The organism is Pseudoalteromonas sp. NSLLW218, from assembly GCF_015864775.1.
Classification (GTDB): domain Bacteria; phylum Pseudomonadota; class Gammaproteobacteria; order Enterobacterales; family Alteromonadaceae; genus Pseudoalteromonas.
The window spans coordinates 1-57,671 of record NZ_JADYWO010000007.1 but is presented as its reverse complement, the minus strand read 5'-3'; the positions used below and the strand labels follow the sequence as shown (position 1 = coordinate 57,671).

Annotated in this window: 52 protein-coding genes, 8 tRNA genes and 1 pseudogene (1 of these 61 running past the window's edge); 38 read left to right on the top strand and 23 right to left on the bottom strand. The window is 39.7% G+C overall.

The window, feature by feature from the left end; all coding sequences use genetic code 11:
• On the bottom strand, positions 1 to 905 hold the 5' portion of the coding sequence (locus I6E80_RS11960; protein WP_170071925.1) for a LysM peptidoglycan-binding domain-containing protein. The gene continues 676 nt to the left of window position 1, outside the view; the window shows 905 of its 1,581 coding nt (coding positions 1-905); the start codon lies at positions 903 to 905; its stop codon lies off the left edge, out of view.
• 155 nt (positions 906 to 1,060) lie between these two features.
• Positions 1,061 to 1,834 carry a hydroxyacylglutathione hydrolase gene (gene gloB / locus I6E80_RS11955; RefSeq protein WP_197185620.1) on the bottom strand — a complete coding sequence of 258 codons (774 nt, stop codon included), beginning with the start codon at positions 1,832 to 1,834 and terminating at the stop codon, positions 1,061 to 1,063.
• 53 nt (positions 1,835 to 1,887) lie between these two features.
• Here gloB and I6E80_RS11950 point away from each other — a divergent pair, with 53 nt between their 5' ends.
• On the top strand, positions 1,888 to 2,673 hold the full coding sequence (locus I6E80_RS11950; RefSeq protein WP_024599756.1) for a class I SAM-dependent methyltransferase: 786 nt from the start codon (positions 1,888 to 1,890) through the stop codon (positions 2,671 to 2,673).
• 154 nt (positions 2,674 to 2,827) lie between these two features.
• Here the strand turns inward: I6E80_RS11950 and rnhA are convergent, their stop codons facing one another.
• A complete protein-coding gene (rnhA, locus tag I6E80_RS11945) occupies positions 2,828 to 3,292 on the bottom strand; it encodes a ribonuclease HI (RefSeq protein WP_007378210.1) in 465 nt (154 codons plus the stop codon).
• Positions 3,293 to 3,360: 68 nt separating this feature from the next.
• Here rnhA and dnaQ point away from each other — a divergent pair, with 68 nt between their 5' ends.
• The 10 genes from dnaQ to I6E80_RS11895 all read left to right on the top strand — a co-directional run bounded on the left by dnaQ (position 3,361) and on the right by I6E80_RS11895 (position 11,677).
• Positions 3,361 to 4,074: a DNA polymerase III subunit epsilon gene (gene dnaQ, locus I6E80_RS11940; RefSeq protein ID WP_076924405.1), complete on the top strand. Its 714-nt coding sequence runs from the start codon at positions 3,361 to 3,363 to the stop codon at positions 4,072 to 4,074.
• Between the two features lie 9 nt (positions 4,075 to 4,083).
• A complete protein-coding gene (locus I6E80_RS11935; protein WP_197185619.1) occupies positions 4,084 to 5,454 on the top strand; it encodes a TIGR03503 family protein in 1,371 nt (456 codons plus the stop codon).
• A gap of 97 nt (positions 5,455 to 5,551) precedes the next feature.
• Positions 5,552 to 5,628: transfer RNA gene (locus tag I6E80_RS11930), tRNA-Asp, on the top strand.
• Between the two features lie 27 nt (positions 5,629 to 5,655).
• Positions 5,656 to 5,732 (top strand) — tRNA-Asp (locus I6E80_RS11925).
• Between the two features lie 41 nt (positions 5,733 to 5,773).
• Positions 5,774 to 5,850: transfer RNA gene (locus I6E80_RS11920), tRNA-Asp, on the top strand.
• 38 nt (positions 5,851 to 5,888) lie between these two features.
• Positions 5,889 to 5,965: transfer RNA gene (locus tag I6E80_RS11915), tRNA-Asp, on the top strand.
• Between the two features lie 256 nt (positions 5,966 to 6,221).
• On the top strand, positions 6,222 to 6,935 hold the full coding sequence (locus I6E80_RS11910) for a response regulator transcription factor (RefSeq protein ID WP_024599751.1): 714 nt from the start codon (positions 6,222 to 6,224) through the stop codon (positions 6,933 to 6,935).
• Entirely contained in the window at positions 6,932 to 8,290 is a 1,359-nt protein-coding gene (locus I6E80_RS11905) for a histidine kinase sensor domain-containing protein (protein ID WP_197185618.1), read from the top strand. The genes I6E80_RS11910 and I6E80_RS11905 overlap by 4 nt, the downstream gene beginning before the upstream one ends.
• Positions 8,291 to 8,500: 210 nt before the next feature.
• Positions 8,501 to 10,537 (top strand): TonB-dependent receptor, encoded by a 2,037-nt coding sequence (locus I6E80_RS11900; protein WP_197185617.1) that lies wholly within the window; start codon positions 8,501 to 8,503, stop codon positions 10,535 to 10,537.
• Between the two features lie 18 nt (positions 10,538 to 10,555).
• A complete protein-coding gene (locus I6E80_RS11895; protein WP_182738381.1) occupies positions 10,556 to 11,677 on the top strand; it encodes a PepSY domain-containing protein in 1,122 nt (373 codons plus the stop codon).
• A gap of 121 nt (positions 11,678 to 11,798) precedes the next feature.
• Here I6E80_RS11895 and fadE read toward each other — a convergent pair whose 3' ends face one another.
• Entirely contained in the window at positions 11,799 to 14,255 is a 2,457-nt protein-coding gene (fadE, locus tag I6E80_RS11890; protein WP_182749678.1) for an acyl-CoA dehydrogenase FadE, read from the bottom strand.
• A gap of 324 nt (positions 14,256 to 14,579) precedes the next feature.
• On the opposite strand from fadE, the gene I6E80_RS11885 reads away from it, so the two are divergent.
• Positions 14,580 to 15,344 carry a class II glutamine amidotransferase gene (locus tag I6E80_RS11885; RefSeq protein ID WP_197185616.1) on the top strand — a complete coding sequence of 255 codons (765 nt, stop codon included), beginning with the start codon at positions 14,580 to 14,582 and terminating at the stop codon, positions 15,342 to 15,344.
• 32 nt (positions 15,345 to 15,376) lie between these two features.
• Here the strand turns inward: I6E80_RS11885 and I6E80_RS11880 are convergent, their stop codons facing one another.
• The 5 genes from I6E80_RS11880 to cmoA form a co-directional block, all read right to left on the bottom strand.
• A complete protein-coding gene (locus I6E80_RS11880) occupies positions 15,377 to 16,111 on the bottom strand; it encodes a DUF3108 domain-containing protein (protein ID WP_076924399.1) in 735 nt (244 codons plus the stop codon).
• A gap of 16 nt (positions 16,112 to 16,127) precedes the next feature.
• Complete coding sequence (purN, locus tag I6E80_RS11875) at positions 16,128 to 16,775, bottom strand: phosphoribosylglycinamide formyltransferase (protein ID WP_002959994.1); 648 nt, start codon at positions 16,773 to 16,775, stop codon at positions 16,128 to 16,130.
• Positions 16,775 to 17,827, bottom strand: coding sequence for a phosphoribosylformylglycinamidine cyclo-ligase (purM, locus tag I6E80_RS11870; RefSeq protein ID WP_165741408.1), 1,053 nt, complete (start codon positions 17,825 to 17,827; stop codon positions 16,775 to 16,777). Before purM ends, purN begins: the two co-directional genes overlap by 1 nt.
• Positions 17,828 to 18,018: 191 nt before the next feature.
• Positions 18,019 to 18,987: a tRNA 5-methoxyuridine(34)/uridine 5-oxyacetic acid(34) synthase CmoB gene (gene cmoB / locus I6E80_RS11865; RefSeq protein ID WP_101217174.1), complete on the bottom strand. Its 969-nt coding sequence runs from the start codon at positions 18,985 to 18,987 to the stop codon at positions 18,019 to 18,021.
• A 12-nt stretch (positions 18,988 to 18,999) separates the two neighbouring features.
• Complete coding sequence (cmoA, locus tag I6E80_RS11860; RefSeq protein WP_007378000.1) at positions 19,000 to 19,725, bottom strand: carboxy-S-adenosyl-L-methionine synthase CmoA; 726 nt, start codon at positions 19,723 to 19,725, stop codon at positions 19,000 to 19,002.
• Between the two features lie 116 nt (positions 19,726 to 19,841).
• On the opposite strand from cmoA, the gene I6E80_RS11855 reads away from it, so the two are divergent.
• Both I6E80_RS11855 and I6E80_RS11850 read left to right on the top strand, forming a co-directional pair.
• Positions 19,842 to 20,531 carry a DUF3334 family protein gene (locus I6E80_RS11855; RefSeq protein WP_101163167.1) on the top strand — a complete coding sequence of 230 codons (690 nt, stop codon included), beginning with the start codon at positions 19,842 to 19,844 and terminating at the stop codon, positions 20,529 to 20,531.
• A 156-nt stretch (positions 20,532 to 20,687) separates the two neighbouring features.
• Complete coding sequence (locus I6E80_RS11850) at positions 20,688 to 21,476, top strand: hypothetical protein (RefSeq protein WP_197185615.1); 789 nt, start codon at positions 20,688 to 20,690, stop codon at positions 21,474 to 21,476.
• Positions 21,477 to 21,486: 10 nt separating this feature from the next.
• On the opposite strand, the pseudogene I6E80_RS20465 reads toward I6E80_RS11850, so the two are convergent.
• The 7 genes and pseudogenes from I6E80_RS20465 to I6E80_RS11820 all read right to left on the bottom strand — a co-directional run.
• Positions 21,487 to 21,724 (bottom strand): annotated as a pseudogene (locus tag I6E80_RS20465) (metal-dependent hydrolase); the annotation flags it as partial.
• 31 nt (positions 21,725 to 21,755) lie between these two features.
• Entirely contained in the window at positions 21,756 to 22,433 is a 678-nt protein-coding gene (locus tag I6E80_RS11845) for a response regulator (RefSeq protein WP_024599834.1), read from the bottom strand.
• A 4-nt stretch (positions 22,434 to 22,437) separates the two neighbouring features.
• Entirely contained in the window at positions 22,438 to 23,796 is a 1,359-nt protein-coding gene (locus I6E80_RS11840) for an ATP-binding protein (protein WP_231616782.1), read from the bottom strand.
• Positions 23,797 to 24,017: 221 nt separating this feature from the next.
• Entirely contained in the window at positions 24,018 to 24,524 is a 507-nt protein-coding gene (locus I6E80_RS11835; RefSeq protein ID WP_197185613.1) for a hypothetical protein, read from the bottom strand.
• Between the two features lie 36 nt (positions 24,525 to 24,560).
• Positions 24,561 to 26,744, bottom strand: coding sequence for a YHYH protein (locus tag I6E80_RS11830; protein ID WP_197185612.1), 2,184 nt, complete (start codon positions 26,742 to 26,744; stop codon positions 24,561 to 24,563).
• Between the two features lie 230 nt (positions 26,745 to 26,974).
• Complete coding sequence (locus tag I6E80_RS11825) at positions 26,975 to 27,475, bottom strand: M48 family metallopeptidase (protein ID WP_024599830.1); 501 nt, start codon at positions 27,473 to 27,475, stop codon at positions 26,975 to 26,977.
• A 24-nt stretch (positions 27,476 to 27,499) separates the two neighbouring features.
• Positions 27,500 to 28,348: a DUF72 domain-containing protein gene (locus I6E80_RS11820; RefSeq protein WP_182749666.1), complete on the bottom strand. Its 849-nt coding sequence runs from the start codon at positions 28,346 to 28,348 to the stop codon at positions 27,500 to 27,502.
• A gap of 247 nt (positions 28,349 to 28,595) precedes the next feature.
• Between I6E80_RS11820 and aspS the strand changes: the two genes are divergently transcribed.
• From aspS to I6E80_RS11805, 3 genes are all read left to right on the top strand, one after another.
• Positions 28,596 to 30,374 carry an aspartate--tRNA ligase gene (aspS, locus tag I6E80_RS11815; protein ID WP_197185611.1) on the top strand — a complete coding sequence of 593 codons (1,779 nt, stop codon included), beginning with the start codon at positions 28,596 to 28,598 and terminating at the stop codon, positions 30,372 to 30,374.
• A gap of 117 nt (positions 30,375 to 30,491) precedes the next feature.
• Positions 30,492 to 30,722 (top strand): hypothetical protein, encoded by a 231-nt coding sequence (locus I6E80_RS11810; protein WP_076924392.1) that lies wholly within the window; start codon positions 30,492 to 30,494, stop codon positions 30,720 to 30,722.
• Positions 30,723 to 30,741: 19 nt separating this feature from the next.
• Positions 30,742 to 31,335 (top strand): pentapeptide repeat-containing protein, encoded by a 594-nt coding sequence (locus tag I6E80_RS11805; protein WP_197185610.1) that lies wholly within the window; start codon positions 30,742 to 30,744, stop codon positions 31,333 to 31,335.
• A 72-nt stretch (positions 31,336 to 31,407) separates the two neighbouring features.
• On the opposite strand, the gene I6E80_RS11800 is transcribed toward I6E80_RS11805, so the two are convergent.
• Positions 31,408 to 31,731 (bottom strand): hypothetical protein, encoded by a 324-nt coding sequence (locus tag I6E80_RS11800; RefSeq protein WP_010555318.1) that lies wholly within the window; start codon positions 31,729 to 31,731, stop codon positions 31,408 to 31,410.
• A 129-nt stretch (positions 31,732 to 31,860) separates the two neighbouring features.
• On the opposite strand from I6E80_RS11800, the gene I6E80_RS11795 reads away from it, so the two are divergent.
• Positions 31,861 to 32,616 carry an alpha/beta hydrolase gene (locus I6E80_RS11795; protein ID WP_197185609.1) on the top strand — a complete coding sequence of 252 codons (756 nt, stop codon included), beginning with the start codon at positions 31,861 to 31,863 and terminating at the stop codon, positions 32,614 to 32,616.
• A gap of 12 nt (positions 32,617 to 32,628) precedes the next feature.
• Complete coding sequence (locus I6E80_RS11790; protein WP_182696252.1) at positions 32,629 to 33,147, top strand: hypothetical protein; 519 nt, start codon at positions 32,629 to 32,631, stop codon at positions 33,145 to 33,147.
• A gap of 60 nt (positions 33,148 to 33,207) precedes the next feature.
• Here the strand turns inward: I6E80_RS11790 and I6E80_RS11785 are convergent, their stop codons facing one another.
• Positions 33,208 to 34,410 carry a bifunctional alpha/beta hydrolase/OsmC family protein gene (locus tag I6E80_RS11785; protein ID WP_197173316.1) on the bottom strand — a complete coding sequence of 401 codons (1,203 nt, stop codon included), beginning with the start codon at positions 34,408 to 34,410 and terminating at the stop codon, positions 33,208 to 33,210.
• A gap of 266 nt (positions 34,411 to 34,676) precedes the next feature.
• On the opposite strand from I6E80_RS11785, the gene I6E80_RS11780 reads away from it, so the two are divergent.
• Together I6E80_RS11780 and I6E80_RS11775 are read left to right on the top strand one after the other, a co-directional pair.
• Positions 34,677 to 35,516, top strand: a complete 840-nt coding sequence (locus I6E80_RS11780) for an isopenicillin N synthase family oxygenase (protein WP_197185608.1) — start codon at positions 34,677 to 34,679, stop codon at positions 35,514 to 35,516.
• 200 nt (positions 35,517 to 35,716) lie between these two features.
• Positions 35,717 to 37,111 (top strand): DEAD/DEAH box helicase, encoded by a 1,395-nt coding sequence (locus I6E80_RS11775; RefSeq protein WP_008172585.1) that lies wholly within the window; start codon positions 35,717 to 35,719, stop codon positions 37,109 to 37,111.
• A 126-nt stretch (positions 37,112 to 37,237) separates the two neighbouring features.
• On the opposite strand, the gene I6E80_RS11770 is transcribed toward I6E80_RS11775, so the two are convergent.
• Both I6E80_RS11770 and I6E80_RS11765 read right to left on the bottom strand, forming a co-directional pair.
• A complete protein-coding gene (locus tag I6E80_RS11770; protein WP_076924388.1) occupies positions 37,238 to 37,981 on the bottom strand; it encodes a DUF3307 domain-containing protein in 744 nt (247 codons plus the stop codon).
• Positions 37,981 to 38,604 carry a hypothetical protein gene (locus I6E80_RS11765; RefSeq protein WP_024599823.1) on the bottom strand — a complete coding sequence of 208 codons (624 nt, stop codon included), beginning with the start codon at positions 38,602 to 38,604 and terminating at the stop codon, positions 37,981 to 37,983. Before I6E80_RS11765 ends, I6E80_RS11770 begins: the two co-directional genes overlap by 1 nt.
• Positions 38,605 to 38,741: 137 nt before the next feature.
• Between I6E80_RS11765 and I6E80_RS11760 the strand changes: the two genes are divergently transcribed.
• The 8 genes from I6E80_RS11760 to I6E80_RS11725 all read left to right on the top strand — a co-directional run bounded on the left by I6E80_RS11760 (position 38,742) and on the right by I6E80_RS11725 (position 46,243).
• Entirely contained in the window at positions 38,742 to 39,245 is a 504-nt protein-coding gene (locus tag I6E80_RS11760; RefSeq protein ID WP_024594121.1) for an NYN domain-containing protein, read from the top strand.
• Between the two features lie 174 nt (positions 39,246 to 39,419).
• Complete coding sequence (gene nudC / locus I6E80_RS11755; RefSeq protein WP_024599822.1) at positions 39,420 to 40,340, top strand: NAD(+) diphosphatase; 921 nt, start codon at positions 39,420 to 39,422, stop codon at positions 40,338 to 40,340.
• 9 nt (positions 40,341 to 40,349) lie between these two features.
• A complete protein-coding gene (locus I6E80_RS11750) occupies positions 40,350 to 41,531 on the top strand; it encodes a cystathionine beta-lyase (RefSeq protein WP_197185607.1) in 1,182 nt (393 codons plus the stop codon).
• A gap of 143 nt (positions 41,532 to 41,674) precedes the next feature.
• Positions 41,675 to 42,502, top strand: a complete 828-nt coding sequence (locus tag I6E80_RS11745) for an ABC transporter permease (RefSeq protein ID WP_024599820.1) — start codon at positions 41,675 to 41,677, stop codon at positions 42,500 to 42,502.
• Positions 42,499 to 43,407: an ABC transporter ATP-binding protein gene (locus tag I6E80_RS11740; protein ID WP_170072922.1), complete on the top strand. Its 909-nt coding sequence runs from the start codon at positions 42,499 to 42,501 to the stop codon at positions 43,405 to 43,407. Before I6E80_RS11745 ends, I6E80_RS11740 begins: the two co-directional genes overlap by 4 nt.
• Entirely contained in the window at positions 43,407 to 43,781 is a 375-nt protein-coding gene (locus tag I6E80_RS11735; protein ID WP_024599818.1) for a PH domain-containing protein, read from the top strand. Before I6E80_RS11740 ends, I6E80_RS11735 begins: the two co-directional genes overlap by 1 nt.
• 199 nt (positions 43,782 to 43,980) lie before the next feature.
• A complete protein-coding gene (locus I6E80_RS11730) occupies positions 43,981 to 44,775 on the top strand; it encodes a putative porin (RefSeq protein WP_101217164.1) in 795 nt (264 codons plus the stop codon).
• Positions 44,776 to 45,439: 664 nt separating this feature from the next.
• Complete coding sequence (locus I6E80_RS11725; RefSeq protein ID WP_024599817.1) at positions 45,440 to 46,243, top strand: putative porin; 804 nt, start codon at positions 45,440 to 45,442, stop codon at positions 46,241 to 46,243.
• 67 nt (positions 46,244 to 46,310) lie between these two features.
• On the opposite strand, the gene I6E80_RS11720 is transcribed toward I6E80_RS11725, so the two are convergent.
• Positions 46,311 to 48,158: a M2 family metallopeptidase gene (locus tag I6E80_RS11720; RefSeq protein ID WP_197185606.1), complete on the bottom strand. Its 1,848-nt coding sequence runs from the start codon at positions 48,156 to 48,158 to the stop codon at positions 46,311 to 46,313.
• Positions 48,159 to 48,325: 167 nt separating this feature from the next.
• Between I6E80_RS11720 and I6E80_RS11715 the strand changes: the two genes are divergently transcribed.
• Positions 48,326 to 50,602: an acyl-CoA dehydrogenase gene (locus tag I6E80_RS11715; protein WP_197185605.1), complete on the top strand. Its 2,277-nt coding sequence runs from the start codon at positions 48,326 to 48,328 to the stop codon at positions 50,600 to 50,602.
• An 81-nt stretch (positions 50,603 to 50,683) separates the two neighbouring features.
• On the opposite strand, the gene I6E80_RS11710 is transcribed toward I6E80_RS11715, so the two are convergent.
• Together I6E80_RS11710 and cysK are read right to left on the bottom strand one after the other, a co-directional pair.
• Positions 50,684 to 51,118 (bottom strand): hypothetical protein, encoded by a 435-nt coding sequence (locus I6E80_RS11710; protein ID WP_024599814.1) that lies wholly within the window; start codon positions 51,116 to 51,118, stop codon positions 50,684 to 50,686.
• 141 nt (positions 51,119 to 51,259) lie between these two features.
• Positions 51,260 to 52,228 carry a cysteine synthase A gene (cysK, locus tag I6E80_RS11705; RefSeq protein ID WP_024599813.1) on the bottom strand — a complete coding sequence of 323 codons (969 nt, stop codon included), beginning with the start codon at positions 52,226 to 52,228 and terminating at the stop codon, positions 51,260 to 51,262.
• 362 nt (positions 52,229 to 52,590) lie between these two features.
• Here cysK and I6E80_RS11700 point away from each other — a divergent pair, with 362 nt between their 5' ends.
• The 8 genes from I6E80_RS11700 to I6E80_RS11665 all read left to right on the top strand — a co-directional run bounded on the left by I6E80_RS11700 (position 52,591) and on the right by I6E80_RS11665 (position 57,568).
• A complete protein-coding gene (locus I6E80_RS11700) occupies positions 52,591 to 53,742 on the top strand; it encodes a dicarboxylate/amino acid:cation symporter (protein WP_076924381.1) in 1,152 nt (383 codons plus the stop codon).
• 108 nt (positions 53,743 to 53,850) lie between these two features.
• Complete coding sequence (gene uvrY, locus I6E80_RS11695; RefSeq protein ID WP_007377972.1) at positions 53,851 to 54,501, top strand: UvrY/SirA/GacA family response regulator transcription factor; 651 nt, start codon at positions 53,851 to 53,853, stop codon at positions 54,499 to 54,501.
• Positions 54,502 to 54,510: 9 nt separating this feature from the next.
• Positions 54,511 to 56,334, top strand: a complete 1,824-nt coding sequence (gene uvrC / locus I6E80_RS11690; protein ID WP_197185604.1) for an excinuclease ABC subunit UvrC — start codon at positions 54,511 to 54,513, stop codon at positions 56,332 to 56,334.
• Positions 56,335 to 56,376: 42 nt separating this feature from the next.
• Complete coding sequence (gene pgsA / locus I6E80_RS11685) at positions 56,377 to 56,922, top strand: CDP-diacylglycerol--glycerol-3-phosphate 3-phosphatidyltransferase (RefSeq protein WP_033036948.1); 546 nt, start codon at positions 56,377 to 56,379, stop codon at positions 56,920 to 56,922.
• Between the two features lie 212 nt (positions 56,923 to 57,134).
• Positions 57,135 to 57,210: transfer RNA gene (locus I6E80_RS11680), tRNA-Gly, on the top strand.
• Between the two features lie 19 nt (positions 57,211 to 57,229).
• A tRNA-Cys gene (locus tag I6E80_RS11675) sits at positions 57,230 to 57,303 on the top strand.
• 38 nt (positions 57,304 to 57,341) lie between these two features.
• Positions 57,342 to 57,428: transfer RNA gene (locus I6E80_RS11670), tRNA-Leu, on the top strand.
• Between the two features lie 64 nt (positions 57,429 to 57,492).
• Positions 57,493 to 57,568, top strand: a tRNA-Gly gene (locus I6E80_RS11665).
• Positions 57,569 to 57,671: the final 103 nt, after the last annotated feature.

Sequence of the window (57,671 nt, the reverse complement as noted above, 5' to 3'; positions counted from 1 at the left end):
GGGTTTAATCTGTATAGCTCAGTAAGCGTCATATCAGCCATATCAGCAGCAAGCGCTAAATCTATTTGCGAGCCAACATCAACCACTTCAACCACTTGTGCATTAATTACTGGTTGCCATGTAACGTTAAAATCATCTGAGCGTTTTAATAAATCGGCAAGTGCTAATAACTTTGGTACGTAAGCTGTTGTTTCACTTGGTAAGTCAAGAGACCAAAAATCGGTAGGTAAATGCTTTTTACGATTTTTTTTAATCGCGCGCATCAAACGCCCTTCACCTGAATTGTAAGCTGCAATTGCATTTAGCCAATCGCCTTCAAGGGTTTTGTGTAAATACGATAAGTAGTCAAGTGCTGCGCGAGTCGATTGCACGATGTCGCGACGACCGTCGTACCACCAGTTTTGTTTTAAATCGAATCGCTCACCAGTTGCAGGCATAAACTGCCAAATGCCCGACGCACTGCGATTAGAGTATCCAAATGGGTCAAATGCGCTTTCTACAATAGGAAGTAGTGCAATTTCGATTGGCATTTCGCGCTTTTCTACTTCCTCAACAATAAAGTGTAAGTAAGGTTCTGCACGTTTAGAAATACGATCTAAATAGGCTTGGTGGCGAGCGTAATAATTACGTTCAGTAACAACAGGGCGGTTTTGCGGTATTTCGATAGAAAGTTGGTAGCGAATTCGCTCCCATACATCATCAAATACGGGAGCTTCTTGCTCATCAGGGTCAACTTGCTGATATTGTGCGTTTACCATCAATGCATTGTTAATGTCGTTAGGACTTGCGCCTTCGAGTTGTTGGTTTGCTTGCGTGGCGACTTGAGAGTCTGAGTCTAGAGTTGCCACAGTTTGACAACCACTTAGCGCTAACGCCAAGGCTACTAATAGGGGAGATTTATTCATAAATACCAATACATCGGGTAAAAAACTCGGCGAATACTACCTGTTATGAGTTAACATTGCCACTTAATGACTTTTTAAAACGCAGAAATAGAATCATCACTATATCTTAAGTTAATGATTCTAATAAAATAAATATTAAAGTATTAGTTTGTGCATTAAAAATTGTCTTTGAACTGTCTCAGACTAGCAAAGTTTCCCCAAGGTTCATTGTTTTTTGTAACCGAGATGAATTTTCCTGGCACTAACTCTGTAATGGTTGGTAAATCGCTACGCATAAATGGATTTACTTTTAGCTCCTGTCCAATAGAAGTTGGTAGGGAAATTTGGTTATTACTGCGTAATTCATCTACTTTTTTACTGTACGCAAGGAGTTCTGGGTTGCGAGGTTCAACCGCTTTGGCAAAGGCAAGATTAGCTTGCGTGTATTCGTGTGTGCAATACACACTACAGCTTGCAGGCAGCTCTCTTAGTTTATTAAACGATTCCCACATTTGCTTTGGTGTGCCTTCAAATAATCGCCCACATCCACCGCTAAACAATGTATCGCCTGTAAAAGCAAGTTCATCATTTGTATAGCAAATATGATCAAGTGTATGCCCAGGCGTCGCTAAAATATTAAAGTTAATATTAAGTACGCTAATGCTTTGAGCATCAGTAAGTGAGTGAGTAATGCCTTTAAATGGACTATTCGCGGGGCCATAAACCGATATATTTGGATAGGCGTCAACTAATGCAGCTACGCCATCAGTGTGGTCGTAGTGATGATGCGTAATTAAAATCCCACCAAGCGTAAGTTCGTGCTCAGCTAGATACGCTAATACGCTCTGTGCTTGGCCAGGATCGACTACCCATGCTTGGTTACTGTTATCGGTAGTTAAACACCAAATGTAATTATCAGAAAAGGCTTTAATTGCTTTGACTTGCACCATGGTAAATTGCTCTATAAAGTGACACTTATCGCATAGTATAACGAGCTCAAAAAATGAAACCAGCCCTTAGTTTTCAAGAAGGACCCAAACCACTGTCGTGGCAGCAGTTTCCTCATGGGGATTATTTGCGTGCAGATATTGAACGTAAGATGGAGCAGTGGCTGCCGCGTATGTTTGGCTATCATATGCTTAAGCTAGGTAATTTAAGTGGCGAATTAAACACAAGTATAAGTACGATTAAACACCAAGTGTGTGTTGCAGAGCCTGGGCCTTACACCGGGGTAGTCGCTGACATAGACGAATTACCATTTTACGAGCACAGTATTGATGCCTGCATACTAAGCCATTGCTTAGAGTATCATTCAGACCCACATCACATTTTACGAGAAGCACATCGCACGCTTATTCCGGGTGGTTATATAGTAGTGACTGGCTTTAATCCATTTAGTTTATGCGGACTTGCACAAATGCTGCCTTTTAGTGGTCAAAAATTACCATGGACAGGGCGCTTTTTTACACCCGCACGGGTTAAAGATTGGCTAAACTTACTTGGTTTTGAAATTGTAAGTGATGAACGTTTTATTTATTCATCACTGGCAAGAGGTAATAGGCTATCAAGGTTTGAGTTTTGGCGTACTTTTGCGAAGCAGTATTTAAAACCAATGGGCAGTGTTTATATGCTGGTGGCACGAAAAAGAGTTGCGCCACTTACGCCAATAAAACCTAAGTGGCATGCTAGGCCGCAGTTTGCACCAGTAAAAGGGGCAGGGCTTAGACAAACGTCAAAGCAGCATTACAAAACGTGCGACCAAGAAAATAATACCAATTGCATTAAATAAGTGATCTATTATAGCGCTAAGGAAATAGCACATTAACAAGGCGAAAATTGTGACATATAGTTGTTCTATATGAATAATTTTTAACGCAGTTAGTGAGTTATTTAATGCGATAGAATGAACTTGTTTTTAATAAAATTGGTTTAACAACAGTTAATTAAGGCTGGTAGCCTACATCTTCTAGTAAATCTTTGCTGCCAGCTGCATCGCGCGCCAGATCGTCAACTATTTCGTTGTACTTATGGCCGCTATGCCCTTTAACCCATTTCCAGGTTACATTGTGCTCGCTACAGGCTTTATCTAGGCGTTTCCATAAATCGACGTTTTTAACCGGCTTTTTAGCTGATGTTAACCAGCCACGTTTTTTCCAGTTAGTGATCCACGATTCAATACCTTGCTTAACATATTGGCTATCGGTTGTTAGATTTACTTCGCATTCTCGAGTGAGTGATTCTAGGGCTACAATAGCCGCGAGCATTTCCATTCGGTTATTTGTTGTGAGTTTATAACCTTGGCTCATTTCTTTTTCGTGGCCGTTATAAATCATAAAAATACCATAACCGCCGGGGCCAGGATTACCTAAACATGAGCCATCGGTGTAAATCTCTACGGTTTTTTGCACTGTTTTACCTTGATCTTATGTACAATAAAGTGATTATAGAAAGATACCAGAATCAGGCTAAATTCGATATGGCACGTAGACAAATAGTTTTAGATACAGAAACCACCGGCATAGACCCTAAACAAGGGCACCGTATTATAGAAATTGGGTGTGTGGAGTTAGTAAATCGCCGTTTAACAGGCAATAACTTTCACGTTTATATAAATCCACAACGGCCAAGTGAAGAAGAAGCGATAGACGTTCACGGTATCACTAACGAATTTTTACGTGATAAACCGTTGTTTCATCAAATTGCCCAAGAGTTTTTCGACTATATTGAAGGGGCTGAGTTAGTTATTCATAACGCGCCGTTCGATATTGGCCACATGGATAACGAATTTGCGTTGCTTAATCAGGGTTATCCTAAAACAGATACTTTTTGTCAAGTTCTCGACACGCTTAAAATGGCGCGTGACTTGCATCCAGGTCAAAAGAACAACCTTGATGCATTATGTCGTCGTTACGATGTAGATAACGGTAAACGAACGCTTCACGGCGCGCTACTGGATTCTGAGATTTTAGCCGATGTTTACCTTGCCATGACGGGCGGTCAAACAAAGTTGAATTTGAATCAAAACAAAGATGACGGCAGCGAGCAACAGAAGGGCGGTATAAAGCGTTTAAATAGTGATAGAGCCCCATTAGTTGTTCTGCGAGCAAGTGACGCTGAGCAAAGCGCACACGAGGCACGATTGGATCTTGTAAATAAAGAAGGCGGCCAATGTATCTGGCGCGCTGAATAAGGCGATTTAATGAAAACGATGTATTTTGTAACAGCGTTATGTGCAGCTACTTTATTTACTGGCAATGCATATGGCGTAAAACAAGTAGAAGTGCTCAAGCGCGATGGGCATCAAAATGAGATCCCTTTACTTGATAATCGTTTTCGCATAGATAGCAAAATAGATGAAATAACACTGCTTTTTTTTAGAAAATCAGGTGCACCTGCTGTTATTTTAGTGAGGCCCGATGGCAGTAAGTACTTTGCTGCTGACTCTGTTAAAAACCCTAACTTAGAATGGTTTGACGAACTCAGCTACGATTTAGTAACCATAAAAAAACCTATGGCAGGTCCTTGGCAAGTCATAGGCAGTATTTTGCCCGACAGCCGAATAGTCGTATTAGGCGAGATATCTCTTGAGGCAGAGCCTCTTCCTTCAATGTTGTTTAGAGGGGAGACAATAAAAATCACTGGCAAAATACTAAATGACGGTGAGCCAATTAATACAAACCTATTTAGAGATGTTGTGAGCCTTAATGTTGATTTTGTAAGTACTAACAATGAAAACTTTGCTAACTTTGGCGCAGGCATTCAAGAAGTCGCTGAATTTAAAGACGATGGACGTGGATTTGATGAGCGCCCTAAAGATGGTGTGTTTACTGGCGAGTTTACTTTAGATTTCCCTGCGGGTGAATGGACACCAGAGCTTTACGTTGCAACACCTCTGCTGCAGCGTCGCATTGTGCAAAATACAATAGAAGTGCACGAGCCGCCTTTTGTAACCGAAGTCGCGTTAGCAGAGCAAGATACAGACGAGCATCTGTTAACTATAAATATAGACCCAAGTATTGTTAAGCCAGAAACAGTCATCATCCAGGGAAAAATCTACTATCCCAATAACGAAGAGCAAATGTTTACCATAGATGCTGCTGCTAAAGACTTACGCCAACTGAGTGTTAAAAATTATGATTGGGGTAGGTATAGCGTTGAGCTGTCAGTTTTTGGGACTAATATTAATGGCCGCGAATTTATGGCAACGCTACCAACGTACAAATTTGAGATAGAACGACCTATAGAAGCGGTGCCCGAAATTGATCCTGCAACGATTATTACCCCAGATGAAATGATTGAGAATGAACCTGTTGAAGAAAAAATGGCCACGTCTACAATTATTAGCTTAATTGTAGGCTGCAATACGCTCATTTTATTACTCGGTTGGTTGTTAATTCGTATATTTGTTCAGAAAAAACCGATTAAATTTAAAGTGAAGCTGCCTTTTTTAAAGAAAAAGAAAACAAGTGAAGGTGATGTTGCCGACACAGAAAAAAATCAAGTTGGTAAAAACGGCTCAAAAAATGACAGATCAGGTGAAATTTTAAACCTTTCGATGACAGATGACTAAAAAACCTATAAAAAAACAAAAAAGCCCTTGACGAAATAGGGGTTGGTTCGTATTATTCACGCCGCTGTCAGGGAGACCTAAACAGCAACGAAAATATGGAGTGGTAGTTCAGTTGGTTAGAATACCGGCCTGTCACGCCGGGGGTCGCGGGTTCGAGTCCCGTCCACTCCGCCATTTTCGTAAAACTTGTAAGCAAAAGCTGGAGTGGTAGTTCAGTTGGTTAGAATACCGGCCTGTCACGCCGGGGGTCGCGGGTTCGAGTCCCGTCCACTCCGCCAACACTTACACAACGTATGGTTGTAAAACATATTCTTATTATGGAGTGGTAGTTCAGTTGGTTAGAATACCGGCCTGTCACGCCGGGGGTCGCGGGTTCGAGTCCCGTCCACTCCGCCAACTATTTAAACAATGTTATATTACAAAATTTGTATGCTGGAGTGGTAGTTCAGTTGGTTAGAATACCGGCCTGTCACGCCGGGGGTCGCGGGTTCGAGTCCCGTCCACTCCGCCACTTGTTATTTCCTCAATAACAAGTTTATACTTGAAAAACACTCAAAACACTCAAAACACTCAAAACACTCAAAACACTCAAAACACTCAAAACACTCAAAACACTCAAAACACTCAAAACACTCAAAACACTCAAAACACTCAAAACACTCAAAACACTCAAATAGTTAACTTTTTTCCTGCGCACCGTTTTTGATATTGATTTGTATTATCATTTGCTTTAATTTGTTTTAATACTATAAAAATTATGGCTTTCTATGTCTGCACCACAGGGCTATCAACGCAACAAATTTGATTTTGATATTTTAGTTGTTGAAGACGATACATTACTTAATGATCAAATTACTGAATTACTAGCTAACCAAGGGTACTCTGTTACACAGTGTTTTGATGGTGATCAAGCGCTTGATTTAGCGGTTGCTCAACGTTTTAGTCTTATTTTATTAGATGTTATGTTGCCGGGAAAAGACGGTTTAGCAGTACTTAATATTTTACGTAGTTGTAATAACACCCCTGTAATAATTGTATCGGCAAAACATGCTGAAGAAGAGCGTATTTTAGGTTTATCAGCCGGTGCAGATGATTATTTAGCAAAACCGTTTAATGGCCAAGAATTATTACTACGCGTAGATTCAGTACTAAGGCGCGTTTTTAAACAAGACACAAATACCCCTTACATTGCTAATATTGATGGACTTGAAATAGATAGCCTACGCCAGCAGGTTTTTCTGCATTGTGAGCTATTAGCTTTTACGCCTATTGAGTTTGCCTTGCTGCAAATTTTAATGAAAAACCAAGAACAAATACTGTTAAAACCTTTTTTATATCAAGCGGCGCTTAACAAGCGTTTCAGTCAGTACGATCGTAGTTTAGATATGCATATGAGTCGTATACGAAAAAAATTAAATAACGCCGGCTGGGATGGCAGCCGTTTACACACTGTGCATGGGCAAGGGTACTGTATTAAATGACACGACGTTTATTTTGGAAGCTGTGCTTAATTATTGGTACTGGTGTTGTTGCGATGTTTTATTTAATTAATGTCGCGGTTAATCATTTTGAAAATGATATGAGCATGCTAAGTGACTCAAGCCGAGAAGAGTTAATTAATTGGCAAAAAAAGGCTGAGGTTGTATTTGATCAAGGTGATATGAGCGAACTTGAGCGTTGGGTTGATGATTTACAACAACAAGAAAATATTTGGGCTGTAATTGCTAAAGCCAATGTGGTTGAGTTAGCAGGTAATCGCTCTCATCGTCATGAGTATACAGGATATAACTTGGGGCGAAGTATTGATTGGAAAATCCATCTGTATTTTGAGCATGCCCCCGTTATGCAATTACCCTTTAAAGATGGTGCAACTAGCCTTGTTTTGCAGTTGCCGCAAAGAATGCGCCCAGGATCACTTTGGAATTTAACACGTTTGTCGTTACAAGTTTTATTGCCAATGCTGATATTGGTGTGTTTATCTATTGTGTTATATCGCCATATTATGCATCCTATTAAAGAACTCGACTTAGCAAGTAGGGCATTTAGCAAAGGAGACTTTAGTGTCAGAGTTCGAGAGCAGCTGGGCTCACGCAATGATGAACTATCCCAGTTAGCTGAAACATTTGATTTAATGGCAGAGCGGATCAGTGATCAGATTATGCATCAACGTGTATTACTAACTGATCTGTCTCACGAGTTGAGAACACCTTTAACACGCTTAGATATAGCAACTGACAATTTACTCACTCACAGAGAAAAGGGTGTAGAAGACACGCAAATCAAATTAGAGCGTATTCACAAAGAGTCACAGCACATCCGTAAGTTAGTAGATGACACGCTTACTTTATCTTGGTTAGATAACGAGTCACCTCAGTTGCGCATTGAATCTTTGGATTTAGTCGATTTACTCGAAATCCTCATTGAAGATGGGCGTTTTGAATATCCAGATAAACTGATTTCTGCTGACTTACCTAATCAAGCCCATATTGAAAACAGTAATCACAGAGCATTAGGTCAAGCACTGGAGAATATACTTAGAAATGCACTACGTTACACACCCATTAATAAAAAAGTACGGATTAGCCTCATTGATTATAAACATGAATATCAAATTATTATTGCAGATCAAGGCCCAGGAGTACCTAAAGAGCATTTAAATACTATTTTTAGACCTTTTTTCCGGATTGATTCAGCTCGCTCATGCAACAGTGATAGCTTTGGTTTAGGGCTTGCTTTAGCACAAAGGCAATTACATGCGATTGCTGCAACAGTATTTGCTAAAAATGATACTGCAGGTGGTTTAGTAATGACTGTAACGGTTCCTAAAGGTGTATAAATTACATTTCATATTGTGTGCTTGTAAAAACTGAGCAACGCTTTCTCGTCTTGCTCACGCCCTTACTTACATGTTTTTAGGCAACTAAAGTAGATTGCACCTAACGCGTCTTTGTATATTTCCTAAATGTAACAAATGTAAAGTTGCTATACTTTTCATTAAAAGAAAATGATAATTCTTCTTATTTGTAATTGAGAAGGAACGTCCCCCTTGAAAAAATTAGCCCTAATGAGTGCCATTTGTGCATCATTTAGTTCACCTATATACGCGCAAGAACTTGCTAAAAATACAGCGTCTGTTGAAAAAATATCTGTAGTTGGTTCTGCAACTAATTTGAGTATTACAGCTGAAGAAATAGAACAATATCAAGCAAGTGATCTGGCTGACATTTTTCGACATTCACCTTCTGTTAGTGTGGGTGGCTCGGTAGGCGTTGCACAAAAGATCTATATTCGTGGTGTTGAAGATTCTTTATTAAATATAACGGTTGATGGTGCACAGCAAACATCAACGTTATTTCATCATATTGGTCGTGTAACAATAGATCCAGACCTACTGCAACAAATCGATGTGCAAGCAGGTGCCGGCGAAGCAACAAGTGGTCCTGGTGCGATTGGCGGCTCTATCCGCTTTAAAACTAAAGACGCGCAAGACTTACTTAATCAAGGTGAACAATTTGGTGGACGTGTTAAAGCAAGTTACTTTTCAAATGACGGTACGCGTTTAAGCACCAGTGTATACGGTAAATTAAGTGATACATGGGGCGTACTAGGGTATTTCAATACTGTGGATCGCGAGAACATGGAAGATGGTGATGGCGATACTATTTATGGTACGGCCGCCGATCAAGATATGATGTTTATTAAAGCCAGTGGTGAGTTAGCAGATAATCATCATTTGTCGGTAAGTATTGAAAAACGCGACGAAGAAGGGGATTTTTCAGCACGCCCTAACTGGGCGGTACAAGAAGGTGATGCTTTGTATCCAAGTGAAGCAGAGCGAGAGACTTACGTTGCTAATTATATATTTTCTCACAATAACTTATTGTATTTAGAGGCGACAGCATACAAAACCGAATCATCTTTTAATGGCGGCCGATTTGCTTGGCTTGCTGACATTGACACATATGGCTTAGATATTCGTAATACAAGTATTATTGATGAACATAAATTTGTTTATGGCGTTGATTATAGAAATGATGAAGTATCGAGTGGGTCTGCAGCAGGTGCAAAAGAAAATTCAGAACAAGGCAGTGTACTGGGTGTTTATGCACAAGGTTATAGTGATATTACTCCACAACTTTTACTGAGTTATGGGGTGCGTTTTGATAGTTATAAGTTTAAACAAGACATCTTATTAGATGAATATTACGGCACTGCAATTACAGAAAGCGCATCGAGTTTAGATGACAATGAACTGAGTTTTAATATCGGTTTAGCATACGACATTAATGATGCTTGGACAGTAGGGCTTGGGTATGCTGAAGCCGCGCGTGGTAAGCAAATAGGTGATGGCTTTACCATTGATGGATATTTATATGACGGTTCAGATATTCCAGTAGCGGATGAAAGTTTAGTACCTGAGACCGTAACTAATATTGAAGCATCCATAACGTACACTAATGAAAATTTATCCGCTAAGGCAAGTATTTATAATTCGTCTTTAGATGATGTGATATTTGAAGGGTATGAAGGAAACTCGGTTTATAACAATATAGGCACGTTAGAGACTAAAGGATTTGAGTTTGACCTAGCATATCGTTTAAATTCATTTGATTTCTTCATTGGATTTTCAGCTACTGATACAGAGCTTGACCCACGTGATGGGTTGTACAGTGTAAGTTATGATGCAATTGATATTAATGGCTATGAGTTTGTCGGTTTAGGGAATAGCAGAGGCAATACATGGGTTGCTGGCGTTGATTACGACATTAACACTGATGCAAAGGTTGGTTTTAGTGTAACTAAAGTCGATTCACTCGATATTAATACTCTTCATCAAGCTGTTGACCTTGGTTGGACCGATTCTTTATATACCCTAAATAAACCAAGCTATACCACTGTTGATTTATATGGGCGGTGGAATGTGACGAATGCATTATTATTTAATGTTGCTGTTACTAATTTATTTAATGAGTTATATATCGATCATTCAAGTGTGGGTGATTACAGTGAAGTATTTGGCACTGTTGTTGGTCCATACGAATCTGGGCGCGATATTCGCTTATCGATTTCTTATCAGTTTTAAGAATAAGTAACTTATTTTATGTTCTTAAAATTGTTTAAAAAGTGGGTCTTTTGGGCCCACTTAATTATAGGTCTAATCGCCGGTTTATTTATTTTTAGCATGTCGTTCACGGGTTTTCTATTAACCTATGAACGACAGATTGTTGAGCTAGATGAAATGCGATTTACTGTAAATAACACCTATGTTCAACAGCGACTATCGACTGATGATGTTGTGGATATTTTGCGAAAATCGCATCCGAGTCAATCACATATTTATATTCGTTGGGTTAATCGAGAAGGGGCTGCCATTCCTGCCTGGGCTGGAAAGCATAGCTACTTATTACACCCTTATACAGGAGACGTGCTTCGTGAAGGAGAGGGGTTAGCGGCTGACTTTTTTCACGTTGTAACTGATATACATCGTTATTTATTACTGCATGGCGCTTCGCAGGTGATTGGTAAAAATATAAATGGCTACGCTAATCTATTTTTTATCTTTTTATTACTATCGGGTGCTTATCTGTGGTTACCAAAGCGATTTAACCGCTCTGCATTAAAAGGATATTTATTACTAGCAAAGAGTTACAAATCATCACATCATCGAAATAGGCAGTGGCATTTAGTTTTTGGAATTTGGTGTTTACCGGTTTTACTCGTTTTGTCATTAACGGCTACTTTGTTTCATTTTGATTGGGCAAATAAGGCACTGTACGGCGCATTTGGACAAAGTGTACCGGAGCGTGAAAAGCATCTACCAGTATTAGATTTATCGGCTGATGAAGTACTGTACGATACTTTATTTCAACAAGCTAAAGTACATGCAATTAATAATGGTGCTGCTGATTGGTATTCAATGTGGTTAGAATTAGGTGACAAAAAACACGAAGCACGTTTTTATATTGATACCAGTATCGGGAATCGCCAAGAATATGCGTATTCATTATTTTTAGATACTCGCACTGGTGATGCAATTAAAACGTTAAAAAAATCGGATTGGACGCGAGGCGATCAAGCATGGGGAACATCTCGATTTTTACATACCGGTGAATACTTTGGTTTTTTAGGGCAAACATTAGCTGGTTTGGCATCATTGCTCGCATGTTTTTTAGTGTATACAGGCATAGTTTTAGCATGGAAGCGATTGATAACTAAGCGCTAATTTACACTTATCGTCGAGTATTTGATTGATATGTGCGATTTGATATATAAAAATTTATTTTACACAAAAAAGCCAGCGCATTAGGCGCTGGCTTTTAGTATTCAAATGCTTACTTAGTTAATTAAGCGGCATTAGCTTCTTTTTTAACGCTATTACGCGCGGCTTTGCCTGCAAGTAAATCAGCCGGGTCAAAGTCATCAACGTTAATAACATCTAAACGAGATTGCTCAACAGCAGCTAGTTTATCAGCCTCTGCTTGGCTTAAAATACCTGCTTCAAGCCCCATTTGCGCTACTTTATCAAGCTGAAAGAATGGCAGTTTAAGGCCTTTTTCTTTACATACTCTTTCAAATAATGGCTCAACATCAAGGACGTCTTTAAGCGTTTGCTCTTGACGACCTACAAGGTTAAGCGGCTCATTTGTTAGGTATACGTAGCTTGCTAAACGGTTACGCGTTTCGCTAGGTACTTGTAGTAGTTGTGCTAGTTTATGCTCAAGTTGGTCAGTTGGTTTACGAACAGGGCGACCAAACGGGAATAACAATACTTTTAACACGGCGCGTAGTGGAGCCGAAGGCATGTTATTAATTAAATCAGCAAGTGCACGTTGGCAATGGTAAAGGTGATCTTGGCAACTCCATTTTACTAGAGCAAAATCTTCTTTTTTACGGCCTTCATCGTTGTAACGCTTAAGCGTTGCAGATACTAAGTATAGGTAACTAAGTAAGTCACCTAAACGTGCTGAAATACGTTCTTTACGTTTTAGTGAGCCACCAAATACTGCCATGCTAATGTCAGACATAAGTGCAAGTGATGCACTAAAGCGTGACGCTATACGGTAAAATTCAGCGGTTTCGTCGTTGTACGGCACACTTGTAAAACGAGCGCCGGTAAGAGCAAGCCACTTAGTACGTACAAGGTTCGACATAGTAAAACCAATGTGACCCATTAGCGCTTTATCAAATACGTTAAGCGCCTCTTCGCGGTCTTCAATTTCGCACGCACCAAGCTCGGTAAGTACAAATGGATGACAGCGAATCGCACCTTGACCATAAATAATCATATTACGGGTCAAGATGTTTGCACCTTCAACGGTAATGGCAATAGGTGCACCTTGATAGCCACGACCTAAATAGTTATTTGGCCCAAGCATGATGCCCTTACCGCCAAGTACATCCATTGCATGAATAGTTGCATCACGCATTTGCTCTGTCAGGTGGTATTTAATAATGGCAGAAACAACCGATGGCTTTTCGCCTAAATCAACCGCACCTGTAGACATACTAACCGCAGCATCAGAGCTGTAAGCGTAACCAGCAAGTTTTGCTAGTGACTCTTCAACACCTTCCATTTTACCAATAGGTAAACGGAACTGACGACGAATTCGGCTATAAGCACCTGTCGCAATAGCAATCATTTTAATGCCACCGGCAGAGTTTGACGGTAACGTAATTGCACGACCAACCGATAAACATTCAACCAACATGCGCCAGCCTTGACCAGCCATATCTGGACCACCAATAATGTAATCAAGTGGTACAAAAATGTCTTTACCGCGAGTAGGACCATTTTGAAATGGTACGTTAAGCGGGAAATGTCGACGACCAATTTCAACTCCAGGAGTATCCGTTGGAATAAGTGCACAGGTAATGCCTGGCTCTTTATTGTCGCCAATTAAGCCATCTGGATCTTGTAATTTAAACGCAAGTCCAAGTACCGTAGCAACTGGGGCAAGTGTAATGTAACGCTTATTCCACGTTAAACTAACACCCACAACCTCTTCGCCATTCCATTGCCCTTTACACACTACACCGTAGTCTGGAATTGAGCTTGCATCAGAACCCGCTTCTGGCGACGTTAATGCAAAACATGGAATTTCTTGACCGCTCGCTAAGCGCGGTAAGTAATGATCTTTTTGCTCTTTTGTACCATAGTGCTGTAATAATTCACCTGGGCCTAAAGAGTTTGGTACACCAACAATTGACGAAAGCAATGTTGATTTACTTGTTAGTTTTTGAAGTACACATGACTGTGCAAATGCAGAAAACTCTAAACCGCCGTATTCTTTTTTGATGATCATGGCAAAGAATTTATTATCTTTTAGATATTGCCATACATCTTGAGGAAGGTCGGTTAGTTCATGCGTTGCTTCCCAATCGTCCAACATGCTGCATACTACTTCAACAGGGCCATCTACAAAGGCTTGCTCTTCAATAGTAAGTTTAGGAACTGGATATTGGTGAAGTTTTTTCCAATCTGGGTTACCGCAAAATAAGTCAGCTTCCCACCACGTCGTACCGGCATCAATAGCTGATTTTTCAGTATCAGACATGCTTGGCGTTACTTTTTTAAACGTAGCAAAAATTGGCTTGATGATATATTGCTGACGAAGGCCAGTAACAGAAAGAGGAACCGCGATGATCAAAAAGATCAACCAGCTAATTAAACCAAAAGCACCCGCAAAGGTACCAATTAATAAAGTTATAGCCGAAACACCAAGTGCTGTGTTCCAACTTGCTCTGTGGTAAACCGCAGTGCAAAGCAACGCGATTAGAACCAGTGTAAATATGAGTGTCATTTTTATTCCTTAATAGAGGTCAGACCACCTCACTTAGAGTAGCGCTAGTAACAGTAATTTTCAAGTACATAACGATGTTAAATTGTAGTAGAAAGTAACTTAAATACGATATTTAATTACCCGACAGAGGAACGCACAATAACTATCGTATAGTCAAAGCATTAACCGTAAGTAGTGTTAACGTAAAAATAAATAAATCTAATAGCAAAATGACATTTTTTAAGTAAGTATAGCCGTTATAGCGGGCTGCAAATTAGTGTACGCTTAATACACAAGTATAACGCTATTTATTTTAATGTATGGTTTTTAAGGGTTATTTTATTAATGTGTGAATTACTTGGCATGTCAGCCAATGTGCCTACCGATATTTGTTTTAGTTTTTCAGGCCTTTTAGAGCGTGGCGGAAACACGGGACCACATAAAGACGGGTGGGGCATTACGTTTTACGAAGGTAAAGGTTGTAGAACCTTTAAAGATCCGCAGCCGAGCTATCAATCTGAAATTGCAAAGCTCGTTAAAGCATACCCAATTAAAAGTGTCTCGGTTATTAGCCATATTCGCCAAGGTAACCGCGGGAGAGTATGCCTTGAAAATACTCATCCTTTTACGCGAGAGTTATGGGGGCGTGAAATCACTTACGCTCATAACGGGCAGTTATCTAATTATCATGATTTAAAAACAGAGTACTATCGCCCAGTGGGTAACACCGATAGTGAACTCGCTTTTTGTTGGTTACTTGATAAAATTCGCGAAAAATACCCAAAGCGTCCAAGTAATATGGCGTCGGTTTTTAGATACGCTGCTAAGTTGTCGCATACGTTGCGTGAAAAAGGGGTGTTTAATATGTTATTGACCGACGGGGTGTTTGTTTTAGCGTATTGCACTAATAACTTACATTACATAACGCGCCGTGCGCCATTTGGTAAAGCAACGTTGATTGATGCCGACATGGTGGTTGATTTTCAACAAGAGACCACACCAAACGATGTAGTGACGGTAATAACAACAAGGCCATTAACTAACGATGAGCGTTGGCAAAAAATGGAGCCGGGAGAATTTGCATTGTTTAAGATGGGTGAGCTAATTTAGCCCACCTATTTTATTACTGATTTATTTAAAAGCTAGTTAGCTTCTTGAGGTTGTTGTGCTGTAGCAGGCGCAACAGCTGTAGGTGCAGTAACAGTAAATGAATTCATTTGAACTTCAAACTGCTCCATACCTTTTTCGCCTTTCCACATACGTACCAGCATGTAATCCATTTCTGGCGCAAACCACGCAATCGCTTGGCGTTTATCGTTATCGTATAAACGTTTTACTTTAATGGCTTCTACATTACCAATAGGCAACGAAATCATCTCGGTGCCAGATACTTCAAAGTTGTAGTCGCGGCGATTACCTTTTTTGTCTATAAGCGGAAATGAAAAGCTCGTTTCACCTTTTTTCAATCCTTCGCGCACTTGCACTTGGTAGGAAATAGCATCCTGAAATTCATCAGTCCATTCGCATTTTAGTGGGTATTCGCTAGCGCTGCTAGTCACTACCTTATTTGTCGTATCAAAATCAATCTTATAATCTTTATCTGGGCCTGTACCGGTGCGGATCATATTGTAATGATGCGGGGTAACCTTGCCATCTTTAAAGGTAAACTCTGATGTTTCTTCACGAGAATCAGAAAAAATCATCCACTCAATATTGCTGTGGTATGTTAGTTCATAAGTATCATCGCCCGTTTTTTTGAGCTCACGAACAGCCTCACCATGATTTTTACCTTTGCGTAAAATATCGTAATTAGCTTGATACTGGGTCAATTCGCCTGCAATTAGGCTAGTTGGAAGTAAAGCGCCCGCACATAACAACAGGGCACTTATTTTTTTATTGTGGGTAGTGCGCGCCGTGTGCAGGAAGTTGTTTTTTGTCAAGAACTGCATAATCTGCTTCCATAGTAAGTCTGTGTTCACTGAACCACTTGACCACCAAAGGATAAATTATATGCTCTTGCTCATGCACGCGTTTTGCTAATGTTTCTGCTGTATCATCCTTGAGTACAGGTATTTGCGCCTGAAGGATAACGGGACCGCCGTCTAATTCTTCAGTAACAAAGTGAACACTTACGCCATGAACATCGTCTTTTGCATCAATTGCTCTTTGGTGGGTATTCAGCCCCTGATACTTAGGCAACAAAGATGGATGAATGTTCAACATTTTTCCAACATATTTTTGCACTAAGCCAGGAGTAAGAATACGCATAAACCCAGCTAATACAACTAGATTTGGCATAAAAGAGTCGATAACGTTCATTAATTGCGCATCGTACGCTTCGCGCGAGTCAAAATCTTTATGACTCAGCACTTTTGTAGCAATACCTGCTTGTTTTGCACGCTCGAGGCCATAAGCGTCTGCTTTATTACTAATAACAGCCGCTATATGTCCGTTTATCTCGCCGCGTTCGCAGGCATCTATGATGGCTTGTAAATTAGAGCCACTACCTGAGATTAAAACTACCAGACGAGTCGGTGCCATTACTTAGCACCACCTACAATTTCAACTTGCTCTTCGCCTGGTGCCGCATCTTGAATTTCACCAAGGTGCCATGCATTTTCGCCCAAGTCTTTTAGCATTGTTAAGCTTTGCTCAAGTTTGTCTGCAGGGACTACTAAAACCATGCCTACACCACAGTTAAATGTACGGTACATTTCGTGTGTAGTAATATTGCCGTTTTCTTGTAACCAATTAAAAATAGGTGGCCACTGCCAGCTATCACCTTTAACTACAGCTTTTGCAGACTCTGGTAATACGCGTGGAATATTTTCCCAAAAACCGCCGCCAGTAATATGCGAAAGCGCATGTACGTCAACGTTTTTAAATAACTCAAGTAAAGGCTTTACGTAAATACGTGTAGGCTCAAGTAAGGTTTCGCCTAATGTTTTACCTTCAAAGTCAGCGCTTGTATCAGCGTTTGACACTTCAAGTACTTTACGAATTAAAGAGAAGCCATTTGAATGAGGACCGCTTGAAGCAAGTGCAATAAGCTGATCGCCTGCCGCTACTTTTGTGCCATCAATAATTTTTGATTTTTCTACAACGCCGGTACAAAAGCCTGCCATGTCGTAGTCTTCACCATCATACATACCTGGCATTTCAGCTGTTTCGCCACCAATTAGGGCACAACCTGAAATTTCACAACCTTTGCCAATACCTGTAACTACGTCAGCTGCTGTGTCTATATCTAGTTTACCAGTTGCATAGTAATCTAGGAAAAACAGGGGTTCAGCACCTTGAACAATTAAGTCGTTTACACACATTGCAACTAAATCGATACCAACAGTATCGTGTTTTTTTAAGTCGATTGCTAAACGTAGTTTAGTACCAACGCCATCTGTGCCTGCAACTAATACTGGTTGCTTGTAGCCTTCAGGAATTTCGCAAAGTGCGCCAAAACCACCAATTCCGCCCATTACTTCAGGACGACGAGTTTTTTTAACTACGCCTTTAATACGCTCAACAAGTGCATTACCAGCGTCGATATCTACGCCCGCGTCTTTATAGCTTAGAGACTGTTTTTGTTCGCTCACAGGTTTTCCTCAAAATAGTTGTTTTGGGTTGCTTAGAAACGCGCGTATTTTACAACAATTGCAGGGTCGCGGCTAGCTCAAATGTAATTTTGAAATAATTAACAAGGACACTTGTCCGCTGTCTGTTGTTTAAATAAACAAAAAAACGCCCATAGGCGTTTTTTTAGTAATTAAAGGCGTTAAATTAACAGCTATGCTTTTGCAGTTAATATGGCTCGAAGTGGAGCAGGGTAGCCTTCAATTGTTTTACTTGTATCGTTTGGATCTAAAAAGTCGATTAACGATTCGTTTTCCATCCAGTCGGTTTTGCGTTGCTCTTCAAGCGTGGTAATAGCACAATCTTTTATTTGTACATCTTTAAAGCCAACGCGTTCCATCCATAGCTTTAATGCTGCAGTACTTGGGATAAACCACACATTGCGCATTTTAGCGTAGCGATCAGTAGGGACTAGTACTGTGTTTTCGTCGCCTTCAATTACTAGGGTTTCAAGTACGAGTTCGCCGCCTGGGCGAAGCTGGGCTTTTAACTGCGCTAAAAAGTCGATAGGTGAGCGACGATGATAAAGTACGCCCATCGAAAAAACCGTATCAAACGCTTTAAGCTCGGGTAATGCTTCAACGCCTAGTGGCAGTAAATGCACGTTTTCGTCTGGATTGTAGTGTTTAATTGCCTGAAACTGACATAAAAATAAATCAGACGGATCAATACCCACTACAAACTCTGCGCCTTCACCGCGCATACGCCATAAATGATAACCAGAGCCACAACCAATATCTAAAACAGTGCGACCTTTTAATGGCTCAATATGAGGCAGCAGGCGGTCCCACTTCCAATCACTTCGCCATTCTGTGTCTATTTCAATACCGTGCACACTAAATGGGCCTTTGCGCCATGGCATCATGCGTTTTAATAAATGCATGGCTTGCTTTTGCTCGCCATCACTCATCTCCCCTGGTGCGCCAATTTCCACCTTAGTAGAAATATCAACGTGTGTTGTAGCCACCTCAGGCAAGTTTTTAAGTACTTTTTGCCATTTAGGTAAATCGCCATGGCTTGCCTCTAACTGCCAATGTTTTAATTGTGCAGGTAGGGTTTCTAGCCAGTGACTAAGTGGGCTTTGTGCGATGGATGCGTAAAATTGGTTAAACCATTGAGACATGGAGGACTCTCTTTATTTAATTGCTACCATTGAGCAAAAATTAAAACATTGATACCACACTTGAGTTTGGCTAAAACCAATATCTTGTAAGCGAGTAAAGTGAGCGCTTAGTGTATCTGGGCGCATAACGTTTTCGATGGCGGTACGCTTTTGGCTTATTTCAAGCTCAGAGTAACCATTGTGTCGTTTAAAGTCGTGGTGCAAATCAATCAATAAATTATCGCATTGCTCGTTTTCAGCTTTAATTTTTTCGCTCAACAGCAATACGCCGCCAGGTTTTAAATTAGCGTATATTTTTTCAAGCACGGCTTGGCGCTGAGCATGCGGAATAAACTGCAGCGTAAAGTTCATTGCTACTACTGAGGCGTTTTGAATCTCAAGTTCGTTAATATCGCCTAAAGTAACAGTAACAGGTACATCTGATTTAAAACCTTGTAAATGTACCTTACAACGCTCAACCATAGCTTGAGAGTTATCTACCGCTATTATATGGCAGTTATCGGTGCGAATATTTCGTCGCATGCTAAGTGTTACTGCGCCCAGTGAGCAGCCTAAATCATAAAGATTTGAGTTACTTTGCGCGTATTCACCCGCAAGTTTACCCATTGTACTGACAATAGTTGCGTAGCCAGGTACCGAGCGCTGGATCATATCCGGAAAAACTTCGACTACATTTTGGTCAAAGCTAAAATCTTTTACTTGTTGCTCAGAGGCATAAATACTGTCTTTTATGGTCACGAAGGCAGTCTCTTTGTAAATAATGGCGCTATTTTAACATTTTATACTGGATAGTCAGTGATAAATTCAGTAGCTTGACTAGAATTATGAATAATAAGTATAAAAGAGAAGATTAAATGAGCAAAAGTAAGGTCATCAGCACAGACGATATATTAGCAACACTTTGTCATTCAGTGACAGGCGTACTCACATCAGCCAGCGGTAATGGTATTAGTTACTCAGCCATGGTGCAAAAAATAACACGTACATGTATGCGACCAGATATTGGCTGCTTTGTTTTATTTGACGGCGGTTTTACAGGGCTTGTAATTACCAACTTTACGTCGCAAGCGGCGATGGAAATTTATGGCGATTACATGCGCAACATGGGAATGCCAGAAGATGAAATAGCGCATAGCCATTTATCAGACGACGTATCAAACGTACTAGGCGAGTTGATGAATCAAATTGTTGGCGACTTTACGTCTAAAGTACGCGAGCAATTACATACCTCGATTACGCAAAACCAGCCAAAAATGATGGCAATAAACAAGCAAGTGCAAATATCGGTAGATACCACGATGGATCGCCCGCAAGCCCGCCGCGTAACATTCACCACAAGTAAACAAAATATCTTTTACTTGGAATTAGCGATGGATAAAACAGAGTTCATTAAATTACACGACTTTGATATTGCAGAAGCACTAGACCCAGATGACATAATTGAAAACGAAGCTAAAAAGAAAGCTGAAAAAGAAAGCGCCAAGGCTAAAGACGTTGTGCAAGACGACGCAGATGACGACTTTATGGCAGGCTTAGGGCTTTAACCTTATGTTGGGTTGCGTGAAACGAAACCCAACGACTGCTCTATCAATTTTTAGTAGTCGGTAGTTAATAAGTTACTTAAATAGTAAACGCGATTCGATATCGCGTTTTTTGTTTATAATAAAGTAAAATTAAAACCTAAAGGAGGGGAGTATTACATGGCAGTTATCTATAAAGAAAATAGTAAAATTTTTAAGGGAGTATTAATTTTCTTAATTGGACTAGCAATAGCTTCAATGGTTGGCATATTTACACTTTGGTTCAAAGGTTTAGGTGTAGGGTACGGAGGGACATCAGAGACTTGGTCACACTTTGGTAGCTTTTTTGGTGGAGTGCTCGGTCCGATACTTTCTTTTTTATCTTTTACTGCGATTATATATACCGTTTATCTTCAATCGGATAGTAATAAAGTTCAAGCTCTAGCAAATAAACAGGCAGCAGAGGATAGGCTTGCTTCTGAAAAGTTAGCTATTAAGTCCCAAAAAGACCAACGTGATGCATTCCAAAAGCGCATAAAGCATGAAAAGCAGCAACAGCTACTATCTTTTTTCATTAATACTTTTGATGAACTTGAAAAACTAGGTTGTGAAGCTACACAGGATTTAACAGAAAAAAATGAGCTAGGGTTTGTTACCTTATCATATAGAACCAATGCTTACGCTTGGAAGGCACATTCAACGTCACTTGTTGTAAAAAGATGCATTGATAAATTTGATAGTGAGAGTGCTGAACTTATTCATATATACGCTACTAAATGCTCGGGACAGGTAAATAATTTTAAGAGGAATATAGCTATCTCTCAAAATGCCCTCATCAATAGTACTGAAGAAATAAATGAGCTCTTAGAACAGTGGAAAGCTACACACTGTAGATTTGAAAATGCCCTAAAAGTATTGAAGAATAAGTACTTTTCAACCTGGAAAGAGGAAAGTAACAATGGAAATTAATCTGAGATTACTAGCCATAAGGATTCTCTCCCACCGCTACAATCACACAAAATATCCTTAAATTTAATTCCAATTGGTGATACTGCGATTCCTTATGGCAGCAACGTTTATAAAAGCCTTTGTTGTGGTCTTTTTCTTTAAAGTTAGCGAGCTCATGTACTACTAACGTTTTTAGTTATAGCTCAAGTGCGCGGAAGCAAATCATTGTTTATCGAAAAATTAATGCGTTGGGAACCATACTTTCCTCGTTTTTAATGCTGTTATTTTAAGCGGCTAAACCTACTCTTTAAACTTATAACCCACACTATAAACTGCCGCTATTGGGTTTAGTCCTGCTTGAACGTCGTTAATCTTTTTTCGTATATTTTTAATATGTGTATCAATGTTGCGATCGGATATGTCGGTTGTGTCGCTGTATACGTTATTAATAATATCTTCGCGGGTAAAAACACGACCTACGTGGCTTATAAATAGTAAAAATATTTTAAACTCGACGGCGGTAAAGCCAATACTTTTGCCGTTTAGGCGCGCTTCGTAATCGTCTTTGTGTAATTGAAAATTATTATGATTGATGATGTTGGTTTTAGGCTGGCTGGTCCTTCTTAGTACGGCTTTTATGCGTGCTATAACTTCTTTAGGGCTGAAAGGTTTGCATATGTAGTCATCGGCGCCGAGCTCTAAACCCAGTAAGCGGTCTATTTCTTCACTTTTTGCGGTAAGCATAATAATAGGCACACTTGAAAAGGCTCTAATTTGCTTACATAGCTCTATGCCATCAACATCTGGCAACATTAAATCAAGAAGTATTAAATCTACTGCGTTTTGTTTTACAAAACTAACTACACCCTTGCCGCTATTAAAGTGCTCAGTTTCGTAATCTTGTTGCTTAGCGTAGGCAATAAGTACCTCTGCAATGTTTTCTTCGTCTTCAACGATAAGTATTTTTTGTGATGCCATTATTTTAACCTAAAAGTGCCAGCGTTATTTTAACTTCTAGTCCACCAAGTGGTGAGTTGTGCAACGATATTTGACCACCATGTGCTTCTATTATTTGTTTGCAAAGTGCGAGCCCTAAGCCCGAGCCGCCGTGCTCTCGGCTTCGAGATTTTTCAACGCGATAAAAACGCTCAAACAATTTTTGTAAGTCGTTTGGTAAAACACTTGGTGCTGAGTCTTGTAAAATAAGCTCAATATTATTGTGTGTTTTGTTGGCAAGTATTATTACTTGCCCACCTTTATGCGTGTATCTGCAGGTGTTTTCTAACAGGTTTGAAAATAATTGTACAAGGCGTTCTTTATCGCCATTTATTATACATTTGCCGGCTTTGGTTAAGCTTTTGCTGTCTACATTTAATTCACGCTCTTTAAAGCGAGCAGTGTAGTTTTCAATTGATTGCTCAAAAATAGTGATTAAATCAATGCGCGCATTGTTATAGGTTAAATTAACGCTATCTGTTTGTGCTAGTTGAGCTAGGTCGTCAACAATGTGGCTTAAGTTATCTACTTGGTTTATGAGTAAATTAATACGCTTTGTGTCGGCTGTAAATACGCCATCTTGCACGGCTAGTAAATGCGAGCGTAGTACGGTAAGTGGGGTTCTTAATTCGTGAGATGTGTCTGACACCCATTGGAATCGCATTTGTTGGTTTTGCTCAAGCGTGTGGGCTAAGGCGTTAAAGTTGTTGGATAGGGTACCTAGCTCATCTTTACTAGAGGGGATGATTCTGCTGGCAAAATTTCCTTTTGTTAACTCATCGGTGCCAGTCACTATTTGCTTTATTGGTTTTATTAAATGGCGAGATAACACAATAGCCATAATAAATGCGAGCACAATAACGAGTAATGTGATCATAAAATAGTTATGAAATTGCGCTGCTAAAAATGTTTTTGCTGGGCTACTTTGCACAAGTTTTGAAGGTACTAAACCTATCCAGCCTATAACGTTATTGTTTAATAAAATAGGTTCTATATGTGGGTTGTCGTTTAAATTAGCCCTACCAACAACAACCTTTTTATTTTGATCATATAAACTTATACGTTGCCCTGTTTTAAGTGAACCTGCAGGTAAATGTACCCACAATAAAGAAGGTGTTGCATTGCTGTTATTTGGTTTGGGTGGGGTGCTTGTGTGTTTATTCGCTTTGGGCTCGCCTGGCTTTTTTTGCGGCTCTACAATAGAGCGCCATAATTGCGTGCTTTGTGTAATGGGTTGCCAACTGCCTAATCCGCTATAAAACTCAATAAGTTGATGCTTAACCATTGCTACATGTTTTGTTTCTTCTTGTTGAACAAAGTCGTTAAAACCTGACGAAAAGGTCATGTATATAAACACAAACATAAGCCCAACAAGGGCGATATTAGTGATAAAAAAAGCTAAAAAGAATTTATGTATTAATTTCACTGATTGGCAAATAGTAAAGATCATGACGTTAACGTACCAAGCAGTATTGCATATTGATTATGTGCCTACAATTAGCGTATTTAGGGAGTTGCTTACTAAAATCCTTTTTAAGTAAGCTTTTAGGTATGTTGATTCTTGGCCTAGAACTTTATTTTTGCGGTATCGCCAGCACCCAGTAACTTATATTGTGGCTTTACAAAGCTTACGTGTACTGCGCCTAAACTTTTAGGGAACGATATGGCAAGCTCATCTACTGTTGTAAATGTGTGCTTCGCTTGAAAAACAATTTCTAGGTCGTGCGCTTCGTTGTTGCTGGTGGTAAAAGCGACGCGTTCAAACACGATAACTTGCTGATTTATACGTAAGCTCGTTTTTTGTTTAAGTGCATTTTTTACAAACTCTTCTTGTTGCTCTGCACTTAAGTTTGTAGGCATAAGCTTATCAATATCGCCCATAAGCCATGCTTGCTCGCTTTGCAGCGCTGAGATTAAATGCTCAGCATTAGTTAATACTTTTACTTCAACTTGTCCATCTCTTAAAATTACTTGGGCTGTTGTGTTTTTTAATACATGTGCGCTCACTTGAGCGCACATACTTGTTAAAATACACGCTAGCATTAGCCATTTTAATTTTTTAAAAAAATACATAATTACTACCTTTTATTGAAGCGGAGACCTTTTTGTTTATTGAGGTTGCTCAATAGTTACTTTACAAATAAGGGTGTTGTCGGTTTCTAAGTCTTCGCCCCATATGAATTTTGCGTTTTCATCCCAGTTAATATCGTCGTAACCGTCTTTTGGTCCTACATCGGCAAAGTTGTGCTCTACTGCATTAGCCCAATTCGTATCGTCAAAGTTACTTTGCAGCCAGTTAGTTGGTGCTTCTTTTGACATAAACGTACAAGCGCCTTCGCCCGCAACAGGGTTTGTTTCGCTTTCGCATAATTTGTTAAGCGGCGCTTTGTGAAGTATTTCGCATTTAAAGCTTTTATTGCTTACCGCAACCACTTTATTTGTATTGGTGTCGGTAAGTTGCATAATAAAACCGCCATCACCCATTTGCTGATTTTTAGCGCCGATGTATTCAAGCCCAGTGTCGTTTTGCTTAAAGTCTTTAATTATTAAATTAAGCTCAATAGGGTAGTTTGCAGAAAACGTAATGCTTTGTGCATTAAATGAACGCTCTGTGGTTATAGGCACAGAATCTTCAACAAGTAACTGCTCGCCTATGTAGGCTGTAAACCAGTTATCAGCCCATGCTTCTAGCTTTAAGTTATGCTTGCCTGTAATGGCAGGATTTGTATTTTGCTTAGTGACTGTAGGAGTAAGGTGATTTGGTTGCGGACCTCTACAAAATGTACCTGTTTGAACCTTGCCACCATTACTGATAGTTTTTTGTTTAAAGTTATAACAGTCTTTTCCCTCTGATGCAGGGCTGTACGTAGTAAAGTAGTTTTCGCCTTTGTATGAATAGCTCATTGTACGGCTGCCATTTTCAGAGATTGTGTGCGTTAGGTTTTTAACGCCTCCTTGTGGCGGGCGCAAGGAGGCTCTTATACCTTGAGTATCGCCACTCAGTGGTGACACTCTTGGTAATTTTGCGGTATCTACTTCACCTACTAAGCACTGAATAATATACGGCGGCGTAGCTGATGTTTGATAGCGGTAGCCAAATGTGTCGTCGGCTTGCCCATTACATACATCAAGGTCACCTTTGGCAATTGCACTGCCGTCTGGGTTTTTACTACCATAGAGCGGGTAACCATCGTAAGCCCAACCAATAATGGCATCGCTTGATTGGTTTTTCATTGTGTCAATCATACACGTTGGCGATACGTGGTAATGGTAGTCATCACCTCGTCCTGCGTGTCCGCCGCATATATCTAACTGTCCGAGTGCTAACGTGTCGTGTTTCTCATCGTAGCTATTTACGTCTAGTTCGCCTTGCGAAGAATAGTCGTATATTGGTACGCCATTAACGGCAACACCTACGGCTGCATCAATTGTAGTAATTGCTTTTGCTTTTTTAGGATTTAGTTTTATAGGTGCGGCGTAGTCTTTAGCTGGAACGGGTATTTGCTCGTTAGTACCTGTAATACCAGTCATTACTTCATGATCAGGATAAGTAGATGAGGCAATATAAGCATAGTGTTCATCGCACGTAACAGATACGCTTTTATCAAACCCTGCATTACTCATTGATTGTGTAATAGCATCGCAACGAGGTGATTTTACGTTAGCGGTTAAATATGATTTATCAGGCTTTGGTTGCTCATTTGGTTTTGGTCTTGCATTAGGTTTGTGCTCGGCGCTATTGGCGCTTCGCGAGTATTTAACCGTCATACTTGCAGTATCGAGCGTAATATCTTTTACAGCAGCGAGTAATGCTGAGCGATCTACTTTTGTATCGCTATTAAAGGTAACCGGTGCAGATAACGCGTACACAGTATAAGTATAGCTTTTTTCACCCGGACCTTTAGAGCAAGGCGGTGCGTATTGGTTTAAATCGTTTACGCTATTAGAGCCTACTTCACCGAGAGTTTCGCCCGCTTTAATTTGTGTTTTATCGGCGGTAATATTATACATGGTCCAATACCAATGCATTCCCTCTGGCGCTTTATGATCCATAATTAATGCATAATATTTGGTTGTGTCAGGTGCACCGCTCCAGTTAAGTGGAGGGCTAATGCTTTGCCCATCGCACGTATAAGTAATAGGCAAGTTACCGCCACCGCTTACCTTTGAGCTTGTTAGAGTAAAATCATTGAGGTTTGATTGTTGAAGTGATTGGCTGTTTTGCTCGTTGCAGGCACTTAAGGTTACACAGCACAGTGCACTGAGTAAAAAGGCATAGGTATTTTTCATCATTTAAAACTCCAAAGATTAAGAGTACATAGAAAGAATTAGCTATTACAGAGTGTAGTTCTCAATTGTAGGGCAATTATGTAGTTTTAAACTTTTTGTTTTTATTAAGGACAGGCGTTAAGTTGTGAGTTGCTTACGGGGATAAAAGACTGGGTATGAACGCTTGGTTATGGAAGTAAATATTAACTTAAGCATGGGCGTTATTTTCACTCAGTTAAACAACGGTAAAATCCTTATTTTAAATAAGGATTTTCTCCCATTGCGACGACCACACAAAAAATTCTTAAATCTAACTCTAGCTGGTGATAACTCGGCTCCATATGGCAGCAAAGTTGATAAAAGCCTTTGTTGTGATCTTTTTCTTTAAAGTGGGCAAGCTCATGTACCACTAACGCTTTTAATAATGGCTCGGGAGCACGCAGTAAGTCGCTGTTTATCGCTAAATCGTGCTTACGGGTTTTACCTTGCATTCGATACGTATGTGTACCAAGTGCATTAGTAACCATGTCACCTTGCTTTTTAAATGCTGCACGACCAAATGGTGGCGCATTTTTTAAATACTGTTTTTTAAGCTCGGTTGCATAGCTATAAAGTAATTTATCGCTAGTAATGGTATGTGCTTGCGGGTACTTTTTAAGTAAGTAGTCACATACCTTGTTGTTATTTATAAGGCTTAATACTTGCTCAACAATGTTAGCTGGGTAGCCGGTAAAGTAACGTGCGTATTCACTCATTATTATTTCTCTGTCGTTTTACTTTTAAAAAAGTGCTTGCTGGTGGGCTTCTTTTTCGCCAGTAAATGGGTTTAATGCTTTGTGATCATAACCTAGGTCCTTACAAAACTGGCGAGCTAATAACGGCGCTTCTCGGTTATCTGCTGTATGAAAAAACACATAGGGCGTTTTTCCTTCATCAAGCCATTGTTTTACTTTACTTAGCCACGGTTTATAAAAGGGTTTAAAGTCATTTTGTAAATCGGCTATTACAAAGCGCGCCATAGGCTCTGAGCCAGTAGCTATTGCATGTACCGGTAAGTGGGGCTTTTTTTGCTGTGCATCTATTAGCGCTTCGGTTGTTGGTTTTACCGCAAATAGGGCGCGAGTATCCATCGATATGCGATTTAGGTTGTTTGCCATTAATAACTGATTAAGCGCTATTTCGGCTTCACCCTTTTGAAAAAATGCAGTATGACGTACCTCTACGCCGTAATTAACCTCTTTTGGTAATAGGCTAATAAATTGGGCGAGTTTGGGTAAGTCACCAGGACCAAATGCTTTAGGTAATTGCAGCATGATTTGCCCGGTTTTTTCTAAAATAGGGGAGAACAAGTTAAGCCAATCAGTAAGCTCGGTTTGAACATTAGTTAGGTGCAGCTCGTGGCTAAAGCGACGATTAAACTTAAAAGTAAATTTAAAATCGTCGGGAACGCTATTTGCCCAGCGCAACACGGTGCTTGGCGATGGATCGGCGTAAAAGCTGGTATTGCCTTCAACTGAATTAAAATGCTGAGCATATTGGCTAAGCATATCGGCGTTTTTACATTGGCTTGAAAATAAATTGCCTTTCCATGCATTGCTCGACCACTGCGGGCATCCAATATATAACATACAAACTAGCGCCTTATTATAAAGTGGCGATAGTGTAGCAAATAACAAAACGAGCTGCTGTAAATTCAGGGGCAAAAGCGGCACACGCCCTAGCATCTTGATACTACTTGGGTATAATGCAGGGCTTAATTTGATTATTTTTAGATTGCTAGCGGCTTTATTTGTATTGTGGTGACCTGTTTTTTAAATCACACGCCTTAAAACAAATAACTTTAACCGTTTAAGCCTTTTATCTGACAGGAAAACTATGCGCTCTATATATTGCGGACAGCTAAATAAAACTCACGTAGATCAAGAAGTAGAACTATGTGGCTGGATCAACAAACGACGTGACCTTGGTGGACTTATCTTTGTCGATTTACGCGATAGAGAAGGTTTAGTACAAGTTGTATTCGATTCTGATATTGAAGAGTTAATGAGTTCGGCTAATACACTTCGCCAAGAATTTTGTGTTCAGTTAAAAGGTGTTGTTCGCGCACGCCCAGACAGCCAAGTAAATAAAGACATGGCAACAGGGGAGATCGAAATCTTAGGTAAAGAGCTTACTATTATTAACCGCTCAGAGCCATTACCACTTGATTTTAACCAAGTAAACTCAGAAGAGCGTCGTTTAAAATACCGTTACCTAGACCTACGTCGTCTAGAAATGAGTGACCGTATTAAATTACGTGCTAAAGCAAGCAGCTTTGTTCGTCGCTTTTTAGATGAAAACGGCTTTTTAGACATCGAAACACCTGTACTTACTAAAGCAACGCCAGAAGGCGCGCGCGATTACTTAGTACCGAGTCGTGTTCATAAAGGTAGCTTTTACGCTTTACCACAGTCTCCACAGTTGTTTAAGCAATTGTTGATGATGTCGGGTTTTGACCGTTACTACCAAATTGTTAAATGTTTCCGTGATGAAGATTTACGCGCCGATCGCCAACCAGAATTTACCCAAATAGATATAGAAACCTCGTTCATGAGCTCTGATCAAGTACGTGGTATGACTGAAAAAATGATCCGCGAAATGTGGCAAACATTGCTAAACGTTGATTTAGGCGATTTTCCAATTATGCCTTACAGCGAGGCAATGAGCCTTTACGGTTCTGATAAGCCAGATTTACGTAACCCGATGAAATTAGTTGATGTTGCAGATTTAGTTAAAGACGTAGAGTTTAATGTTTTCTCAGGTCCGGCTAACGACGAAAAAGGTCGCGTTGCTGTGTTAACTGTACCAGGTGGCGCTAAGCTTTCTCGTAAACAACTTGACGATTACACTAAGTTTATTGGTATTTACGGCGCTAAAGGCATGGCGTGGATGAAAGTAAACGACCACACTGCAGGCGCTGAAGGTGTTCAATCGCCAGTAGCTAAGTTTTTAAGCGAAGACGTAATCACAAAATTACTTGAGCGTACTAATGCACAGTCTGGCGATATTATTTTATTCGGTGCCGATAAGCGCAACACAGTAAATGAAGCAATGGGCGCGCTACGCGTTAAGATTGGTGTTGATTTAGAAATCACTAACCTTAATAGCTGGGCACCACTTTGGGTTGTAGACTTCCCAATGTTTGAAGAAGATGACGAAGGCACATTACATGCTGTACATCATCCATTCACTGCACCAAAAGATATCACTGCAAGTGAGCTCGAAGCAAACCCAGCCGCTGCTATTTCAGACGCCTACGATATGGTATTAAACGGCTACGAAGTAGGTGGTGGTTCGGTACGTATTCATAATGCAGATATGCAAGAAACCGCATTTAGAATTTTAGGTATTAACGAGCAAGAGCAACAAGACAAGTTTGGCTTTTTACTTGATGCACTTAAATACGGTACACCACCACATGCAGGTTTAGCATTTGGCCTTGACCGTTTAGCAATGCTTTTATGTGGCACCGATAACATTCGTGACGTTATTGCTTTCCCTAAAACAACACAAGCGTCGTGTTTATTAACCAACGCGCCAAGCAAACCTAACCTTGATTCGTTAGCTGAGCTTGCAATTAGTGTTGTAGAAAAAGAAGTATCAAGCGAAGAGTAATTATTACTTAGCTTTTGAGCTGAATTTAAAAACCCTTAAGTTATATGCTTAAGGGTTTTTTTATGGTTAAATTTATAGCAAAGTGTGTTTTAAACGAACAGATGAAAAGGAATTATTATGTCGATCAATGCAACCTTATTTGGTGAGTTTTTAGTTTTTATTATTGTGCTGTGTATTCCTATTTTTGCTGTAATTAGCTACAAAATAGGTAAGCGTAAAAGTACTATGCCGGGTGTTTTAGCTTTTGTGGGTGGCTGTTTAGCGCTATTTCCACTACTTGCTTTGATTTTTATTGCAGTGCTTGCGCTTAAAAAAGATTTACCTAAAAGTAATGGCTACACGGGTTAAATTTAATAGGTGAATTGCGTTGTTAAGTAATAATAACCAGTATTTTGATGAACAATTTAATGCTTTACAGTACGCAGAGAAATTAACTGAAAACTCTGAGTTTGAAGAGTGTACGTTTATCGATTGCGACTTTTCAGACGGGCAGTTTAAAAATTGCCGATTTATAGAATGTAGTTTTAAAAACAGTAATTTATCGTCACTTAAATGGAACTACAGTTCGCTTGAAAATGTAAGTTTTAGCCACTGTAAATTAAATAGTTTGCAATGGGCTGATGTAGATTGGCCAGCGCTTAGTATTAACGCACCGGTGAGTTTTAATTATTGCGAGCTCAGTAATAGTTCTTTTTTTGAATTAACACTCAAAGCCCTCAAACTAACACACTGCTTTGCCAAAAATGTTGATTTTAGACACGCTGATTTAAGCGGTAGTGAATTTACAGGAACAGATTTTCGCGATAGTGAGTTTTTTCAAACTAACTTAACAAAATGTGATTTTGTAGGTGCTACAGCGTTTAATATAGATTTGAATAATAATATGTTAGCGAATGCTAAGTTTGATCGCTTCGAAGCACTTAATTTGCTTACCAGCCTTAATATAGAGCTTTGTGATTAATTTAGTTTAATATGGTTACATACCTAGAAGCGACAACTTAGCTGGGCTTCTAGATACTGCGTGACTGTGTAATTAACGGCTTGGGCCATTTTTATTACGTGCACTGGCAAGCTGTCTTGCGATTTCTAATAACGCTGGTGAAATATCTTCAGCGCCATCTTTAATTAGTTTTGTAACGTCACCTGACGAAAACAAACCGTCACGCGGTGATTTAATACCTAACTCACGAACAAAATCCTTCGTTTTACCTGTGCTGCCTGTTTCAATAAACTTAAAAATAATACGTTCATTGTTGTTTTTAGCAGGTGCTTTTAGTGTTTCGATTTCGTCATGTATTGCAGTTAGTTTGTCTTCTAAAATTTCTATACGTTCTTGAATGCTATTGTATGATTTCATTTATTGGATCTTTTACTAAATATATTTAAACAATGGCGGCTATTATCGCATAGTTTGACAATAGAGAATGCAAAGCTATAAAGTAAAAGTTATTTTTAATTAAAAACAATAATTTATATAAATTTAAATATGCAAAAAACACTTAAAAAGCTTTTTATATTAAGCGCACTAGCTCTAAGCACATTAGTTATGAGCACAACAAGCTATGCAAATGATGACGTTATAACTGATAAAAGCCGTAATCGCGATATTCCTATCAATATTACATTGCCAGCTAATAATGCTAAGTGTACAGCGCAAGAAAAATGCCCTGTGGCGTTTATTAATGCGAGCTACGGTATTAGCCATAATGAATATACGTTTGTTAGTAATGCGTTTAATCAGCGCGGATACTTAACAGTAGCCGTTGCACATGAATTTAAAAGTGACCCTTACCTTAATCGTGAGCAACCTTACTTAACCACTCGCATGGAAAACTGGCACCGTGGCGTAGTAACGCTTAAGTTTTTAGTTAATGAGCTATCGAGTAAATACCCAGCGTACGACTTTACAAAGCTCGCCTTATTTGGGCACTCAAACGGCGGGGATATTTCGGCGTTATACGGCTCTATTTACCCTAATGAAGTAAGCCAAATTATTACTCTCGATCATCGCCGCATGTTGATCCCACGCAATAAAAACATTCGCGTACTAACGCTTCGTGGTAGTGATTACCCCGCTGATGCGAATGTGCTGTTAAACGATTCAGAGCTGGATAAGTTTCCTGTTACACAAACACTAATAGAAAAATCGCGTCATAACGATATGTACGATGGCGGGCCAAAATGGCTGGTGGATAGAATGAGTAAAGAAGTAGAGGGATTTTTAGATAGTAATAAGCTTTAGGAACGAGTAACAATGGAATTATATGAGCAAGTAGGTCGTAAATTTGTAGCTGGCATTTATACTTGTGATCTCAAAGGTTCAATTTGGACAGAAGCTTTTAAATTTATATTAAGATCATATGACGAGTTACATATTCAAAAAGATAAAATTCATCTTATTTGGACTGAGAACGGAGGGCAATTAAGGCGTAAGCTTTCAAATGATAAACTCTTACTCAGTGTCTTAAAGTTGACTCTTCCAAAATACACCGGGAAAGCATTGGTACTATATCGTGGTGAGTGCCAATTTTTATATGATCAAAATAAGATTGGTTTCTGTTGGACTCCTTTGCAAAGTGTTGCAGAGATGTTTGGTAGTGGTCTAAACGCAATTGAATCAGGAGGTGTTCTCTTAAAAGCTTATGCCCCAGAGTCCGCAATTCTCTCATCACCGAATAAGCACAGTACTGAGCAGATGGAAGAATTTGAGTATACGTGTGATCCTACAGCTTTGGTTAATATTGAAGCTATACAATTTTTTAATAAATTTTAATCAATCTTATATTTAAAAGCATAGCGCAGTGTTAGCTGCGCTATATTACTTTTATGGTAGTTACTCTACCAATTCACTTACAATAACAGGATTGTTATGTAGTGTTTTATGCACAGGGCATTTGTCGGCTATTTCGAGTAAACGCTGGCGCTGCTCTTGTGTTAAATCACCGATTAAAGTGATTTTACGGGTAATGGCTTCTAGGTTACCGGTTTGCTCACAATCGTCGCAATCTTTGTTGTAATCTCGAGTGTGATCAAGTTCTACTTTGACATGCTCTAGCGCTAAGTTTTTACGTGTAGCGTACATGCGCAGTGTCATTGCTGTACAGGCACCAAGCCCCGCCAATAAGTGATGATACGGATCGGGGCCTAAGTTTTTACCGCCTACCTTTATTGGCTCATCGGCAAGCCAAGTATGATCTTTGGTGCTTACGTGCTGAGTAAATACATGATCTTTTTCTTCAACAAGTACATTGCCACCCGTTAGGCTTGCGGCGTATTTTGTTTTGTCATATTTAACGTAGCGATTAGCCCACGTTGCAATAATTTCTGCAGCGTAGTCGGCATCGTTTTTATTAGTAAGTAAGTGATCGGCGTTATCTAGGCTAATAAAACTTTTAGGATGCTTAGCTGATGCGTAAATTTTTTCGGCTTCGCTAATATTTACAGTTGCATCAATAGGGGAGTGCATTACTAATAATGCGCGCTTAAGCTTACTAATGTGGCTTTTATCGTACTTGGCTATATCGTCTATAAACTGTTTTTTAATGGTAAATTCGCGGCCTGCTAGGCTTACTTTTGCTTCGCCGGCTGCGTTAATTTCATCGAGATGTGCTTCAAAGTTATGCGCTACGTGTTGCGCATCTGACGGTGCACCAATAGTTGTAATGGCCGATACTTCAGGAATGTGCTCAGCAGCAGCCAGTACCGCAGCGCCGCCTAAACTGTGGCCAATGAGTAATTGCGGCGCTGCAAAGTGCTTACGCAGATGATCAGCCGCTGAAACTAAATCTTGAATGTTCGATGAAAAGTTACTGTTAGCAAAGTCGCCATCGCTATTGCCTAAACCGGTAAAGTCAAAACGCAGTACAGCTATGCCTTGTTGCGTAAGTGCACGGCTTATACGTGTAGCTGCCGCTATGTCTTTTCCGCATGTGAAGCAGTGTGCAAATAGCGCGTAAAACTTAACGTCACCAGAGGGAAGTTCAAGTTGGCCGGCAAGTTCTAAATCGCCGCTTTTAAAAGATACTTTTTGTCGCATGGGGAGCCTTATTTACACAAATAAAATACATTATAGTAGTTGACCAGAGATTGTTACTAAACCTTGCAAATTCAACGTTTTTTTATAAGTTGATCTTGATCAAGCTAAGTGGCGGCGGCTATGCTTTGCGGACATATGTCCTTATGTTTTTAAGGTCATTTGTCTATCCTCGCATAGCGCTATAATGAAGGCTTTGCTACTTTATCTTAGCTATTTGCTACTATTGAAGCAGTTCACTTCTCACAACCTATTCACTGGAACGTACAATGCAATTACCTACTGTTGATTATAAAGCTCCCGATGCGGCTGCACAATTTGTTGAATCATTAAGAAATACTGGATTTGGCGTTTTAAAAAACCACCCAATCCCACAGTCTTTAGTTGAGTCTATTTACAAAAATTGGCAAGACTTTTTTAACTCAGAGCAAAAGCAGGACTTTTTATTCTCTAAAGAAACTCAAGACGGTTATTTTCCGCCTTCAGTATCTGAAGTAGCGAAAGGCTTTACAATAAAAGACATTAAAGAGTACTTCCATGTGTACCCTAAAGGTCGCGTTCCTGCAGAGCTTGAAGCTGATGTACGTGAATACTACCGTTTAGCAAGTGAATTTGCTGGTACTTTACTAAGCTGGGTGCAGGCTGAATCTCCAGCTGATGTACGTGCTAAGTTTTCGATTGATTTAAAAGACATGATTGCCGATTCTGAGCAAACATTGTTACGTATTTTACATTATCCGCCAATGACAGGTGATGAAGAGCCAGGTGCTATTCGCGCAGCAGCTCACGGCGATATTAATTTATTGACTGTATTGCCAGCTTCTAATGAGCCTGGTTTACAAGTTCAAAAAACAGATGGCGGTTGGTTAGACGTGCCATGTGATTTTGGCAGCTTAATTATTAATATTGGCGACATGCTACAAGAAGCGTCGGGCGGGTATTTCCCATCGACAATTCACCGTGTAATTAACCCAACGGGCAAAGCATCTACTAAATCGCGTATATCACTGCCGTTATTTTTACACCCGCATCCAGATGTTGTGCTTTCAGAGCGCTACACGGCAGATAGCTACTTGCAAGAACGCCTGCGCGAGTTAGGTGTTAAGTAACTCTTATACTTAGAGTAATTAAGTATAAATATAAAACGGCTTATGGCCGTTTTTTGCATTTTTAAGCAACTTGGTCACAGGTTTAATTTTATTAAGCTATGCTCAATTGCTCGCAACGTAAATAATGGCATGCATTCTTAGCTACTACAGGTATAATGCGCGCAACTGGCTAATGTAGCCTAATTTAAAAGAGAGTTTATATGAGTTTTGAAGGTTTAGGTTTATCACAGTCTTTGGTTAATGCGGTTTTAGAAAAGGGCTATGAAACGCCAACGCCGATTCAGGCTCAAGCAATTCCTGCAATTATTGAACGCCGTGATGTTATGGCGGCAGCGCAAACGGGGACTGGTAAAACAGCAGGTTTTACATTACCACTTATTGAACGTTTGTCTTCTGGCCCTAAAGCTAAAAGTAACCACGTACGTGCACTTATTTTAACGCCTACACGTGAGCTTGCTTTGCAAGTAAGCGAAAACGTTGAAGAGTACGCTAAGCATTCGGATGTGAGCTCGTTTGTAGTTTACGGTGGCGTTAAAATTAACCCACAAATGCAACGCCTTCGTAAAGGTGTTGATATTTTAGTAGCAACGCCGGGTCGTTTAATCGATTTACATAATCAAAATGCCGTTAAATTTGATAGCGTTGAAGTGCTTGTACTCGATGAAGCTGACCGCATGTTAGACATGGGCTTTATTCACGACATTAAACGCTTAATTGCTAAAATGCCTGCTAAACGTCAAAACTTGATGTTTTCAGCTACGTTTTCAGATGAAATTCGCGCATTAGCAAAAGGGTTAATTAATGACCCAGTTGAAATTTCAGTTGCTGCAAAAAACACCACAGCTAAAAGTGTTACTCAGTGCGTTTACGCGGTAGATAAAACACGTAAAACAGCATTGCTAAGCCACTTGATTCGCACTAACGATTGGCAACAAGTGTTAGTGTTTAGCCGTACAAAGCACGGCGCTAACCGCTTAGTTAAACAACTAGAGCGCGATGATATTGTAGGCGCGGCTATCCACGGTAATAAATCACAAGGCGCTCGCGTTAAAGCACTTGATGGTTTTAAAAGTGGTGAAGTACGCGTACTAGTAGCAACAGACATTGTTGCACGTGGTTTAGACATTGTTGAATTACCGCATGTTGTTAACTACGACTTACCAAACGTATATGAAGATTACGTTCACCGTATTGGCCGTACAGGCCGTGCTGGTGCGTCGGGTCATGCAATTTCGTTTGTAACAACAGAAGATGCTGTTGATTTATACGGTATTGAACGCTTTATTGGTGAGCTTATACCGCGTGCTGAAGAAGACGGTTTTGAGCCTATTAACCCAGTAGCAGAGCGCGCATTAGATGCTCGCCCACTGCCGGCTAAAAAACCTAAGAAAAAGCAGCCTTTTAATAAGCCTAAATCTGATAGCAGCAAGCCTAACAGTAAAAAGCCGAACAATGGTGGTAATGGTACCGGCCCACGCCGTGGTGGTTCTAAAAAGCCAGCAGCTAAAACAGATGACAGCGCGCAAAACCCATGGGCAAAGCGTGAATCTGTTGGCGGTAATGGCCAACGCCGCCGTCGCACAAATAACGATTAATCATTATTAAAGATTATATTGGCGTTTAATTAATTTAGAATTTAGTTAAGTGCTGATACAAAAAAACGCGCTCCCTTCTTTTGAATAAATAGAAGTAGCGCGTTTTTTATTGCCTGTAATGTGTTATTAGCTGATTAAATAGTTAACACCTAAACCTACAAATAAAGTCACACTTACGCTAAGTAGTGTACCGAGCATAACGTACTCGGTAAGTTTTTTATCTTTACTGGCACTTAAATCGCCAAACCTAAATACCGATTTTGCGGCAAGTAAAAAGCCGAGCCCTGCAAATTGGTCAAGCAATATAAAGCTCAGCATAAGTACGCGCTCCAACATACCAATGCTTTGCCCTGCAAGCACTAAGCTACCAGTACTTGAAAAGTTACTTGTTAAACGCTCTAACATCATTCTTATAAATACGGCGCTAGGACTCAAAATAATTAAATAACCGCATACCACCCACAGTATTTTAGGATCAGTGAGCATATTATTAATTGCAGCCATAAAGCTACTGTTATCAGTTAGCCAAATACTGAGCGCAATAATAACGAGTATGTGCGCTATTTGATCAAGTAAAAAAGGTACCACGCCTTTATTAGAATACGATTTAGCTATATCAATAAGATAATGGCTCACCATAATGCTTGCCGTTGCAATTAAAACACTGCTTAGTTGCTGCCAGCCAAATGTGTATTCCCACACGGTAACGATGAGTGCACTTGTTACACCATGCACGAGTACATGAAAATAAAGCTTAGTGGCTTTAAAGTGACGAGTGTTTCTCTCGTTTACCCAACTCATAGGTTGCCAGTAAAAGTCAGCGAGTAAGTGGCCAATAATAAGTGCGACCAGTAAAAGTGAAAACGCCATTATTCACCTCCTTTAATTATATTTTTTATAACGTGCTGTGTGTGCTTAATGAAGCGCTCTATAAGTTGGTAATGCGCTAAATTTAGTAGTTTTGTTACATTTTCGCGACTTGTTTTAAGCTCTTTAGCTAGTGCCGCATGGCTGTTGTCTGATGATGTTAAATAGACATACAGGGCATTTGCTTGTTTTTGTGTGATTTTAGTGAGCAATACGTCAGCAAAGGCTAAATTAAGATTTAAGCTTTCATCGAGCTGCTGCTCATTAATATTAAAAACAAAGCGTTGATTGCTTATTTTATCAAGGGCTTGCCCCGAAAGGGTAAAAGCAGAGCCGGTTGCTGTTTTTATATCGCTGCGTGGGTTATCTATTTGCCCAAGCGCTAGGCTTTGGCGTAGCTCATAACCTGATGATTTAAGGTGTAAATACACTAGTATAGCGTTTTTAAAAAGATACTCAGGGTTATTAACTTGTAACTGAAAGGCATCGCCTCGGTATATATTCCAAAGGGTTTGCTCACCCGAAATATTTCGCAAACTTTGCTCTAGTTGGTAAAGCATGGCATCGTATTGCTGCTTAGGGATGGTTTGCGATTTAATAATATCGCCGCTGATCACACCAATCATAAAAATCTCAAAATGGTTACTTTTTAATATGTAACCAATATTGGTTACATAAGGGTAAGTAACTAATTTAGGTTACTTAAATATAAATTGCAAGGTACACTTATTTTAATTGCTATTAATCCTCATTAGGACACTAAATGACTTTACAAAACGAGCAGCAAAGCACGAAACCACGAGTCGGTATTTTTGTTGATGTGCAAAATATTTATTACACGTGCCGCGAGAGTTACGGAAAAAACTTTGACTACAATGCGTTTTGGCGGGTAATGCAAGCGCAATACAATATTGAATGTGCTTTTGCGTATGCTATTTATCGAGGGGATGAAAAGCAAAATCAGTTTCAGAATATTTTGCGTGCGATTGGTTTTGACGTAAAGCTAAAGCCATTTATTCAACGTCGTGATGGAAGTGCTAAAGGCGATTGGGATGTAGGCATAACAATAGACATGTTAGAGCAGGGTAAAAATCTTGATAAGGTTATTTTGCTCTCTGGCGATGGTGACTTTGCCTTGTTACTTGGGCATTTAAAAAATCAATATAATGTACCGTGCGATGTTTACGGTGCTGACCGGTTAACCGCTGAGGTATTAAAACAAAGCGCTGAGCAATTTCATTTAATTGATAATACTTTGCTACTTTAATAGCAAAAAATAGTTAAAAAAATGCAAGCTAAGTGCCTGCAACATGAGAGATTTTAATACAAAGCCGTAATAGATGAATTAAGCCTTATATAGGCTTTTTTTATTACTGTAATCAATTGGGTTTGCTAAATGATTATGGTAATTTTAAAGCATAACGAGTTACCAAGGACTTACATGCTTCATTACAGCAACATGCCACTAGATAGAGGCTCAAATTTTCGTAAAGACCCATCGTGGCTTAAAGCGCAAATGTCGGCGCAAAGTAAATGGGTTTTAGTTAAAAATAATCAAACACTATTTATTAAAGATACCCCTAAAGTAAGCTATTTAACGTATCAACAAGTGGCACATTTAGATTTAACGAGTGCTATTTTTGTTGGTTTAAACAATGCTAAACATGGTGTGTTTGCACTGGATGTATCTGATCTGGATGAAAGCGTACTTATACCTTTAATAGAGGGCGCTCAGTTTTTTGATATTCGCCAATATGGGCCTCAAGTAACCATTAAATATGCCTCAATAGCGGCCCTTGCGAGAGGTTTATGTTATTGGCATGCCACGCATCGTTTTTGTGGGCGCTGTGGTAGTAAAAACCGTTCAGTGGAAGCCGGGCACTCTAGAGTGTGTGAAAACGAAAACTGTAAGCATCCTACATTCCCGCGCACCGATCCTGCGGTAATTATGGTTGTAACTAAAGTCTTTGCAGATGGAGTAGAGCGCTGTTTGTTAGGTCGCCAAGCTGCGTGGCCTATCGGTATGTATTCGTCGCTTGCTGGATTTGTAGACCCAGGGGAGACACTAGAACAAGCTGTTGCACGTGAAGTTAAAGAAGAGGCAGGTATAGAGGTTGATAATGTACGTTATGTAGCATCTCAGCCTTGGCCGTTCCCATCGTCAATTATGCTTGGTTTTTTTGCAGAGGCGACATCTGAGGAAATTAACGTAGATAAAGAAGAGCTAGACGATGCAAAATGGTTTAGTCGTGAAGACTTAGCACAATTTGGTAATTGGCACGAAGAAGGGGAGCATTTAAAGCTGCCTAGGACCGACTCTATCTCTCGTTATTTAATTGAGCATTGGCGCACAAACCCTTAAGGATTAACAATGTCGAGTAAAAGTAATAAAAACACTCAGCTGGTATCATCAGGGCGCAAAAAAGCCTATACACATGGCGTAGTAAACCCCGTTGTACAACGGGCATCTACCATTGTATTTGATACTGTAGCCGATTTAAAAGAAGCGGCTAAAACCCGTGGCGATAAAACGTTATTTTATGGGCGTCGGGGAACAACAACACACTTTGCGCTGCAAGAAGCGATTACAGAACTTGAGGGCGGCGAAGGGTGTGCATTATACCCTTGTGGCGCGGCGGCGATCAGCCAAGTATTTTTATCGTTTTTAAAAACCGGTGATCATATTTTAATGGTTGATAACGTGTACGAACCAACTCGCGATTTTTGCGATAAAATTTTAGTGGGGCTGGGCATTACAACAACCTATTACCCGCCAACCATTGGCGCAGGTATTAAAGATTACATTCAGCCAAATACTAAAGTGTTGTTTTTAGAGTCTCCAGGTTCTATTACGATGGAAGTGCAAGATGTGCCCGCTATGGTAAAAGTAGCCAATGAGCACAACGTAATGACCATGCTTGATAATACCTACGGTAACGGCTTGCATTATCGCCCGCTAGAGCACGGTGTTGATATTAGTATTCAGGCTGCAACAAAGTACATTGTTGGCCATTCAGACGTAATGATGGGTGTGGCTGTTGCTAATAAAAAGTACTGGCCAACCTTGCGCGAAAACTCGTACTTACTAGGGCAATGTACCAGTGCCGATGATGCGTATTTAGCGCTTAGAGGCCTGCGTACAATGGGTGTGCGTTTAAATCAACATGAAAAAGCAGCAATAAAAGTAGCTAAATGGCTTGAACAACATGAGCTTGTTGATCATATTCGCCACCCTGCATTTGAAACCTGCCCAGGGCATGAGTTTTTTAAACGTGATTTTGATGGCAGTAATGGGTTGTTTTCATTTGTGATGAAAACCGGTAATCAAAAAGCGATTGATGAATTTTTAGATAGCCTTGAGCATATTAAAATGGGCTTTTCGTGGGGCGGTTTTGAAAGTTTAGTAACGGCTAATTTAACTATGAAAGGGCTACGTTCAAATACAGGTTGGGATTTAGGCCCGGTTATTCGCCTGCATATTGGCCTTGAAGATGTTGAAGATTTAATTAGCGATTTAAGCCAAGCACTTGAGGTTTATAAGCAGCATTTATAATTTATATCGCAATTTATGCTGTTACATTTAAATGTATTGTTACAAAGCTCACCATAGGTGGGCTTTTTTTTGCTGGTAATTCAAGGTGTTTACACTTAGTGTGGATAAATACACAGAAAATAAAAAGTCATTAAGGATAGTCAATGGCAACACCATTACCGATAAACGTAGGGCGATTAACGCAAATAGCGGGATTTGAGCTTGTACGTATGTTTTTAACTAAACGTGGACTTATTGCATTAGCTGCCTTTGCATTGGTTTGGCTAATCATACTGCGCTACCCAATAGGACAAGCAGTAGGCATTGTAAGTGCGCCCGATTTTGAGCAAATAGCCCGTGATATATCAGGATCTATTGGTTTAAGTAAGTTATTAGATTGGCCTGAGGCCGAATTTGCTATGTACTGGTTAATAGCCCTGTATAGCTTTCCCGTTTTTGGTTTATTTATTTGTAGCGATCAAACAGTAGGCGACAGAGAGCGTGGCACACTGAGGTTTTTATCACTGCGCTCCACTCGCTTTGAAATACTGTTTGGCCGTTTTTTAGGGCAGCTAGCGGTATTAGCCTGCTTAGTGGGCATTACTCTTGTGGCTACGCTCGCTGTACTAGGGTTTAGAGATCCAAGTTTACTGGCTGGTGGTTTTGCCCGTGCACTTTCTATATTTTTAATATTAGTGATTACTCTGTGCCCATTTGTAGCACTTATGACGTTAATAAATACTTTTGCTCGCTCATCGCGCTTATCTATTGTATTGGCTATTTTATATTTTGCAGCAGGCGGTATTGTAGTTGGTATATTGCAATGGCAAATACCCGCATTAGGCTTGCTTGATTATTTATTTCCGGGTGTGCAAATAGAGTTATTAGCGGGGCAAAATTTACCATTATTAAGCGCTGTTGCTATTCCCCTTGTACAAACAGCGGTGCTACTAAGCGTTGCTCAACGTATTTTTGCAAGGAGCTCACTATGAGACCATTAATTACAGCTAGCGGTTTGAGTAAATCGTATGGTGCAAAACTTGCGCTTAATAATGTGGACTTTGAAATTAACAAAGGCGCGCCAGTGGCGCTTGTCGGGCCAAATGGTGCGGGTAAAACTACCTTATTTAGTTTGTTGTGCGGCTATATAGCGCCAAGTAAAGGCAGCCTTGAAATATTAGGGCATAAACCTGGTAGTGCAGCTTTATTTAATAAAGTAAGTGCATTACCGCAAGATGCACAACTTGACCCTCGTTTTAATATAGACAAGCAACTCGCCTTTTATGCAAAACTACAAGGTATGGGGGCAAAGCAAAGCCAAACTGAGGCGCTACGTGTACTTGATTTAGTTGGCTTAAAAGAAATTGCAAAGCAGCGTGCAGGTGACTTATCGCACGGTATGCGCAAGCGCGTTACGATAGCGCAAGCACTTATTGGTTCACCACAAATTGTAATGCTTGATGAAGCAACCGCAGGGCTTGATCCGATTCATGCCAGAGAAGTACGTGAGCTAGTATCTGAATTAAGTGAGCAGGCTACATTTATTTTAAGCTCTCACGATTTAACTGAGCTTGAGCGACTATGCTCACAGGTACTTCATTTAGATAAAGGCGTACTAAGCGAGCACCAAACAAAAACTAATAATACCGATAAACACTTTTATACATTAATGCTAAGCGAGGCTTATCAAAATGTTGAGCAACAGCTTCAAGCAATTGCAGGGGTGAGCCGGGTGTATATGAGCCAACATAAAGAATATGTAGTTGAGTATCAGCCAACAGGTGAGCCGCTTGATATTGCACTGCTGAGTTTTTGTCATCAGCACAATTGGAAGTACAGGCAGTTAGTTAATGGTCACACATTAGAGAATCAAATATTTAAACAGGAGAAAGTATAATGGGTTTACTTAGCGGACTTATGGGTAATGCAAGCGAAGTTGACGATTCTGATTTAGAGAAAATCCTCGCCAATACATTAATTGACGGTGAACAAGTAGAAAAGGCATATAAAGTAGTACGTGATATGTTTATTTTTACTAATAAGCGTTTAATCTTAATTGATAAGCAAGGTATGACCGGTTCTAAAATGGAAATGGTGAGTGTTGCTTACTCTAAAATAACCAAGTTTAGTAAAGAGAGCGCAGGCCATTTTGACTTAGATGCCGAGCTAAAAATATGGGTTGGCTCAGATCCAACACCAATTAGTAAAGAGTTTAAGTCTGGCGATAATATTAACGATGTTTACCGTATTATTAGCCAACACGCGCTTTAATACGGTACATGTTTTAAGTAGTTGTTGACTAGATGTTGCAACTACTTTAATTTTACAGTTTACAACACTTCCTTACAATTAACTTAATAAATACAACTGGTTAGTTAAGTTTTCATTCAGTTTCCTAACGTTAGCATGTGCCTCGACTTTAGCAATACAGCTAGAGCATAAAAAGCAATGTACATAGGGAAGTCTTACAATGAAAAAATTAGCAGTTATTATTTCGAGCATTTTATTATCTAGCACTGCGGCTGCTGCAGACAGCTATAATTCAATTAGTAACCTAAGCTACAAAAATAGCGATAACAACGATACTGTTGCTGTAGATTCTATTTACTACTTATCTCCTAAAAAAACTTTAGGTCCGTACGATCAGTTTGAATACATCAATAAACAAACTAACGTATATGGTGGCTACGCAGATGACGATTTTGGCGATTTAACATCAGTTGGTGGTGAATACTTCATTAATGAATTTGTTGTTGGCGCATCTTACGAGAATACAGACCTAGATTCAGGTTCTAACAGTGAGCTTTATAAACTGACGGGTGGTTACTTTTTCAACCCTGATTTACTTGCAAAAGTAACACTAGTTGAAAACAAAGACGGCGATGATTACGCATTATTTGATTTAGCTTACAATTACATGCTAAACAGCACAGATTACGTAGGTGTTACACTTACATCAGACGACGATTTTGATTACCGTGCAGTAGCTGCTAAATACTTTATTGATTTACAGCAAGGTAACTACCTTACTTTTGAAGGTAAATACGAAAGCATTGATGATGCAGAAAACCAATGGGTAGCAGAAACTAACTACTACTTCTCAAAAGCAACATCTGTATTTGCTAACTACAATAAGCAAGATACTTATAGCTTTGGTGCTCAACACTTCATCAATAAAAATATTGGTGTAAAGGTGGGTTACGAAAACAACGCTGATGATTCTGACAACGATGCGTACTTTGCTAACATGCGTTTTCAGTTTTAATTAAGTCCCGTACTTAGTTAATACAAAAGTAATATTAAAAAGCCCGCTAAATTTAGCGGGCTTTGTCGTTTTTAAACGTTTGAGCTTTCAACTATAAACTTTTACCAGCCATAATTACGGCCCTTATCATGCTCATCTAAATAACTCCTTTAGGTTATAAATAGAGTCGCCATGAATGGCTAAATTGTTATTAAAGCCATTAAGTGCAGTCGATGATAATAGCTATAAAATAGTAAGAATTGGAGTTGTTTTTGCTAGTAAACAATAGTTATTGGAAAAAACAGATAAAAATATGCACTGATACAAACCTATTTTTCATTATAAATACAGAAAAAATGAATTAAACAGAGTAATTTTTTTGAGAAATTAAAAAAAATTAGTGAGAGGAAATTATATTGATGAGGTTTATCGAATAATTCAGTTGTGTTCAATTTAGCGACAGTTTGTACCGTATTTGTTACTTTTTGAATTTAAATGATGACATGATATTGTCTTGTAGGTTTGGTTGATACTTTATATTTACATTTGCATGTAAATTATTACAACTCCATTGGTTTTAATTTGACCTTTTATTCAGTTTTTGTTCATTTTTTTGGCGTTAGGATGCGCCCCGACTTTGGCTAGACAGCTGAAGCATAAAAGTAATATTTATAGGGAATTTAAAATGAAAAAATTAGCCGTTATCATTTCGAGCATTTTATTATCAAGCGCTGCAACCACTGCAATCGCCGCAGATACTTACCAATCAATTAGCCATGTAGGATATGTGGACGTAGATGGTGATGACACATTAAGTGTTGACTCAACGTATTATTTTTCTCCAAAAGCGACTTTAGGTCCTTACGATCAATTTGAATACATCAATAAGCAAACAAATGTTTATGGTGCATACAGTGATAATGATTTTGTAGATGTTACTAGCGTTGGCGGTGAGTATTTTGTAGAAGATTTTGTATTAGGTGCACAGTACAATAATTTCGATAGTGATTTTGGCTCAAGCACGGATGTAATTGAACTTTCAGCGGGTTACTTCTTTAATCCAAACCTTGTATTAAAAGCAACGTTTGTTGATGTAGAAGATGCTGACAATCAATTTGTGTTTGACTTAGCGTATAACCACCAGTTAAACAGCACTGATTATATCGGCTTTACAGTAACAGCAGATGATGAGTTTGATTACCGTGCAGTAGCAGCTAAGTACTTTGTTGATTTACAGCAAGGTAACTACTTGACTGTTGAAGGTAAATTTGAAGATGTTGATGGCGGTTCAAGTAACTGGGAATTAGCATCTAACTACTATTTCAGCAAAGCAACATCGGTTTTTGTTACAGTTAATAAAAATGATGATTACACTCTTGGTGCTCAACACTTTTTCAACAACAATGTTGGTTTAGAAGCAGGTTACGGCAATAACTGGGATGATTCTGATTATGATGCCTACTTTGCAAATGTAAGCTTACAGTTCTAATTTTACAGAAAATTAGAACATGAACAAAAAGCCCGCTCATTTGAGCGGGCTTTTTGTTCAGCGCTATTTACCAGCCGCAGTTGCGGCCTTCGTTTTGTTTATCTAAATAAGTTTGTAATGGTGCAAAGTAATCGAGCATTGCTGTTGCATCCATTTGCGGCTTACCTGTTACAGTTTCAAGCGCCTCTTGCCAAGGGCGAGACGAACCCATTTCAAGCATAGCGTTTAGCTTATCCCCTGCTTCTTTTGAGTTATAAATAGAGCAGCGATGAATGGCTTTATCGTTACCGGCAATTTCACATAAGCTGCGATGAAACTCAAATTGTAAAATATGCGCTAAAAAGTAACGTGTATAAGGCGTGTTACCCGGAACGTGGTACTTAGCACCCGGATCAAAATCATTTTCGCTACGTGCGATAGGAGCTTGCACTCCTTGGTATTTTTCACGTAGTTCCCACCATGCTTTATTGTAATTTTCTGGTGCTACTTCCCCTGAAAATACCTGCCAGCGCCACTGATCAACCATTAAGCTAAACGGCACAAAGGCGACTTTATCAAGTGCCATTTTCATTAATAAACCAATATCTTTAGATTCATCAGGAACTTGTTCAAGTAAGCCGATTTCTTTTAAGTAACCCGGTGTAACCGATAAGGCAATGGTGTCACCAATGGCTTCATGAAAACCATCGTTTGCACTTTCTTGATAAAATAAAGGCTGCTTGTTGTATGCGCGTTGATAAAAGTTATGACCTAATTCATGGTGAATAACTGAAAACTCTTCGCCTGTGCGCTGAATACACATTTTAATGCGTAAATCGTCTTTGCTATCGATATTCCATGCTGATGCATGACACTGCACATCTCTGTCTTTTGGTTTTACAAACAGTGAACGCTCGTAAAATGTCTCTGGTAGTGCGTCAAAACCCATTGAGGTAAAAAAGTTTTCAGCCCCTTTTACCATTTTAAGTTCGTCGTAATTATTTTGAGCTAATAACTCGGTTACGTCGTAACCCGGATCGGCGTTTTCTGGTGCAACTACATCGTAAATATTACCCCATGCTTGCGCCCACATATTACCAAGTAAGTGCGCTGGAATAGGTTGGTCTTGCGGTACTTTGTCGGTGCCGTACTTTTCACCTAACTTTGCGCGAACATGGCAGTGTAGCGAGTTATACAGCGGTTTAACTTGGCCCCAAATACGGTCAAGCTCGGTGGTGAAGTCATCAGCAGGCATATCGTATTTACTGCGCCACATAGCGCCCGTATCGGCATAACCAAGCTCCTTTGCACCTTCGTTGGTCAGTACTACTTGTTGCTCGTAAAGTGAGCGCATTGGTTTTGATATTTGACGCCAGCCTTGCCATAAATCAAGTAGTTCGTTGTAATCTCGGCTGGTGGCCATTTTTGAAGTCATGTCGCCAAGGCTTAAACAGCTGCCGTCTTCTTTACAGTATTTACCCTTACCGTATAGCCCGCCAAGCTCTGCGACAATTTGTGAAAGTTTCGCTGTTTTATCAGCGTCTTGTGGGGCAGGAAGTGTAAGTGCTAGTTTTAGTTTATCAAGTTTACGGCGAGCATCGTAATCAAGCTCTAGTTCGTCGTATTTTGCAGCTTCATTGGCTAAACGCACGACTGTTTCGGTCATTTTACGGTTAACTTCAGCCGATAGAGCCGACGTATCATGAGTAATAAAGTTTGCGTAAATCCATTCTGCACGGCTCGATTCTAAATAAAGTGCATTTAGTTCTTTTTCTGTGTTTGTTATAAATGTTTTTGCACCTTTAGCTGTTACAGCTTTTTTAGTGTGTGCTGAATCGGTAGTGTCTATCGTTACTTCTGCATCGCAGGCCGTTAAAGCGAGAGTACTTGCTACCATTAAGGCGCGCATACTTAGTTTAAATCGAAAGGGGGTCATGCTATTCCTTTAATTTATTGTTATTAAAACGTTGATAATAGCAGTGATGTTTAAAACAATAAAATGGATGCGTTAAGGCTCACGACTCGTCGTGCAATGATTGTATTTAAATTAAGATGGGTCATAATTAAGTTACTATTTTCATTCAATGTGTAAGGAATGTGCGCATGTTAATATTTATAATATTGCTGGTCGTGGTGGTGGTTATTTTTGCGGTTAAAGATATTCGCCTAAATTTGATTAGTCGTCCTACGTTTAAAATGTTCAAAAAGGTGCTTCCGCCATTATCGCAAACAGAGCGAGAGGCGATGGAAGCAGGTGATGTTTGGTGGGATGGTGAGTTATTTAGTGGTAACCCAGATTGGCAAAAACTGCACCGCTTTCCTAAACCAGAGCTTAGCGATAAAGAAAACGCATTTATGGCTAACCAAGTAGAAACCTTATTGGCGATGCTTGATGATTATCAAATTGTACAAAAAGACAAAGACTTACCAAAAGAAGTGTGGGATTACCTAAAAACAGAAGGTTTTTTTGCGCTGATCATTCCTGAAAAATTTGGCGGTCGTGAGTTCTCGGCAATTGCTAATTCAACGATAGTGTCAAAAATTTCGACTAAAAGCTTAACAGCCGCAGTCACTGTTATGGTGCCTAATAGCTTAGGTCCAGGTGAGTTACTTCTTCACTATGGTACTAAAGAGCAGCAAGATCGTTGGCTGCCAAGTTTAGCAAATGGTACAGATGTTCCTTGTTTTGCATTAACGGGACCAGAGGCGGGCTCTGATGCTGGCAGCATTCCTGATTCCGGTGTGGTGTGTATGGGTGAGCACAATGGCGAGCAAGTAATGGGCCTGCGTTTAAATTGGTCAAAGCGTTACATTACGCTTGCACCCGTTGCTACTGTACTCGGCTTAGCATTTAAAATGTATGATCCAGACGCTTTATTAGGTGATAAAAAAGAGCTAGGCATAACGTGTGCGCTTATAGCAACCGATCATCCGGGTGTCGAAACGGGTGAGCGTCATTATCCACTTAATATGGCCTTCATGAATGGTACCACTTACGGTAAAGATGTATTTATACCACTGGATTGGATCATTGGTGGACAAGAGTGTGCAGGGCGTGGCTGGAGAATGCTTGTTGAGTGTTTAAGTGCAGGGCGTGGTATATCACTACCAGCATTGAGTGCAGCAACTGGACATTTAGCTTCAAAAATGACATCGGCATACGCCATGGTACGCCAGCAGTTTGGTGTATCTATAGGGCAGTTTGAAGGTGTGCAAGAGGCACTTGCACGTATTGGTGGTTTAACTTACACACTTGAGTCGTGCCGATTAATGACCGCAGGTGCGATTGATTTAAAATTAAGCCCGTCGGTTGTAACAGCGATTGCTAAATACCATATGACTGAAATGGGTCGTACGGTAATGAACGATGCAATGGATATTCATTCAGGTAAAGGAATTCAAGTAGGGCCTAATAACTATTTGGCGCATGGCTATATGGGTATTCCAGTATCAATTACGGTTGAAGGCGCAAATATTTTAACGCGTAACTTAATGATATTTGGCCAAGGTGCAACACGCTGTCATCCATTTGTTTTAAAAGAAATGGAAGCCGCTGCAATGGAAGATGACGACGCAGCACTTGAACAATTTGATGGTTTATTAATGAACCATATAATATTTGCAGCAAGTAATGCAGGCATGGCATTTGTGCATGGCTTGACACGTAGTTGCTTTGCTAAAGCCCCTGTAGGTGGTGAAACGGCTGTTTATTATAAACAATTGAGTAGAATGAGCCGAGGCTTAGCTATTTGCACAGACGTGGCTATGTTAATGCTTGGCGGTGAACTTAAACGTAAAGAAATGATATCGGCACGTTTGGGTGATGTATTAAGTCATTTGTACTTAGCATCAACTGTTTTAAAACGTTATGAAGACGAAGGGCGCCAACAAGCTGATTTACCATTTGTAAAATATGCAATTGAGAACTCATTATTTGAAATTGGCCAAGCGTTTAATGGCTTCTTTAAAAACTTTTCAAATCCGGTTGTTAATTTTATCCTTAAACGTATCGTGTTCCCGCTTGGAAATCATTACCACAGACCAAGTGATGAAATAGCACAAAGTATTTGTGAGCGTATGACTCAACCGGGTGTATTTAGAAACCGCTTAACACACTTATGTTATGTAGATGAAAATGCAGGCACAGGCGTAATGGAAAATGCATTTTTAGCAATGCACGACATGCAAGCGCAGTTTAAAGATTTAAAACAATGGCAGCGCAAGGGCAGTGTGCCAACAACGCTTGATATTGAAGGCGCTATTAACTATGCACTTGAAAATAAGTTACTTGAGCAAGCAGACGCAGATGCAATGCATCACGCTAATAAGTTACGAAAGAAAGCCATTGCAGTTGATAACTTTCAACCAGGTGAGCTGTAGCGCACTACTTTAAATACTAACTCAAGCATGATCAAAAAGGCCTTACAAATGTAAGGCCTTTTTATGTGTAATTCATTTCTTTTAACGAGCGTAAGGGTCGGCAACAATTTTATCTATGTACCATTTCCCCTTTTTACGAAGCATTTTTACGCTGCGCATTTCGTCAATTTTATCACCATTTAAATAGCCGGTAAAAATAAGGTTTATTTTGGCATTATCACCGTACTGCTCACGGACGCTCATATTGGTCATATCAACTTCAATGGTTACTTCATCGTATTGCATATTTACTAAGTTACGGGAAAACTGTTTAGCAGTACCGTAGGATTTCATTATGCGTGTAAGGTTGGGTGTTGCCATGGTGCTGGCTTTTTGAAGGTCTTGCTGGTTATAAAGCGCATCAAAATAAGCTGTTGCTGTATCGCCAGGAGTGTCGCCAAGTGTTTTGGTATCGTCACCGCAGGCTGATAAAAATAAACAGAGAACCAAACTTAATAAACTCGTGATTTTTTTCATATTAATTATTATTAATTAGTTTTTTTAAAGTGTGTGGTTTATCTATGAAGATGTAAAGGTATGGCGGGCAATAAATAGAAAATTGGATAATAAATAATAAAAAAGGATGCCTAAAGCATCCTTTTAAAATTTTAGAATTGCTTATTGCACTAGCTCTTGCTCACTAAACTCTTCATCAAACATTGGGCTTGATAAGTAACGCTCAGTTGCACTAGGTAGGATGACAACAATATTTTTATCTGCGTTTTCAGGTTTTTCAGCAATTCGCTTAGCTGCAACAACCGCTGCACCTGACGAAATACCGACTAAAATACCTTCTTTTTTCATTAACTGATGCGCCATTGCAATTGCATCTTCGTTAGATACAAGCTCAGCTGCATCAATTAAGTCCATATCTAAGTTACCAGGGATAAAGCCTGCACCAATGCCTTGGATTTTATGAGGGCCTGGTTTAATTTCTTCACCGGCAAGCGTTTGGCTAATGACTGGAGAGTTAGTTGGTTCAACAGCAATAGATTTAACGTTTAGACCTTTTTCTGTTTTAAGGTAACGGCTAACACCTGTAATAGTACCACCTGTACCTACACCGGCTACAAAAAAGTCTACTTTGCCGTCAAGTGCATCGTAAATTTCTGGGCCTGTTGTTTCAAAGTGAATTTTAGGATTTGCAGGGTTTTCGAATTGTTGTAATAAAATATATTTATCAGGTGCGGTTGCTTGAATTTCTTTTGCTTTTTCAATTGCGCCATTCATACCTTTAGCACCGTCGGTAAGTACTAGGTTTGCACCTAGTGCTTTTAATAGCTTGCGACGTTCTAGGCTCATAGTGTTTGGCATAGTAAGTGTTAACTTGTAACCACGAGCAGCTGCAACAAATGCAAGTGCAATACCAGTGTTACCTGATGTTGGCTCAATAAGTTCTTTACCTTCAACAAGCTGACCTGACTTTTCAGCTTCCCAAATCATTGATGCACCAATACGGCATTTGATACTAAAGCTTGGATTACGAGATTCAACTTTAGCGTATACATTCCCACCCGTAACACGATTAAGTTTTACTAGCGGCGTATTACCAATAGTTAGTGAGTTATCTTCAAAAATAGTAGACATAATGTTCCTTTGGATACAATCTGATCAACGTGCTAATAGCCTTTGCTACTAACTATACATACACACTTTACTGTGAGTTTAAAAAAACTAAAGTAAAGTTTGGCTATAACATATATTTATTGGGCTTATAACCAGTCGAAATAAAAATCAATTATTAACGGTGCTTTAGTTATTGTAGGTGCGGGCTTAATTTGAGATTTAAAGAGTAAAAACTCGTTTAGTCAAAAAATGTTCAAAAGAGCTCTAGATCAAGCTGCATTTGTTCGTTATTTGTGCATATAAATGTAACTTGAATAGTTTTATCACACAATGCGTCTAAAACATGATAAAAACACGTATCTAAATTCAATTAAGCAATCACAATGAAGTTAATCTTAAAATTAATTGCCGGTATTGTGGCCGGTATCTTAGTCGGACTATATGTACCTATAACTGGTGTTGAACTTTTATTTACAGTAAAAGAGCTGATTGGTCAAATTATCTCCTTTACCATCCCTCTTATCATTTTGTTTTTTATTGCATCGGGTATTGCTGGCCTACCAAAAGGGTCTGGTCACTTACTTGGTAAAACAGTCGGGTTTGCTTACAGCTCTACCATTATTGCAGGTACGCTTGCATTTCTATTAGTAAGTGCTGTTATACCTTTTTTAAGTGGTGGCATTACTTTTGAAGCTGAAGTTGCAACTGAAATTGGCAGTTTTATTGATTTAGAAATTCCACCTCTGATGGGTGTAATGACCGCATTAGTGACTGCTTTTGTATTTGGTATAGGCATGAGCCAATTAGAACTTGATACACTTAAAAAGGTGTCTGATCAGGGGCGAGATGTAATTGACGGGTTATTATCAAAAGTAATTATACCTGCTTTACCATTTTACATTGCTGGCGTATTTGCCGAAATGACGGTAGCGGGCACTGTGGTTGATACATTGCAAACATTTGGTGTAGTACTAGTTGCTGCGCTTGTTATGCATTGGTTATGGTTAAGCGTTTTATATATAGCGACAGGTATATTGTTAAAACGTAATCCAATCGAATTAGTTAAAAATATGCTCCCAGCTTACTTTACTGCGTTAGGTACTATGTCGAGTGCAGCAACGATTCCAGTATCGCTACAATCAAGTAAGGCAAATAATGTTAAAGAAGATGTAGCTAATTTTACTGTGCCGCTTTGCGCGACTATTCACTTATCTGGCTCAACTATAACAATAGTAACCTGTGCAATGGCTGTTATGTTTTTATCGCCAAGCATGGAAGTTCCTTCATTAATGGGTATGCTGCCATTTATTATGATGTTAGGTTTAGTAATGATTGCAGCTCCAGGTGCTCCAGGTGGTGCAGTCATGTCGGCGCTTGGTTTATTAACAAGCATGCTTGGGTTTAATGAAGGTGCTGTAGCATTAATGATTGCACTTTATTTAGCACAAGATAGCTTTGGTACTGCGTGTAATGTAACGGGTGATGGTATCATTGCGTTATGGGTTGACAGATTTAGCGAAAAATCGTCAGCTTAAACTATTAGGGTGAGGCAATAATATTAATTATTGTTTCGCTTTATGTATGTTACTGTGGCAAATTAATTTAATTAAATTGCATGTTGTTAGGTAAGTGAGGATGTTCCATTGATTAATGTACTTTTAGTTGATGACCATGAACTTGTACGAACAGGAATCAAGCGTATTCTTGATGACGTACGAGGGTTTAAAGTAATTGGCGAAGCTAAAACTGGCGAAGAGGCTGTACAGTTTTGTCGTCAGCATGCGCCAAACATAGTATTAATGGATATGAATATGCCAGGCATGGGCGGATTAGAAGCGACTAAAAAGATTTGTCGTTACTGCCCAGATGTAAAAATTATTGTGCTTACTGTTAATTGTGAGGATCCGTTTCCGAGCAAGGTAATGCAAATTGGCGCGCATGGCTTTTTAACTAAAGGTGCAGGCTCTGACGAAATGGTTCGTGCTATTCGTTGCGTTCATGCTGGTCAGCGTTATATTGCCCCTGAAATTGCACAGCAGATAGCGCTTGCACAAGTAACAGGGCGCACAGATGAAAACCCTTTTCAGAGTTTATCTGAGCGAGAGCTGCAAATTATGCTTATGATCACCAAAGGTGAAAAAGCACAAGATATAGCAGAGCGTTTAAATCTAAGCTCTAAAACAGTAAATAGCTATCGCTACCGTATGTTTGAAAAGTTAAATGTAGGTGGCGATGTTGAGCTTACCCATTTAGCTATTCGTCATAAAATGATTGATATAGACGTTTCGTACTAAATATAATTTATGTCTGAATTTGATCACGTACATTTTCTCAAAACGCTATCAAGCGAGCCGGGTGTATACCGAATGCTTGATAGTGACAGCCAAGTTATTTATGTTGGTAAAGCTAAGCATCTAAAAAAGCGTGTTAGCAGTTACTTTAGAGGTAATATTACCGATAGCAAAACACGCGTTTTAGTGAGTAATATTAGTGACATTGAAGTCACTCTCACCAATACTGAAACCGAAGCGCTGCTGCTTGAAAATAACCTAATAAAAAAATATCAGCCTCGCTACAACATATTATTGCGCGACGATAAGTCGTACCCCTATATTTTACTAACTAGCCATAAACACCCACGTTTAGCGTTTCATCGTGGCAGTCGTAAAATTAAAGGCGAGTACTTTGGGCCTTTCCCAAGCGCAGGAGCGGTATCTGAAAGCTTGCGCTTAATGCAAAAAATATTTCCTGTTCGTCAATGTGAAGATGCTTATTACCGCGCAAGAAGTCGCCCGTGTCTGCAATATCAACTTAAACGTTGCTCAGCTCCCTGTGTAAATAAAGTAACGGATGATGATTACAGCGAGCAGGTTGATTATGTTCGTAAATTTTTAACAGGTAAATCTCACGAAGTTATTGCTGATTTAATAAAAAAAATGGAAGCAGCCAGCCTGCAGCTAAACTTTGAATTAGCGGCAAAAGTTCGCGACCAAATAATGCTACTTCGTAAAATGCAGGAGCAACAGTCTATTTCTGGTAACTTTGCAGAAATGGATGTTGTCGGTTTTGCGCATTTAAACGGGTTAAACGGTATTCATTTATTAATGATCCGCGATCATAAAGTGCTGGGTAGTAAAACCTATTTTCCAAAAGTACCTAAAGATTCGAGTGAACAAGAAATATTGACCTCATTTTTAGGACAGTACTATTTAGCGCCAGGAGCAACTGGGCGCATTGCAAAAGAAATCATATTACCGTTTGAAATAGAAGAAAGCGCGGCGCTCGGCGAAGCACTCTCACAAATAAGTGAACGTAAAGTAACTCTTAAAGTTGTCACTCGGGGTGAGCGTGCGCAATACCTACAACTCGCAAATAAAAATGCATTAAACAGTATTGCGGTTAAACAAAGTACCCAAGACTCTATTAATAAACGTTATGCACAATTAAAAGCAACACTGCGACTTGACGATATTACCCGAATGGAGTGTTTTGATATAAGCCACACCATGGGGGAGAACACCGTTGCAAGTTGTGTTGTATTTGACTCACAAGGCCCAAATACAAAAGAGTATAGGCGCTACAACGTAACAGGTATAACTGGTGGCGATGATTATGCTGCAATGGAATTTGCACTTAACAAACGCTATAACAAGTTAGTAGACGAAGACAAAATTCCAGACGTTATCTTTATTGATGGTGGTAAGGGGCAGTTAGGGCGCGCTGAGCAGTATTTTTCTAATTGGCCGCACACAAAAATGCCTTTATTAGTAGGTGTTGCAAAAGGAACGAGTCGCAAACCCGGTCTTGAAACATTATTGATTGACGGTGGACGCAAAACTATTCCGATGGATTCAGATGCACCTGCGCTTCATTTGATTCAGCATATACGTGATGAGTCTCACCGTTTTGCAATTGCTGGGCATCGTAATAAACGACAAAAACAACGAACACAATCACTATTAGAAGAAATAAATGGAGTAGGTTCTAAGCGTCGCCAAACATTATTAAAATATTTAGGGGGCATGCAAGGTGTAAAAGCTGCTAATATAGAACAGTTAAAGAAAGTTCCTGGGATCAGCCCTGACATGGCTGAGAAGATATTTAACCATTTGCATGACAAGGGCTAGCCCTTCATGCGAATATAGCCAAAAAGACATATCCAAGTAGTTATGTGGAATATTCCAAACACACTTACAACATTTAGACTTTTTCTTATCCCCGTTTTTTTGGTGATATTTTATTTGCCTTATAGCTGGGCATTTTTTGCTGCCGCCTTTATTTTTTGGCTTGCATCGATTACCGATATACTAGACGGTTATTTAGCAAGAAAGCTTGAGCAATCAACTCCTTTTGGTGCTTTTCTAGATCCTGTTGCTGATAAAGTAATGGTATGTGCTGCTCTTGTTGCATTAGCCGATCAGTATCAAACTATGTATATGACAATACCAGCTCTTATTATTATAAGCCGTGAAATTATTATATCTGCACTTCGCGAATGGATGGCAGAGCAGGGCAAGCGCGGTAACGTGGCTGTTTCAAACATGGGTAAAATAAAGACGGCTGCACAAATGTTAGCCATTATCGGTTTGATTTGGCAATATGATACGTGGATGAACTATTTAAGTTTTGGATTACTGTACATTGCGACCTTTTTAACCTTGAGTTCTATGATGCAATATTTACGTGCAGCATGGGGTGAATTGACTAAAAATTAACTCTAAATGTATAATAACGAACCGTTTTAGATAAAAAACAAGCAAACAGTTCAAAACTAGCATTTTTTGTATTGACGCGTTTAATAATCTCTGTAGAATGCGTCCGTGTTGAGAGGGCATAGCCCCCGAGATAAACAAAACGGTAATTAATCAGTTACCTGAATGTTCACATAAATCATCATGTGTTAATTCAAATAGCTGATAAATAAAATGCGGTACTAGCTCAGTTGGTAGAGCGCGACCTTGCCAAGGTCGAGGTCACGAGTTCGAGCCTCGTGTACCGCTCCAAGTTATCTGGATGCATTGGGGCGGAATGGCAGAGTGGCCATGCACCGGATTGCAAATCCGTTTACCTCGGTTCGACTCCGGGTTCCGCCTCCATATAATTTACTCCACACGCTTTAATTAGCAAACTCGATGCCCGAGTGGTGGAATTGGTAGACACAAGGGATTTAAAATCCCTCGACTAACAAGTCGTGCCGGTTCAAGTCCGGCCTCGGGCACCACTATGTGGTTTAATTACATTACCAAGTGTAATTTATAAAATGATTAATTTAGAATTAATATGATGCGGTACTAGCTCAGTTGGTAGAGCGCGACCTTGCCAAGGTCGAGGTCACGAGTTCGAGCCTCGTGTACCGCTCCATATTAGTTTTATCCACTTGCTTTTAATAGCAAACTCGATGCCCGAGTGGTGGAATTGGTAGACACAAGGGATTTAAAATCCCTCGACTAACAAGTCGTGCCGG

Bases quoted from the DNA above. Each gene is read 5' to 3' on its own strand.
- gloB (WP_197185620.1), bottom strand. From the start codon at position 1,834: ATGGTGCAAGTCAAAGCAATTAAAGCCTTTTCTGATAATTACATTTGG.
- I6E80_RS11950 (WP_024599756.1), top strand. From the start codon at position 1,888: ATGAAACCAGCCCTTAGTTTTCAAGAAGGACCCAAACCACTGTCGTGG.
- dnaQ (WP_076924405.1), top strand. From the start codon at position 3,361: ATGGCACGTAGACAAATAGTTTTAGATACAGAAACCACCGGCATAGAC.
- I6E80_RS11935 (WP_197185619.1), top strand. From the start codon at position 4,084: ATGAAAACGATGTATTTTGTAACAGCGTTATGTGCAGCTACTTTATTT.
- I6E80_RS11910 (WP_024599751.1), top strand. From the start codon at position 6,222: ATGTCTGCACCACAGGGCTATCAACGCAACAAATTTGATTTTGATATT.
- I6E80_RS11905 (WP_197185618.1), top strand. From the start codon at position 6,932: ATGACACGACGTTTATTTTGGAAGCTGTGCTTAATTATTGGTACTGGT.
- I6E80_RS11895 (WP_182738381.1), top strand. From the start codon at position 10,556: ATGTTCTTAAAATTGTTTAAAAAGTGGGTCTTTTGGGCCCACTTAATT.
- fadE (WP_182749678.1), bottom strand. From the start codon at position 14,255: ATGACACTCATATTTACACTGGTTCTAATCGCGTTGCTTTGCACTGCG.
- I6E80_RS11885 (WP_197185616.1), top strand. From the start codon at position 14,580: ATGTGTGAATTACTTGGCATGTCAGCCAATGTGCCTACCGATATTTGT.
- purN (WP_002959994.1), bottom strand. From the start codon at position 16,775: ATGGCACCGACTCGTCTGGTAGTTTTAATCTCAGGTAGTGGCTCTAAT.
- cmoB (WP_101217174.1), bottom strand. From the start codon at position 18,987: ATGTCTCAATGGTTTAACCAATTTTACGCATCCATCGCACAAAGCCCA.
- I6E80_RS11855 (WP_101163167.1), top strand. From the start codon at position 19,842: ATGAGCAAAAGTAAGGTCATCAGCACAGACGATATATTAGCAACACTT.
- I6E80_RS11850 (WP_197185615.1), top strand. From the start codon at position 20,688: ATGGCAGTTATCTATAAAGAAAATAGTAAAATTTTTAAGGGAGTATTA.
- I6E80_RS11845 (WP_024599834.1), bottom strand. From the start codon at position 22,433: ATGGCATCACAAAAAATACTTATCGTTGAAGACGAAGAAAACATTGCA.
- I6E80_RS11840 (WP_231616782.1), bottom strand. From the start codon at position 23,796: ATGACCTTTTCGTCAGGTTTTAACGACTTTGTTCAACAAGAAGAAACA.
- I6E80_RS11835 (WP_197185613.1), bottom strand. From the start codon at position 24,524: ATGTATTTTTTTAAAAAATTAAAATGGCTAATGCTAGCGTGTATTTTA.
- I6E80_RS11830 (WP_197185612.1), bottom strand. From the start codon at position 26,744: ATGATGAAAAATACCTATGCCTTTTTACTCAGTGCACTGTGCTGTGTA.
- I6E80_RS11825 (WP_024599830.1), bottom strand. From the start codon at position 27,475: ATGAGTGAATACGCACGTTACTTTACCGGCTACCCAGCTAACATTGTT.
- I6E80_RS11820 (WP_182749666.1), bottom strand. From the start codon at position 28,348: ATGTTATATATTGGATGCCCGCAGTGGTCGAGCAATGCATGGAAAGGC.
- aspS (WP_197185611.1), top strand. From the start codon at position 28,596: ATGCGCTCTATATATTGCGGACAGCTAAATAAAACTCACGTAGATCAA.
- I6E80_RS11810 (WP_076924392.1), top strand. From the start codon at position 30,492: ATGTCGATCAATGCAACCTTATTTGGTGAGTTTTTAGTTTTTATTATT.
- I6E80_RS11800 (WP_010555318.1), bottom strand. From the start codon at position 31,731: ATGAAATCATACAATAGCATTCAAGAACGTATAGAAATTTTAGAAGAC.
- I6E80_RS11795 (WP_197185609.1), top strand. From the start codon at position 31,861: ATGCAAAAAACACTTAAAAAGCTTTTTATATTAAGCGCACTAGCTCTA.
- I6E80_RS11790 (WP_182696252.1), top strand. From the start codon at position 32,629: ATGGAATTATATGAGCAAGTAGGTCGTAAATTTGTAGCTGGCATTTAT.
- I6E80_RS11785 (WP_197173316.1), bottom strand. From the start codon at position 34,410: ATGCGACAAAAAGTATCTTTTAAAAGCGGCGATTTAGAACTTGCCGGC.
- I6E80_RS11780 (WP_197185608.1), top strand. From the start codon at position 34,677: ATGCAATTACCTACTGTTGATTATAAAGCTCCCGATGCGGCTGCACAA.
- I6E80_RS11775 (WP_008172585.1), top strand. From the start codon at position 35,717: ATGAGTTTTGAAGGTTTAGGTTTATCACAGTCTTTGGTTAATGCGGTT.
- I6E80_RS11770 (WP_076924388.1), bottom strand. From the start codon at position 37,981: ATGGCGTTTTCACTTTTACTGGTCGCACTTATTATTGGCCACTTACTC.
- I6E80_RS11765 (WP_024599823.1), bottom strand. From the start codon at position 38,604: ATGATTGGTGTGATCAGCGGCGATATTATTAAATCGCAAACCATCCCT.
- I6E80_RS11760 (WP_024594121.1), top strand. From the start codon at position 38,742: ATGACTTTACAAAACGAGCAGCAAAGCACGAAACCACGAGTCGGTATT.
- nudC (WP_024599822.1), top strand. From the start codon at position 39,420: ATGCTTCATTACAGCAACATGCCACTAGATAGAGGCTCAAATTTTCGT.
- I6E80_RS11750 (WP_197185607.1), top strand. From the start codon at position 40,350: ATGTCGAGTAAAAGTAATAAAAACACTCAGCTGGTATCATCAGGGCGC.
- I6E80_RS11745 (WP_024599820.1), top strand. From the start codon at position 41,675: ATGGCAACACCATTACCGATAAACGTAGGGCGATTAACGCAAATAGCG.
- I6E80_RS11740 (WP_170072922.1), top strand. From the start codon at position 42,499: ATGAGACCATTAATTACAGCTAGCGGTTTGAGTAAATCGTATGGTGCA.
- I6E80_RS11735 (WP_024599818.1), top strand. From the start codon at position 43,407: ATGGGTTTACTTAGCGGACTTATGGGTAATGCAAGCGAAGTTGACGAT.
- I6E80_RS11730 (WP_101217164.1), top strand. From the start codon at position 43,981: ATGAAAAAATTAGCAGTTATTATTTCGAGCATTTTATTATCTAGCACT.
- I6E80_RS11725 (WP_024599817.1), top strand. From the start codon at position 45,440: ATGAAAAAATTAGCCGTTATCATTTCGAGCATTTTATTATCAAGCGCT.
- I6E80_RS11720 (WP_197185606.1), bottom strand. From the start codon at position 48,158: ATGACCCCCTTTCGATTTAAACTAAGTATGCGCGCCTTAATGGTAGCA.
- I6E80_RS11715 (WP_197185605.1), top strand. From the start codon at position 48,326: ATGTTAATATTTATAATATTGCTGGTCGTGGTGGTGGTTATTTTTGCG.
- I6E80_RS11710 (WP_024599814.1), bottom strand. From the start codon at position 51,118: ATGAAAAAAATCACGAGTTTATTAAGTTTGGTTCTCTGTTTATTTTTA.
- cysK (WP_024599813.1), bottom strand. From the start codon at position 52,228: ATGTCTACTATTTTTGAAGATAACTCACTAACTATTGGTAATACGCCG.
- I6E80_RS11700 (WP_076924381.1), top strand. From the start codon at position 52,591: ATGAAGTTAATCTTAAAATTAATTGCCGGTATTGTGGCCGGTATCTTA.
- uvrC (WP_197185604.1), top strand. From the start codon at position 54,511: ATGTCTGAATTTGATCACGTACATTTTCTCAAAACGCTATCAAGCGAG.
- pgsA (WP_033036948.1), top strand. From the start codon at position 56,377: ATGTGGAATATTCCAAACACACTTACAACATTTAGACTTTTTCTTATC.